We start from the raw sequence: 55,705 nt of genomic DNA, 5'->3' as shown, positions 1-55,705 counted from the left end.
CTGCACCAGAGCGCGCTGGCGGCGTCCAGGCAGACATCGGCCCAGGCGTGGCTGGCCATCGACGTGGCGGCCGGGTCATAGAAGTAACCACTGACATAGCGCGCCGGAATGCCGAAGGCGCGGCACGCGGCCACCATCACCTGCGCCTGGTCCTGGCAGACGCCGCTGCCGAGCGCGAAGGCATCGGCGGCGCTGGTACCGACGTGGGTGGTGTTGGCACTGTAGCGCACGCGGTCCGCGATGCCATCGGCCAGCGCCAGCAACGCCGGCACGTCGTGGCCGGCGGCCAGGAACGGCGCGGCGAACGCGCGCAGCGCGGCCGGGGCCTGCGTGAGCGGCGTGGCGGCGGCAAAGTACAGGGGCGACACGCGCGACTCGCCGGCGTCCGGCTGGTCGTGGAAGCCATGGTGGCCGGGCGCCCCCGCTTCTTTTGGCGGCGCAATCATCACTTCCACTTCGCCAGTCGCCGTGATCGAAATCGTCTGGGCGGGGCCGGACAGCGTGAAGTTATGGACGATGTTGCCAAAGCCGTCGCGGGCCTCGGACAGGTTGCCCGGGGCGGACAGCGTCCAGCCCTGCACGGACTGAAGCGGCCCCGAACGCGGCGCGAGCCGCAGTTCGTGCACGCTGCGGCGCACTGGCTCGGTGTAACGGTAGACCGTCTTGTGGTGGATCTTGTATTTCACGATAGGGCACGCGCCGCGGCGACCGGTGCCCGGCCCGCCACCCGCCCGATCGGCAACGGTGTGGCGTGCCCGGCACCTCGTCAGGCAGCCAGCGGGACGAGGAAGTCCCGGCTGATGCCGTTGCCGAGATCGCCAATGCGCTCCAGGAAGCTGGTCAGGTAGGCGTGCAGGCCAACGGCGAAGATGTCGTCGATGCGCGCGTATTTCAGGTCGGCGTGGAGTTTACCAGCCTGGCGCTCCGTCTCCGACGACTGCTGGTTGGCCACCAGCGCGAGAATGGCGACCACCTCGTCCATGCTCGACACCAGCGAGCGCGGCATGTCCGGCCGCAGGATCAACAGCTCCGCCACGCGTTGCGGCGTGATCACGGCGCGATAGATCTTGCGATACACCTCGAAGCCGGACACCGAGCGCAGCACGGCTGCCCAGTGATAGAAGTCGTTCTGCTCGCGGTTCAGGTCATCGTTCTGCAACTGGCTCTGGGACTGCCCGCTACCGTCCTGGGACTGGGATTGGGACTGACTCCGGAATCCCCCGCCCTGGCTCTGGCTCTGCGATTGGCCGCCCTGGAAAGCGAGATCGTCCTCGTCGCGCCGGCCGGAGGCCTGGAACTTGACATCGAGGATCCGCGCGGTGTTGTCCGCCCGCTCCAGGAAGGTGCCGAGCCGCATGAAGTGGAAGGCGTCGTCCTTGAGCATGGTGCCGAACTGCACGCCACGCGCCAGATGCGAGCGGAACTTGACCCATTCGAAGAAGCGGGACGGGTCGTCGCGCAGCTCACCCTCGGCAATGATGCGCTGCACATCCAGCCAGGTGGTGTTCAGCGTCTCCCAGACCTCGGTGGTCAGCGAGCCGCGCACCGCGCGGGCGTTCTCGCGCGCCGCGCGCAGGCAGCTCATGATCGACGACGGATTGGTCATGTCGCGAACCATGAAGTCGATCACGTCGTCGCGGTGCAGCAGCCCGTACTTGTGGTCGAAGGCGTGGGTCAGCTCGGAAATATCGAGCATCGCCCACCAGCCCTGCTCGGCCACTTCGGCGGACTGCGGCAGCAGCGAGGTCTGGTAATTGACATCGAGCATGCGCGCGGTGTTCTCGGCGCGCTCGGTATAGCGGGACATCCAGAACAGATGGTCGGCGGTGCGGCTCAACATGATGGGTTCTCCCGGCGATCGGCGTGTTCCATGGCTCAGCGCTCCAGCACCCAGGTGTCCTTGGTGCCGCCCCCCTGAGAGGAGTTGACCACCAATGACCCTTCGCGCAGCGCCACGCGGGTCAGCCCGCCCGGCACCATGCGCACCTCCTTGCCCGACAGCACGAACGGCCGCAGGTCGATATGGCGCGGCGCGATGCCCGACTCCACATAGGTCGGGCAGGTGGACAGCGCCAGCGTCGGCTGGGCGATGTACTGCTCGGGGCGCGATTTCACCACCTCGCGGAACTGGTCGATCTCGGCGCGCGTGGCCGCCGGTCCGACCAGCATGCCGTAGCCGCCCGCGCCGTGGGTTTCCTTGACCACGAGGTCGGCCATATGGTCGAGCACGAACTGGAGATCGTCCGGGCGCCGGCACATATAGGTCGGCACGTTGTTGAGGATGGCCTCCTCGCCCAGATAGAAGCGGATCATGTCCGGCACGTAGGGGTAAATCGACTTGTCGTCGGCCACGCCCGTGCCGATGGCGTTGCTGATCGTCACATTGCCGGCCCGGTAGACCGACAGCAGCCCGGCCGCACCGAGCGCCGAATCTGGACGAAATGCGAGGGGATCAAGGAAGTCGTCATCCACGCGCCGGTAGATCACGTCGATGCGCTGCGGCCCCTGCGTGGTCCGCATATATAGGTGCTCGTCCTCGACGAACAGGTCGCTGCCCTCCACCAGTTCCACGCCCATCTGTTGAGCCAGGAATGCATGCTCGAAGTACGCCGAGTTGTACATGCCCGGCGTGAGCACGACCACGGTGGGATCGGCGATGTTCTGGGGCGAGACACTGCGCAGCATGTCCAGCAGCAGGTCGGGATAGTGCGCCACCGGCGCCACCCGGTTGCGCGCGAACAGCTCCGGGAACAACCGCATCATCATCTTGCGGTTTTCCAGCATGTACGAAACGCCGGACGGCACCCGGAGGTTGTCCTCGAGCACGTAGAACTCGCCCTCGCCGGCCCGCACCACGTCGATGCCGGCCACATGGGCATAAATGTCGCGCGGCACATCCACGCCGAGCATCTCCGGCCGGTATTGGGCGTTGTTGTAGATCTGGTCGGGCGGAATCACGCCGGCGCGGATGATGTCCTGGCCGTGGTAGATATCGTGGATGAACCGGTTCAGCGCCGCCACGCGCTGCCGCAGGCCGCGCTCGAGCGTGGCCCACTCGCTGACCGGGAATATGCGCGGAATCACATCGAACGGAATCGTGCGCTCGGTGCCGCTGTTCGACTCGTCCTTGTCGCCGTAGACGGCAAAGGTAATGCCCACGCGCCGGAAGATAAGGTCCGCCTCGGCGCGTTTGTTGTCCATCGTCGAACCGGACTGCCGCCCGATCCAGTCCGCAAAATTGCGGTAGTGGGCCCTGACCGCCCCTGACGGCAGCGTCTGTCCGGCCTCGATGGCCGCCACTGCTCCGTCCTCCCGCCCTTCCAGCATCTCGTCGAAAAACCGCGCCGCCATGATGGCCGCTCCTTCGTGAAATGGGCGCCCGCGCCGGCCTCGTACTGACCGTGCCGTGCCGTCTCCCCGGTCGCCCGTTTGTCGATGCCTTGTCGAGTTGGCTCTTTCAGCATATCCGCACCGGCAAAACCCGCAAGGGTCACGCGCGCCGGCACGCGAATCGGTTTAGCAAGATGCTTGCCAGCCAGGCGCCGCCGAAGGCACGGCGCCAAGGGCTGGCTGGCGGCTTCAGGTCAGTTCAGATCAGGCGGCGGGCTTGCCGGAGCAGGCGGCCGACTCGGGCGGGCACTTGTCCAGGATGTCCTGGACCAGCGCCTCGGGCGTGCGGCGGATGTCCAGCACCAGCGCGTCGCGTGGCTCCTCGAGGGTGTCGAACTGGCTTTGCAGCAGCGCCGGGTTGAAGAAATGGTCCGTGCGCGCCGACAGCCGGCTGCCGATGGTGCCGGCGTCGCCCTTCATGAAGACGAAGGTCACACCGCCGTCGGGCGGGGTCAGGCGGTCGCGGTAGGTCTGGCGCAGCGCCGAGCAGGTGAAAACGTGGGTGCGGCCCTCGGCCCGGGCGGTGTCGATGGCGGCGCGCATCGCGGCCAGCCAGGGCCAGCGGTCCTCATCGGTCAGCGGAATGCCGTTGTGCATCTTGGCCTTGTTGGCCTCGCTGTGGAAGGCGTCGGCATCGTGGAAGCCGCAATGCAGCTGGCTGGCCAGCAACTGGCCGACCGTGGTTTTCCCGCTGCCGGAAACGCCCATCAGGATATAGATCATGTCTGCTCCGTCGATCATGGTCGGATGGTCGGGCCATCCTTGTCGGTAGCCTTCGGGCGCGAAAGACGTGGCGCGAAGGTGCACCGCGGCATGGAGATACCTGGCCGCGGCGATTGCTGAAAATCGTAAAACGACTAAACGATGACTAAACGACGACTAAGTGCGTGCAGGGCAAGTTGGGCGCCCGCCTATTGTGCGACCACGCCGGCCGTTTGGACAGCGGGCGCGGCGTCGGCCTCGGACAAGTCCAGGGCGCTACCGCCTTCTTCGGCGATCCGGGCATGGCGCCGGAACAGTCCGAACAGGCCGCGCCCCATGCTGAAGCGCGCAAAATCGTCGTCCGGCGCGGTCGCCGGGATGCGCGCGGCGAATTCGGCGTGCGCGGCGGCATCGCCGACCATGGTCAATGTGCCGGCTACGGCATCCACACGAATCCGGTCGCCATCGCGCAGCCGCGCCAACGGGCCGCCTACAAGCGCCTCCGGACCCACATGGATCACCGCCGGTACCTTGCCGGACGCGCCCGACATGCGGCCATCGGTCACCAGCGCCACCTTGTGGCCGGCATCCTGCAGTGCGCCGAGTGCCGGCGTGAGGCGGTGCAACTCGGGCATGCCGTTGGCGTTCGGCCCCTGGAAGCGGACCACCGCCACCACGTCGCGATTCAGTTCGTCGGCCTCGAAGGCGACTTGCAGCGCCTCCTGGGAGTCGAACACGCGGGCCGGGGCCTCCACGATACGGTGCTCGTCGGCCACGGCCGACACCTTGATCACGCCCCGGCCGAGGTTGCCGGCCATCAGGCGCAGCCCGCCCTCCTTCGAGAACGGCGCCGACGCCGGTGCCAGCACGGCGGCATCGCCACTCGTGGTCGGACCGTCGCGCCAGCGCAGCGCGCCGTCGGTCATCACCGGCTCCTCGGTGTAGCGCGCCAGCCCTTGCCCCATCACGGTCTGGACGTCCTCGTGCAGCAACCCGGCTTCGAGCAGTTGGCCAATCACATAGGCCACGCCGCCGGCGGCGTGGAAGTGGTTCACATCGGCCGAGCCGTTCGGATAGACGCGCGCCAGCAGCGGCGTGACCGCCGACAGGCGGTCGAAGTCATTCCAGTCGATGACGATGCCGGCGGCACGCGCCATGGCGACAAGGTGGATCGTATGGTTCGTGGAACCGCCCGTGGCCAGCAGGCCGACCATGGCGTTGACGATGGCCCGCTCGTCCACGATCTGGGCGAGCGGCGTGTACGCGTTGCCGCGCGCGATCAGCGCCAGCGCGCGCTGTGCCGCGGCCGCCGTCAGCGCATCGCGCAGTCCGCTGTCCGGGTGCACGAAGGCCGAGCCCGGCATGTGCAAGCCCATGATTTCCATCAGGAACTGGTTGCTGTTGGCCGTGCCGTAGAAGGTGCAGGTGCCGGCGCCGTGGTAGGCGGCGCATTCGGCCTCCAGCAAGACATCGCGACCAACCTGACCCGTGGCGTAGAGCTGGCGCACGCGCGCCTTTTCCTTGTTCGAGAGACCGGTCGCCATCGGCCCAGCGGGCACGAAGACGATGGGCAGGTGGCCGAACTGGAGCGCCCCCATCAGCAGGCCCGGCACGATCTTGTCGCACACGCCGAGCATCAGCGCGGCATCGAAGGTGTTGTGCGAGAGCGCGACCGCCGTACCCATGGCAATGGCGTCGCGCGAGAACAGCGACAGCTCCATGCCAGCGTTGCCTTGCGTGATGCCATCGCACATCGCCGGCACGCCGCCCGCCACCTGGGCCACGCCACCCACCGCTCGCGCCGCCTCGCGAATCACGTTCGGATACCGCTCGTACGGCTGGTGGGCCGACAGCATGTCGTTGTACGCGGTGACGATGCCGAGGTTCGGGGCGTGCTCGACGCGAAGCTTGAGCTTGTCGTCGGCCGGCAGCGCGGCGTAACCGTGCGCCAGATTCGCGCACGACATGCCGCGCAGCGGGCCGAGTTCCCGCTGTGCCCGCTCGCAGCGCGCCAGATAGGCGGCGCGGCTCGCGCGGCTGCGCTCGACAACGCGTTGCGTAACGGCCGACACCTCGGCGTGAACGGATTGGGTCATGGCGACAATGTTCCTCGTGGGGAGCGCCGGGCAAAGAACCGCCCGTCGATATGTAGATTTTCTACATTATAGCCTTGGCCTCCCGCCTGCCGGAAGCCGCTTTCTCGCGAAAATATGATGCTGTCGACGCAAATACGGGAAAGCCCTAAGGGGGCAGGCCCACGATTCCCGATCGATCCCCATGTCATTCTGTGTAGAATCTCTACATCTTCAATCCCCCAGAATGGCCACGCCGATGGCCAACCGAGACCCGCACCACCATGCGCGACCGAATCCTTGCCGTCTACGACACGCTCCGTCCGTCCGAACGCCGTCTGGCTGACTACGTCACCCGCCACGGCGCCAGCGTGATTCGCCTGTCGATGCCCGAACTGGCCGAACGCGCCGGCGTCTCGCAGCCGACCATCGCCCGCTTCTGCGCCGCGCTGGGCTACGACGGCTTCAAGGAGTTCAAACTCCAGTTCGCCCAGAACCTGGGCGGCGGCACGCCGTTCGTCCACCAGGACGTGGAGGCCGACGACCGCCCGGCCGACATCGCCGGCAAGGTCTTCGACCGCACCATCGCCACACTGATGGCGGTCCGCAACGCGCTGTCGGCCGACCAGATCGAGCACGGCATCCGCCTGCTGGCCAGCGCGCGCCGCATCGAGTTTTATGGCTGCGGCAACTCCGGCATCGTCGCGCTCGATATCCAGCACAAATTCTTCCGCCTAGGCATTCCCACCACGGCCTACTCGGACCCGCATGTCTTCAGCATGTCCGCCGCGTTGCTGCGCCCTGGCGACGTGGCGGTGCTGGTCTCCAACAGCGGCCGCACCTGGGACATGCTGACCGCCGCCACGCTCGCCCGCGCCAGCGGCGCAAGCGTGCTGGCGCTGACCCACAGCGGCTCGCCGCTGGCCCGGCTGGCCGACGTCTGCGTGTTCTCCGACGTCGAGGAAGACAGCGAGGTCTACACGCCAATGACCTCCCGCATCAGCCACCTCGTACTCGGCGACGTGCTCGCTGCCGGCGTGGCGCTGGAGCGCGCTGACACCGTCGCGGCCGGCCTGCAACGTGCCAAGGCGCACCTGCGCGAGCGCCGCATCGGCGGCACCGGCGGCACGGCCAAAACCCCGGCGACCAAGACGCCGAAGACCGCGCGCGCTGGTTCGCGCAGCTGACGCCTCCCGCCCTCCCGAGACAACCCGGGCTGGCGCCGACGCCTAACGCGGCGCCGCCGGTGCATCGCGCCAGTACCGCCGCTCCCGCTGCCGGAATGACGAAATCGCCAGTCGCGGCCCCGCCGTGACGATCGACACCGCGCCCGTTTCATCCGTCCGATACCGCGCGATGCCTTGGCGCCCATACCGCCGCCAGACATCGTCGCGCGGATGCCGGTAGCGGTTGCCATATCCGAGCTGAAACACCGCCGCCTCTGGCTGCACCGCACGCAGGAACGCCGCGCCCGACGACGTGCCGCTGCCATGGTGCGGCACCAGCAGGACATCGGCACGCAGATCCTCCGGCGGCACCGCGGCAATCAACCCCTGTTCCTCGCGCACGCCAATGTCGCCAGTCAGCAGCAAGCTGCGGTGCGCCGTGGCCACGCGCAACACGCAACTGCGTGCATTGCTCGCCAGCCGCGCGCTGCCGAGGTCCGACACTGACGGATGCAGGATGACGAAGCGCACGCCATTCCACGTCCATGCCGCGCCAGCCTCGCATGGCTGCCATGGCGCAGCATTGCTCGCCACGCCGCCTTTTGTCGGCGCCGATCCGATCAGGAGCCCGTGATCGAGCGGCGCCCCCGTCAGCCGCCGCCCCACCGGCACCGCGGCCAGCACCTCGCGCACGCCGCCGGCATGGTCCGCATCTTCGTGACTGACCATCAGCGCATCGAGCCGCCGCACGCCCATCGCCCGCAGCCACGGCACGATAACTTGCCCGCCGGCACTGGCCCCTGACGGGTATCCCGGCCCCGTGTCATAGAGCAGCGCATGCGCCTTGGTTTCGACCAGCACCGCCGTGCCCTGCCCGACATCGAGCGCCGTGACACGGACCTCCCCTTCCGGTACGGGCGTCCGGCCCGCCAGTAGCATCGGCATCATCAGCAACGCCCCACACCAGCGTGGCGGTGCGCGCACCGCCGGACACGTACGCCGTGCGGGCCGAGCAGGCCGCGCGCCGCGCAAAGGCGTTGCCGCCCCAACATCCGGCGCCCGCTCGCGAGGCATCAACACGAACACCACCCCGGCAGACGCCAACGCCATCCAGACGGGTCCCGCCTGCGCCGCTTCCCAAACGGCCCACGCTGGCGCCGCAAGCCAGGCGAGCGCATCGGACAACCACGTCATCGTCGTATGGGCGACCGCCAGCAGCGGCCTGGCCACAATCACCGGCAGCACAGCACCCGCCAGCGCCAACGGCGTGACGAGCAAGCTCACCACCGGAATGGCGACAGCATTGGCAAGACAGGACACCACCGACACCTGCCCGAACAGCAGCAGCGTCAGCGGCACGAGCCCGACTGTCACCGCCCACTGCGTGCGTGCGGCGCCCGTCAGCGTTGCCCCCACAGCCGCCCTCGCCCTGTGCCACCGCCCCTCTGCCCTAGCCCGCTGCGGCGGTTCCCGCGCGGCAAGAAAGATCGCCGCCACCGCACCGAATGACAGCCAGAAACCGGGCGACATCACGGCCCATGGGTCAATCGCCACCGCCACGCCCGCCGCCCACGCGAGCACGACCGATGCCGGGGGCGCCCGGCCACTCCACAATGCCAGCGCCGCCACGGCGAGCATGCACACGGTTCGCATCGCCGGCACCTGCATCCCGGCGATCAGTCCATAACCCAAGGCGGTCAGTATCGCCACCACGAGCGCCGCCTGCTGCGCCGGCCAGATCAGCGGCAAGGGCCGGCGCAGCCGCCGCCCCAGCCCGAACGACCTCCGCCACAACCCCAGGGCCAAAGCGCCAGCTGCGCCCGAGATCATCGTGATGTGCAAACCGGAAATGCTGACCAGATGGGAGATGCCGGTCCGTCGAAACACCTCCCAGTCCTCGGTGGCGATACCGCGCTGGTCGCCGATCACCAGCGCCACGAGCACGGCCGCGAAGCGCGCATCCGGCGGCAGCGCCGCACGAAGCCGGTCCCGCAAGCCCGCCCGCCACGCCTGCACGTGAATCGCCCATGGCAACGGCCCCGCCTCCGCCTGCGGCTCGCCGTCCCGCACATAGCCCGTCGCACCGATGCCCTCGCCCAACAGCCAGTACGCGTAGTCGAAGCCATATGGATTGGCCAGCCCGCGTGGCCGCCGCAGCCTGACCGTCAGCCGATAGCGCTGCCCCGGCTGCAACGCCTCCGGCGGATCGCGCCAGGTGAGCAAAACCCGTGGCGGCAGGCGCGCCTCATGCGACCCGCTTACCGCGAACAGGAAGCGCGTGCCCTGGCTTGCCGCATCGGGCAGCCCGGCAACCATGCCCTGCAGCGCGATGTCACGCCCCGCCAGCGCGGGGTCCAGCCAGTCCACCATCCTGCTGTCGGCGCGCCATGCCGCCCACCCGAACCCCGCCGCGCACGCGAGCGCCACCACCGCCGCGCGCCACATCCACCGCCTGACAACAGGCGTATCCCCATGACGACAACGCACGACGTACGTCAGCGCCGCCACGCCGATGGCCCCCGTCAGCGCCTGCCACCACCACCGCCACGCCGACGGCAATACGGCCTGCTGCTGGAGCCACCAGCAACCAGCGACGAACGCCATCAGCACAGCTCGCATCACACCTCCGGGACAACGCTTTCCGATGGCGTATTTGTACTGTGCGCGATGGCGCCAAAACGTTAACGAATGATGTGTTTTTGTGGAAGTTTGTTAAAACGGCGGCCGGCGTCTTGCCACGCGTTCAGCGCGGCGCCATGATGTCTGCAAACGCCGCCAGACGCGGCAGCGCCGCCACCGAGTTGCGCCACATGGCCTGCGCCAGCTCAGCTTCCGGCACGCCACGCAGTTCGCCGAGTACTCGCGCCACGCCCACCACCTCGCCCGGTGTGTTGCGCGCTTTGTGCTGCTCGCCGAACTGGTCGTCGGAGAGCCAGGCCGGCGCGATGTCGGGCGCGTCGGTCTCGAGCACGATGGCCTCGAGCGGTAATTCCGCCGCAAGCCGGCGGATCTGTTTGGCGCGAGAGAAGGTCAGGTTGCCGCCGAAGCCGAGCTTCATGCCGTGCTCGACATAGCGGCGCGCCTGTTCGTGGCTGCCGTTGAAGGCGTGTGCAATGCCCTGCCGCACGCCCACGCGGCGCAGTTGCGCATAGACTTGGTCCTGCGACTTGCGCACGTGCAGCAGCACGGGAAGATCGAAGTCGCGCGCGATCTTCACCTGCTCGGTGTAGAGCCACGTCTGATGGGCGACGTCCAGACCCGGGACGAAGAAATCGAGGCCGATTTCGCCGATGGCGACGAAGCGCGGATCGTCCATCGACGCGGCTACCTGGCGTCGCAATTCGTCCAGATCCTGCTGCCCGGCGCCAGGTGTGCAGAGGGGATGGATGCCGAGCGCGTAGACACAGGGGGCGCCGTCCGCCTCGGTGCCGGCATGGGCCAGCGCGCGCACGGCATCGAAGTTGGACACCGCCACGGCAGGCAGCACAATGCCCGAGACGCCAGCCTCGGCCGCCGCGCGCGTGACGCCCGCGCGGTCGCTATCGAACTCGCTGGCGTCGAGGTGGCAGTGGGTATCGATCCACATGGTGGGGGCGCGGGGCGGTGGGTCGGTTGGGGTGAGGACCGATGTCCGGTCAGCGTTCGCGGTGCAGGTGCCCGTCGCGCAGGCGCAACACGCGGTCGCAGCGGCCAGCGAGGTCCGTGTCGTGGGTGACGATGACGAAGCTCGTGCCGAGCGTACGCGACAGTTCGAGCATCAGGTCGTACACGCCGCCGGCCGTGTGGTCGTCGAGGTTGCCGGTGGGCTCGTCGGCCAGCACGCAGGCCGGCTGGCCGACCAGCGCGCGGGCGACGGCCACGCGCTGGCGCTCGCCGCCGGACAGCTCGCCGGGACGGTGCTTTGCCCGCCCGCCCAGGCCCACGCGCTCGAGCATGGCTTGCGCGGCGGCGCGCGCCTCGCGTTCCTTGAGGCCACGGATGCGCATCGGCATGGCGACGTTGTCCAGCGCGGTGAATTCGGGCAGCAGGTGGTGGAATTGGTAGACGAAGCCGAGCGCGCGGTTGCGGACGGTATTCCGCTCGCTCTCGCGCAGCGAGGTGAACGGCTTGCCGAGCAGTGCAACGCGGCCGGCGTCGGGGTTGTCCAGCCCTCCCAGCACGTGCAGCAGCGTGGACTTGCCGGAGCCGGACGCGCCGACGATGGCAACCTTCTCGCCAGCGTCAACGCGCACGTCTACGCCGCGCAGGACGTCCACGTCGAGGCCGCCCTGGCGGAAACGCTTGGACAGGCCCTCGGCGACAAGCACCGGCGTGCCGGCCTGCACGACGAGGCCGGGCACTGCCGGGAGAGCGGCGGCTTCCTGGAGCAGGGAGGTGTCACTCATAGCGCAGCGCCTCCGCCGGGTTCACGCGCGCGGCGCGCCAGCTGGGGTAGATCGTGGCCAGGGTGGCCAGCACGAAGGAGATGATGCCGATGGTGGCGATGTCGTTCACGCGGGGGTCCGAAGGCAGTTCGCTAATGAAATAGATATCACGTGGCAGGAACTGCACATGCAGCACCCGTTCGATAAAGGGCACGATTACGTCGATATTGGTCGCGATCAGCGTGCCGCCGAGCACGCCGAGGACGGTGCCGATGAAGCCGATCGCCACGCCCTGGACGATGAAAATCTTCATGATCGAGCGCGGCTGGGCACCCATTGTGCGCAGGATGGCGATGTCGGCCTGCTTGTCGGTCACGGTCATGACCAGCGTGGAGACTAGGTTGAACGCCGCCACGGCAATGATCAGCGTCAGGATGATGAACATCATGCGCTTTTCGGTCTGGACGGCAGCGAACCAGTTGCGGTTCTGCTTGGACCAGTCGCGCAGGTACAGCTCGCCGCTCATCGTGCCGGCCAGCTCCTGGGCCACCTGGGGGGCCCGCTGCATGTCGGACAGCTTGAGCCGCACACCGGTGGGGCCGGACTGGCGGAACAGTGTTTCGGCGTCCTCGATGTCGATCAGGGCCAGGGCGCTGTCGAACTCGTAGTGGCCGGACGAAAACACGCCAACTACGGTGAACTGCTTGAGCCGCGGCAGTACGCCGGCCGGCGTGATGGTGCCCTGCGGCGCCACCAGCGTCACCTTGTCGCCGACGCGCACGCCCATGGCGTTGGCCAGTTCATTGCCGAGCGCGATGCCAAAGCCGCCCGGCACCAGCGCGTTCATGCTGCCGGCGCGGAACTGGTTGCCCACGTCGGAGACCTTCGGCTCCTCGGCAGGATCCACACCACGCAGCAGCACGCCGCGCACCGCGTCTTCGCGGGTGAGCATGGCCTGGGCGGCCACGTAGGGCGCCGCCCCCACCACTTCCTTGTTCCGCATGGCCTCGGCGGCGGTCTTGTGCCAGTCGGGCAACGGTCCTGGGGCGATGACCTCGATATGGGCGAGGACCGACAGCATGCGGTCCCGCACTTCCTTCTGGAAGCCGTTCATGACCGACAGCACGACAATCAGCGCCGCCACACCGAGGGCGATGCCAAACATCGAGATCATGGAAATGAACGAAATGAACGTATTGCGGCTGGCGCGCTTGCTTGCGCGGGTGTATCGCCAGCCGATCTGCCACTCGTAGGGAAAGTTCAAGAGGAATCCTGTTGTTCGGAAGTCGCGCCGGCGGGCCATCCGCCCCCCTTGGGTGACGGAAAACTGGCGCCGGCCAGCCGGAAGTTTACAATCTCGGCAACCATGATGACGCACCTGACCCTGATTGTGCCCTTTTCCGTCCCGCCTGGCGCCGGCAACGACGCCGCGGACGACGTCGTCTCCAGCGCGCTGCTGCGGCAGTTGGAGTTGCCGGCGCTCGGAAAGTTGCTCACCCGCGCCGCCCCGGGCCCGCGCGAGACCCACGACGATCCGTTCCTGCGCACCCTGCCGCAGGAGCGCTGGCTGGCCGGCCGGGCCGGCCTGGACACCCGGCAGGTGCCGACTGCGCCTTTTATGCGCCTGGCCGACCTGCGGCAACGTGCCGCGGACCGCCTGCCGGACCCCGCCCAGGCGCCGCCTGCCGCCTCCCTGATCCGGGAAGAAAACGGCGATCAGGGCTGGGCCTGCCTCCAGCCGGTTCATATCCACGCGGCGCGGGATCACCTTGTGTTGATGCATCCGGACCAGCTTGAGATCCGCCCCGACGAGGCCGCTGCGCTGCGCGCCGCCATCGACGACCTGCTCCGTGAGTCCGGCATTGCGCTGGACGCGCCCCACCCCGCCCGCTGGTATGTGGCCGACGATGTATTCGGCGAGCTGGAAGCCACCACGCCGGTGCGCGCCACGGGCCGCAATATCGACATCTGGCTGCAAGCCGGCGCGCGGGCGCGCGACTGGCGACGCCTCCAGAACGAGATCCAGATGACCTGGCACGACCATCCGGTCAACCAGGCGCGCGAGGCCGAGGGCCGCCTGACCATCAATTCAGTGTGGCTCCACGGCGGGGGCAAGCTGAGCCTCGTCAACCGGCTGGCCGACGCCGTGCTGACGGACGACCCGTTCCTGGCTGGCCTGGCCCTCGCCAGCGATAGCCTGCTTGACCCGCAGCCAGCCAAATTCGAGGAAATTGCGAAAGCCGACGGCCATGTCATGGCGATGCTCGACACCGCCACCGAGGCCCATATCGCCCAGGACTGGGGCCTCTGGCTTGAGCGCATGCACGCACTCGACGCCGAGTGGTTCACCCCGGTACTGGCGGCCTTGGCCGATGGCCGCATCATGGGCGTCACCCTCGTGCTGGGCGGCGACAACCACTACGCCGAGTTCACCGTGCGGCGTGCCGACCTGCGCAAGTTCTGGCGTGGCATGGGCGCGCGCGGCGACTGGCGCGCCCTGCTTTCCGACTTGGCCATGGTGGCCTGATCCGCGCGTTTTCCGCTTTCGCGCCCGCTTTTCTGGACGAACGACCATGACCCGGATCGCCATCCGCTCTTATTCCGAACCCCACGCCGATGTGCTGGCCAAGTCGGGCCTGCACCCCACGCTGGCCCGCATCCTGTCGGCGCGTGGCGTGCTGCATCCGTCCGAACTGGCCACCGAACTGCCGGAACTGACACCGCCCACGACGATGAAGGGCATCGGCCACGCGGCCGAGTATCTGGCCGATGCCATCGCCGCCAACCGCAAGCTGCTGATCGTGGCCGACTACGACTGCGACGGCGCCACGGCCTGCGCCGTGGGCGTGCGCGGGCTGCGGATGCTCGGCGCGCGCGTGGATTTCATCGTACCAAACCGCTTCGAGTACGGCTACGGGCTGACGCCCGAGATCGTGGCGCTGGCCGCCCAGCAGCAGCCGGACGTCATCGTCACCGTCGACAACGGCATTGCATCGGTCGACGGCGTGGCGGCGGCCAATGCGCTCGGCATCGACGTGGTGGTGACCGACCACCACCTCCCCGGCGCGGAGCTGCCGGAGGCGGCGGTCATCGTCAACCCAAACCAGCCCGGCTGCGAGTTCCCGAGCAAGAACCTGGCGGGCGTGGGCGTGATGTTCTACGTGCTGCTGGCCCTGCGTGCGGAGCTGCGCCGGCGCGGCGCGTTCACCCAGGCGACCCAGCCGCCGCTGCAAACCCTGCTTGACCTCGTCGCGCTCGGTACCGTCGCGGACGTTGTGAAGCTGGACACCAACAACCGCATCCTCGTGGCCCAGGGGCTGCGCCGGATGCGCGCCGGGCGCATGCATCCGGGCGTGGCGGCGCTGTTCCGCGCGGCAGGGCGTGAGGCCACGCGGGCGAATACGTTCGACCTTGGTTTCGGCCTGGGTCCCCGGCTCAATGCGGCAGGACGGCTCGCCGACATGTCGCTCGGCATCGAATGCCTGCTGACCGACGACCCGAACCGCGCGTGGGAAATCGCCCAAGAACTGGACGGCATGAACCGCGAGCGGCGCGATATTGAGGCCGGCATGCAGCAGGAGGCCCTGCAGATCCTGGAACAGCCGCTGGCGGGACTGGATCCGGCATCGCGCTACACGCTCAGCGTGTTCAACGACACCTGGCACCAGGGGGTCATCGGCATCGTGGCGTCGCGGCTCAAGGAGAAATTCCACCGCCCGACCATCACTTTCGCACCGGGCGACGAGGAACACATCAAGGGCTCGGGCCGCTCGATCCCCGGGTTCCACCTGCGCGATGCGCTCGATCTGGTGTCGAAGCGGCACCCCGGCCTGCTCGTGAAATTTGGCGGACATGCGATGGCGGCTGGCCTGACCGTACGCTCGGCCGACTTCGACACCTTCATGTCGGCGTTCGAAGCCGTTGGCCGCGAATGGCTGACGGACGACCAGCTGGCGCGCGTGATCGAGACCGATGGCGACATCGAGGAATCGTGCTTCAGCCCGGAATTCGTCGCATTGCTAGAAGGTCAGGTCTGGGGCCAGGGCTTCCCGCCCCCCACGTTCTGCGGGGAATTCGATGTCCTGCGCCAGACCGTGCTCAAGGGCAAGCATCTGAAGCTGCAACTGGGGCGCGGCAGCCAGCGCTTCGACGCGATCTGGTTCAACCACGCCGACGCCCTCGACGGCGCCAGCGCGACGGTGGCCTACCGGCTGGACAACAACACCTTCAACGGGGTCACGCGCGTGCAACTGGTGATCGAACACGCGCAGTAAATCGGCAGACGCTGGCGGGACTGCGGAAAACTGGTACACATTTCCGCTGTTCTACGATTTACGCGCGCAGTCGCGGGCCTGAACAATGGCCGCTTCCTCCTCATGGTTGAAGCAATATGGCCAAACTCCTGCGCAGCAACGGCGCGCCACTCGGCGCGCAAATCACCCTCTTTCCGGGGAATCGACTCCAGTTCAAGGTTTCCGGACTCGGTCCACATAGGAAACACCTCGTTCTCCGGAGTACTGACAGCGTCCTAAGCGTCGTGCCGCTAAGGGTCGATGACAGAAGAGCCGAGCAGGTGCTCCGACTGGAAGTGCAGGATCACAGCATCGTCAGCCGACGCGTCGTCCATCTGGACGCTTACGTAACAGACGCACAGGGGCGACTGCAACATAAGGACAGCAATACGGCACGGCTGACCGTGGAGCTTGAGCCGCGACTCAAGCTCCCGGAAGCGGATACCGAGGCAGGGATTCTCGCGCGGATGTTGATTGTCGAGAACGCCGCCCCGAGCCATCCCAAGTTTGTGAGCCTGGATGAGTCGCTGGAGAGCATGCAGTGGATGGTGCACGTACTTCGGAACCGTCTGAAGTTGGGGCCGCAACACTTCTCCGCTCGGGGCGCCTCCACTTTGACCACGCTGATCAAGGCTCAACGACAGGTCGAAGGCTTTGAGCAATTTCCACAACTGGCTCCAGCGCAGAACGTCACACTGAACGCCATACTCAATCTGGCGCACGATGGTGCAGACAATCGTTACAGATCTCATCAGATCTTTGTGGAACATGCTATCGCCGTCTCCAAGGGCACGAAGGCCGGCGCCGACCCTTGCCCCAAGAAGCTATACGCATGGAAAACTGAAGGCTCGGATAGCCCAGGGCACAACTTCGTCAAGTTTCGCGCCAAGGGCGGCCAGGACTTCTATACCCTGACCGACGCATTCCTGGCTCAATTGACGCCGAACACCAGCGGAGCACTGGAGGCAAGGCGATGAAGCAACGATTCATCTTGCCCGTGATACTGGCCTTCGCCTGCCTCAGCACCCAGGCAGCAGGCCCGCTGCCGCCTGGCATTGCCGAAGTGGCGAGCAGCCGAATTAAGGTATCAACGAATCCCTATTATCGACAGCCACTCCACGCCATGAAGCATGTTCTATTGAGCTCCGGAAAGAATGGTCGAACCAATCGCTTCTGCGCCGTTGGCTACAAATGGCCAGACGGCACGTCCCAGGCTTGGGTGCTATGGGACGAGGAGCAAACCCTCATGCTATGGCGGGGAAATCTGTATCGGGATATGCGTGACATCGGGTTGACGGCTGCGAATCGCACCTTGAAATTGGGCCGGGACACCGTCCCTACCCCCGACGATATCAACGGCAGCACCTACCTCGTCACCGAAGCCTGGTGGCGCGCCGTCGCCAATGACTGCCGCAAGCATGGCGAGAAATACGTGATCAAGCCATTCAAGGCGCCCAAACCGAAAGATCCAGGCGCCCAATAGCCTGCCGCAGGCAATCTCCCTACCCGCGCGCCGGCAGGTAGGTGGCTGGATTCACCGGCTTGCCGTTGCCGCGCAACTCGAAGTGCAGCTCGGCCGCGCCGGCCATGCTGCCGATTTCCTGCCCCGTGGTGATGCGGGCGCCTTCCTTGACCAGCGGTTTGTCGAGGTTGCCGTACACGGTCAGCCAGTCGTCGCTGTGCTTCACGATCACCAGCATGCCGTAGCCGCGCAGGGTGCCGACGTGGATGGCCCAGCCGCTGGCGGCAGCGCGGACCTTGCCGTTGGCCGGCACCTCGATCCGCAGGCCCTTCTCGGCCGGCAGGGCGAAGCGGCCCGTCACGCGGCCGTCGGCCGGCCATTGCAGCTTGATGGCGTTGGCCGGCGGGCGCGATGGCGCGGTATCGGCCTGTTTGGCCGAATTTTCAGATTTTTCCGATGATTTGGACGGTGCCGATGCCGACGCTGCCGCCGCCGCGGCTGGCGGCCGCACCCGGATCAGTTGCCCGACCTCGATCTGGTTGGTGTCCGTCAGGTCGTTCCAGCGGGCCAGTTCGGCCACGGAGCGCCGGTTGCGCCGGGCGATCGAGTACATGGTGTCGCCGCGTTCCACGCGGTAGAAGCCGTCCGGCGCCGGTTCTGTCGGGGTCGTGCCACAGGCGGCGAGCAGCGTGGCCGTGAGCGTGGCCATCGTTGCCGCGCCAAGGCGGCCCAGCGCGCGGCGGCGGGCCGCAGACACGTCTGGTCTGGCGAAGTTGCTTGCTGTCATGCGTCCGAATTCACTCCTGTTATTTACCGATATTGTCGCCGAAGTGTTGCCAAGTGGCGCCGCGATCCCCTGGTAGACCGTTCGCATCGCGAACGGTTCGCCACACGCGACGATCCCTCCCGGGATTTACGGCGCCAATCCGCTATAATTCAAGGTTTTGGAAGCGCAGGAACATCATGGAAGCAGAACGCCTCAACGCCATCTCCGGTGCCATCTCCGATCTCCGTTCCCGGACGGAAGATCTACGGGGGTATCTTTGACTACGATGTCAAAGTAGGACGCCTGGACGAAGTCAACGGCGAGCTGGAAGACCCCGAGGTCTGGAACAACCCCAAGCGGGCCCAGGACCTGGGTAAGGAAAAGAAAGCGCTCGAGGCCGTGGTACAGGTCCTCGGCAAGCTGACGGACGACCTGACTGGCGCCGACGAGCTGTTCGAGCTCGCGCGCGAGGAAGGCGACGATGAAACGCTCGAATCCATCGAAACCGACGTCAAGGGCTTCGAGGAGATCGTGGCCGGCATGGAATTCCGCCGCATGTTCTCGGGCGAGATGGACCAGGCCAACGCCTTCATCGACATCCAGGCCGGCGCCGGCGGCACGGAAGCGTGCGACTGGGCGTCGATGCTGCTGCGCCAGTACCTGAAGTACTGCGAGCGCAAGGGCTTCAAGGCCGAGGTGCTCGAAGAGTCCGAGGGCGACGTGGCCGGCATCAAGAGCGCCACCATCAAGATCGAGGGCGACTACGCGTTCGGCTACCTGCGTACCGAGACCGGCGTGCACCGCCTGGTGCGCAAGTCGCCGTTCGATTCGTCGGGCGGCCGCCATACGTCGTTCTCGTCGGTGTTCGTTTACCCCGAGGTGGACGATTCGTTCGAGGTGGAAGTCAATCCGGCCGACCTGCGCGTGGATACCTACCGCGCATCGGGCGCGGGCGGGCAGCACATCAACAAGACCGATTCGGCGGTGCGGATTACCCACATCCCCACCGGCATCGTCGTGCAGTGCCAGAACGACCGTTCGCAGCACCGTAACCGTGCCGAGGCCATGTCGATGCTGAAGTCGCGCCTGTACGAGCATGAGATGCGCAAGCGTCAGGCCGAGGCCGACAAGCTCGAAGCCGGCAAGACCGATGTGGGCTGGGGCCACCAGATCCGCTCGTATGTGCTGGACCAGAGCCGGATCAAGGACCTGCGCACCAATGTGGAAATGTCCAACACCCAGAAGGTGCTGGACGGCGACCTCGATCCGTTCATCGAGGCCAGCCTGAAACAGGGCCTGTAAGCAGACCGGCGCGCCGCCCCCGGGGTGGCGCGCCGGTTTCCGCCGGCCAACTTCGACGCATTCCGCTTCAACTTCGAACCACCAAGACCACCAGGACATCCGGGGCACCATGAGCGCAGGTATCCATCTCTATATCGTCACGGGCGCATCGCGCGGCCTGGGCGCGGCACTGACCCGCGCGTTGCTGAAACCGGGCAACCGGGTGATCTGCGTGGCGCGCAGCCGCAGCCCCGAACTGGAGGCGGATATCGCCGCCAGCGGCGTGCCGGTGGCCTGGCACCTGCAGGACCTGTCCCAGCCCAGCGCGGCCGCCGGCTGGCTGGGCAGCGTGCTTGATGCCGTGGACGATGCCCCGGCCAGCGTGACGCTGATCCTCAATGCCGGTGTGGTAGAGCCGATTGGCCCGATCACGGCGCTGCACGAGACCACGCTCATCCCCCATCTGCTGACCAACCTGGCCACGCCGATGACCATGACAGGCGCGTTCATCGAGCACACTGCCCGCTTTGACTGCGCGCGCAAGGTGCTGGCGATCTCGTCGGGCGCCGCGCGCAACCCGGTGCCGGGCTGGAGCGCCTATTGCGCCGGCAAGGCCGCGCTCGACATGTTCATCCGCTCGGTTAACGCCGAGTACGCGAGCGTGCCGGAGCCGCGCGCGGTGCGCGCCGTGGCGCTGGCGCCGGGCGTGGTCGATACCGACATGCAGGAAACCATCCGCGGTGCGGACTTCGCGGCCGTGCAGCGCTTCCGCGATCTCAAGGCCAACGACCAGCTCGCCTCGCCCGAAGACACGGCGCGGCGCATCGTGGCTTACCTGGAGCGTCCCGACTTCGGCAAGACCGAACTCGACGACATCCGCAATTACTGAACCGAACTGAACCGAACCGCGCCGGCGCCAAGCCGGAGCGATCCACCGACACATCATGACCGAACCGACCCGCGCCCCAGCCGCCGATACGCCTGCCGCCGACGAGAACAAGATCATCGCGGAGCGGCGCGAGAAACTGCAGGCCCTGCGCCAGCAAGGCGTGGCCTTCCCCAACGACTTCCGCCCGACGCATCAGGCCGCCGCGCTCCACGCCGAGCACGGCGAGACCGACCAGGCCACGCTGGAAGCGCAGCCCGTGGAAGTGGCCATCGCCGGCCGGATGATGCTCAAGCGCGTGATGGGCAAGGCCAGCTTTGCGACCGTGCAGGACGGCAGCGGCCAGATCCAGTTCTACGTCACGCGTGACAAGGTGGGCGAAGACGTCTACGCCGCGTTCAAGCACTGGGACCTGGGCGACATCATCAGCGCGCGCGGCGAGCTGTTCCGCACCAACAAGGGTGAGCTGTCGGTGCAGGTGCGCGAACTACGCCTGCTGTCGAAGTCGCTGCGCCCGCTGCCGGACAAGTTCCACGGCCTGGCCGACCAGGAGACCAAGTACCGCCAGCGCTATGTGGACCTGATCGTCTCGCCCGAGACACGCGCCACGTTCCGGGCTCGTACAAACGCCATTTCGTCGCTGCGCCGCCATATGGCCGACGCCGGCTTCATGGAAGTGGAAACGCCGATGCTGCACCCGATTCCGGGCGGTGCGGCGGCCAAGCCTTTCATTACGCACCACAACGCGCTGGACATGCAGATGTTCCTGCGCATCGCGCCCGAGCTGTATCTGAAGCGCCTGGTCGTCGGCGGCTTCGAGCGCGTGTTCGAGATCAATCGTAATTTCCGTAACGAAGGGGTGAGCCCGCGCCACAACCCCGAGTTCACGATGATGGAGTTCTACGCGGCCTACACGGACTACCGCTGGCTGATGGACTTCACCGAGAACCTGATCCGCCAGGCGGCCATCGATGCGCGCGGCAGCGCCACGGTGACCTACCAGGGCCGCGAGTTGGATCTCGCCAAGCCGTTCCATCGCCTGACGATCTGCCAGGCGATCCAGAAGTTCGCGCCCGAGTACACCGACGCGCAACTGACCGATGCCGATTTCCTGCGCACCGAACTGAAGAAATTTGGCGTGAATACGAGCGCGCCGCAGTTCCTGAACGCCGGCCTCGGCACGCTGCAGCTGGTGCTGTTTGAGGAAACGGCCGAGAGCCAACTGTGGGAGCCGACCTTTATCGTCGATTACCCCGTCGAAGTGTCGCCGCTGGCGCGCGCCTCGGACACGTTGCCGGGCATCACCGAGCGTTTCGAGCTGTTCATCACGGGCCGCGAGATCGCTAACGGCTTCTCGGAATTGAACGATGCCGAGGATCAGGCTGACCGCTTCCGCAAGCAGGTGGAGCAGAAGGACGCCGGCGACGAGGAAGCGATGTACTTCGACGCCGACTACATCCGCGCGCTCGAGTACGGCATGCCTCCGACGGGTGGCTGCGGCATCGGCATCGACCGTCTGGTGATGCTGCTGACCGACAGCCCGAACATCCGCGACGTCATCCTGTTCCCGCACCTGCGCCGCGAGGACTGAACCGCAGGTACGCACCCAGACAACCCACCGCATGCGTGGCAGGTGGCAGACCACTGACAAACCCCACACTTTTTCGAGTGTGGGGTTTTTCTTTGTGGCGACCGAAATGCGAACGTCTCTGTACCCGCGGTTTAAGGAATCAGCGATTGTTTCCCTGTGTTCGCTCCTGCTAGGTTGATGGCCGCCCCCAGTTGATAAGGGCGACCTAACCAGGAGCGAGGATGCTATTTATTACGAAGCAAGGGCATGTCGACGCGGAGCGAGTGAGGGTGAAGATTTTCCCGAAGATCGAGCGCGGACCGATGGATACCGTAAATGGGATCGTTGTACACCAGACAAGCGCCCCGGAGTCGTCCCATACATTTAACAGCTATGGCGATGTTGCGGCCAATGGCGCTCACTTCTTGATAGACAAGGACGGCATCATCTATCAAACCGCATCCTTGCGGAGAGTGACGAATCACGTCGGACGACTCCGGTCGCGCTGCATTTTGACCAAACAGTGCTCTCCCATCGAGCTAGACAAGATATCCAAGCTCGGAACTGGTGCGCTACATCGACACGAAGTAAAGAAAAAATGGCCCAACCGATTTCCATCCAATCATGACTCGATAGGCATAGAGCTGGTAGGCATGGCCATCGGACCCAAGAACAAGGAAGTTTACGAGGATGTAACTGCCGCTCAAAACTCTTCATTGGACTGGCTGATCTCAGAGCTCATGGACACCTTTGCGGTGGCGGCGCGGGAAGTCTATCGGCACCCCGATATTTCCTACAAGAACCTGACCGAAGCGAGGACCGCAAAATGGTGAGATCAAGAACTCTTCCCCTCTTGAGATCCGCTGCCTTTGTTTTGCTGTGCATGACGGCCGCGCTTTGCTCAGCCAGAGATGTCAGAAAAGTGGTGATTGAAGAAGTCGGCCAATCGCTACCAGATGGAGATCCGCGGACAGCCGAGCTATGCAAGAGATTCCGGCCAACGGTGACGCAGGTAAAGAACTTCTTTTCCAAGATATACCCTGTCCAGGCGCGCATGGTGCTCCACGACTACTACTCCCCATGTTATGCCACGGGCACCGTCGTGTTCGGGGACAGCAGTACCGGGGCGTGGAGCCTATATTCCGGCGGGACGGCAACACTGGTATGGACGCACGGAGGCGATAAGGTCTACGTCTACTATGGAAAGAACAAATGGTACGACCCCTTCGCATGTACTTACGGGCTTGAGGATGAGGGAAAATGTTAGAGGGAGCGCCCGCTTCCATGAGCCAATTTGTTACTGGAGCGCCTGTAGGACGCACTCCGATAGCGCGACAAACCCATGATTGACAAGGGTTTTCCGCGCTACGAATGCTTACAAAATCGAACGGCAATCGGGGCGCGATTCGGCCACACTTGGGGTATCGACCGGCAAGTCCGGTCACCCGGAGAACAACAAATGCAGCACCCCACTCCCGCTACCGCCCATCCGTCGAATTCGCCCACCCCGCCGCTGCCGCCCCAGCGCCGCCTGCACCCGCTGGTCGGCGCCGCGGCAGTCGCCGTAGTGGTGGCCAGCCTGACCGCGGTGGCGGCCGTGACCGGCGTGTTGCCGCTCACGAAGGCGAACCAGGGGCCAGCCGACTACCCGGCCCCGGTCGCCACCCAGTCCATTACCCCCCCGCCGGGTTCGACCACCCGCCCGCCGGCTTATGACGCCCAACAGGCTCAACAGGCCCAGCAATCCCAACAATCCCAGCAGGCGCGTAACGAGCCGCCCCCGCAGCAGGCTCAGGCCGAGGAGCGTCCCGCCACCCGGCCCAGCCATACGGCTGGCCGCGTCACGGCCGTGAGCGTCGTGGAATCGGAGAAGCCCACCAGCGGCGTGGGCGCGGTCGGCGGCGCCGTGGTGGGCGGCCTGCTCGGCAACCAGATCGGCAGCGGCAACGGCCGGATTCTCGGCACAGTAGCCGGTGCGGCGGCGGGCGGTTACGCCGGCAACGTGGTCGAGAAGCACGTGAACAAGGACAAGGCCTACCGCGTCAGCGTGCAGATGGACGATGGCACGCGCCGTACCTTCACCTACAAGAACCCGCCGGGGGTCGATGTGGGCCAGCGTGTCCACATGGAACGTGGCGTGCTGGTAACGGGGTAAGCGGGGGTAAGCGCTTCCCCTGGGAAAGCGAAACGGCCGCGCTGGTGGATGCCAGCGCGGCCGTTTTTCATCGATCTACGATAGGTGCAGCCTTACGCCGCTTCCTCGATCCACGCAGCCTGGATCGCCTCGAGAATCTTCTCACCCGAGCGCTCGGGCAGGTCGTCGAAGCCGTCCAGTTCAAGGACCCACTGGCGCAGTTGCGTGAAGCGGACCGTCACTGGGTCCACCTCGGGGTACTTGTCGTAGAGCGCCGCGGCGATGTCGAAGGTGTCAGTCCATTTCATCTCAGTGGCCTTCCTTGGCGTGGTTGATCGTGTATTTTGGAATTTCTACGGTCAGATCCGCGTCCGCCACCAGCGCCTGGCAAGACAGGCGCGAGTTCGGCTCCAGGCCCCAGGCCTTGTCGAGCAGGTCTTCTTCCTTTTCCTCGGCGTCTTCCAGCGAATTGAAGCCTTCGCGCACTACCACGTGGCACGTGGTGCAGGCGCAAGACTTCTCGCAGGCGTGCTCGATGTTGATGCCCTGGCTCAGCAGCGCGTCGCAAATGCTGGTGCCCTGGGGTGCCTCGAACACGGCCCCCTCGGGGCACAGTTCCACGTGAGGCAATACGATGATTTGTGCCATGTCTGTCCTGGTATGACTATTCTCAATTCGGTGCGGCTCAGCCGAGCTCCTGCACCTTGCGCCCCGCCAGCGCGCTCTTGATCGAGCGGTCCATGCGGCGTGCGGCAAATTCGTCCGTGCCATGCGACAACCGCTCCACGGCGGTCTTGATCGCGTGGTGGTCGTCGCCTGTTGCAATCTGTCGCACATTGGCCATCAGCACTTCCACGCTCGCGCGCTCCTCGGCGGTCAGCAGGTCGCCGTCCACCTCGAGCGCGCGCGTGGTGGCTTCCACCAGCCGTTCGGCTTCCACGCGCTCCTCGGCCAGCGCGCGGGTCTTCATGTCGTGCTCGGCCTCGCGGAAGCTGTCCTGCAGCATGCGCGCGATGTCGTCGTCAGCCAGGCCGTAGGACGGCTTGACCGAGACTGACGCCTCCACGCCCGAGTGCATCTCGCGCGCGGCCACCGACAGCAGGCCGTCGGCATCCACCTGATAGGTCACGCGGATCCGCGCGGCACCGGCCACCATCGGCGGAATGCCGCGCAGCTCGAAGCGCGCCAGCGAGCGGCAATCGCTCGCCAGTTCGCGCTCGCCCTGAAGCACGTGGATCGCGATCGCGGTCTGGCCGTCCTTGAACGTCGTGAATTCCTGGGCGCGTGCCACGGGAATCGTGCTGTTGCGCGGGATGATCTTCTCGACCAGTCCGCCCATCGTTTCCACGCCCAGCGAGAGCGGAATCACGTCGAGCAGCAGCCAGTCCTCGCCGGGCGCGTGGTTGCCGGCCAGCAGGTTGGCCTGCATGGCGGCGCCGAGGGCCACAACCTTGTCCGGATCGAGGTTGGTCAGCGGCGTCTGGCCGAAGTAGTCGCCCACAGCCTTGCGGATCGACGGCATGCGCGTGGCACCGCCCACCAGCACGACGCCCTTCACGTCCTGCGTCTCGACGCCGGCATCGCGCAGCGCCTTGCGCGCCGGCGCCAGCGTTTTCTGCACCAGATGCTTCGTAATATCGTTGAAAACCGAGGCGGACAGCGGCAGGTGAACGATCTCGCCACTGGCCAGCACCGCGTCGATCACCGTGCTGTCGCTCTCGGACAAGGCTTCCTTGGCGGCACGGGCGCGCACCATCAGCAGCCGGGTGTCTTCGGCGGACAGCGGCTGCAGGCCGGCCTGTTCCACGATCCAGCACAGCAGGCGCTGATCGAAATCGTCACCACCAAGCGCGGAGTCACCGCCGGTGGACATCACTTCGAACACGCCCTTGGTCAGCTTGAGCACGGAGATGTCGAAGGTGCCGCCGCCGAGATCGTAAACCGCGTAAATCCCTTCGGCCGCGTTGTCGAGGCCGTAGGCAATGGCCGCCGCGGTCGGCTCGTTGAGCAGGCGCAGCACCTCCAGGCCGGCCAGTTGGGCCGCGTCCTTGGTGGCCTGGCGCTGGGCGTCATCGAAATAGGCCGGCACCGTGATCACGGCGCCGACGAGATCGTCGCCAAGGGAATCCTCGGCGCGCTGACGCAGCGTCGCCAGGATCTCGGCCGACACCTCCACCGGGCTCTTCACCCCGGCGGCAGTCTTGATCTGCACCATGCCCGGCGCATCGACGAAGTCGTACGGGCTGTGCTCGATATTGGCCACGTCGCGCAGGCCACGGCCCATGAAACGCTTGACGGAGACGATGGTGTTCTTGGGATCGCGCACGGCTTCGTCCTGCGCGCGATAGCCGATGTGGGCCGTACGGTCCGGCAGGTAGCGCACGACCGAGGGCAGCAGCGGACGGCCGCGCTCGTCGGACAACACTTCGGGAATGCTGTTGCGCACGGCAGCCACCAGCGAGTTGGTGGTGCCAAGGTCGATACCGACTGCCAGGCGCCGCTGGTGCGGGGCCGGCGACATGCCGGGTTCGGAAATCTGGAGCAGTGCCATGATGATTCTTCGCGTGTTCTTGTGGGGCGATGTCCGGACTTCGCCGGGGAGGACCGTGCCGGGAGACTGGCGATTCGCCTAGTTTTCCAGCCGGTCGATCGCCTCGCTGGCGTCGTGTTCGATCTTCTCGATAAACATCAATTGCCGCGCCGCAGCGCCGGCTGCCTCATTGCTGCCGGCATCGAGCAGCGCGCCGAGCGCCTCCAGGCGCTCGCGCCGTTCCTGGCGCAGGTCGCGCAGCAGGCCGTCGAGCCGGTCCGTTGCGCGGTCTTCCACCGCTTCCTGCAGCGCCTCGCGCCATTCCATCTGCTGCATCAGGAAGGCCGGGGCCATGGCGGTATTGTTCTCCGCCTGGATGTCCACGCCGCGCAGCGTGAGCAGGTAGATGGCGCGTTTCAGCGGCTGGCGCAGCGTGCGATAGGCTTCGTTGGCGTGCGCGGCCCATTGCATCGCCACGCGCCGCTCGGCGTCGCCGGCGTTGGCAAAGCGGTCCGGATGGGCCTGAGACTGCACGGTGCGGTAGGCTTCATCGAGTGATGCCTGATCCACATCGAAGCGCACCGGCAAGCCGAACAGCGAGAAAAAATCGTCTTTCAAAACCTTCCCCAACAAAAAGGAGCGGCCACGCCGCCCCCCTTTCGCACTTCATTGCACTTCAGCGCACTTCAGCACGTCGCCGGATATCAGACCCGGAACGACTCGCCGCAGCCGCACTCGTCCTTGACGTTCGGGTTGTTGAAGCGGAAACCCTCGTTCAACCCTTCGCGTGCGAAGTCCAGTTCAGTGCCGTCGATGTACGGCAGACTTTTCGGGTCGACGATCACCTTGAGGCCCCGCGTCTCGAAGACCTGGTCCTCGGGTAGCACTTCGTCCACGTATTCAAGCTTGTAAGCCAGGCCGGAGCAGCCGGTGGTCTTCACACCCACGCGCAGGCCCACGCCCTTGCCGCGGCGTTCCAGGTAGCGGGCGACGTGCTTCGCCGCCTTTTCGGTCATTGTGATCATCGTTGCCTTGCTGTCAGACACCGCGTCCGGCCAATGCGCCGGGCGCGGCAGTTTCCAACGAAAAAGCCAGTCCGCCGATCAGGCAGCCTGCTGCGCGGCGGGAACGCCGTGCTTCTTCTTGTAGTCGTCGACCGCCGCCTTGATGGCGTCCTCGGCCAGGATCGAGCAGTGGATCTTCACCGGCGGCAGCGCCAGTTCCTCGGCGATGTGCGTGTTCTTGATCTCAAGGGCCTGGTCGACGGTCTTGCCCTTGACCCATTCGGTCACCAGCGACGACGACGCGATGGCCGAGCCGCAACCGTAGGTCTTGAACTTGGCGTCTTCGATCACGCCCGCCTCATTCACCTTGATCTGCAGCTTCATCACGTCGCCGCAGGCCGGAGCGCCGACCATGCCGGTGCCCACCGCGTCGTCGTTCTTGTCGAACGAACCGACGTTGCGCGGATTTTCATAGTGGTCGAGAACCTTGTTGCTGTAAGACATTTTGGCTACCTCTGACGAATCTTGAATGGGGGTCGTTATTGTTTTGGGCGCTGCTCAGTGGGCGGCCCAMTGGATCGAGTTCAGGTCGACACCGTCCTTGAACATTTCCCACAGCGGCGACAGGTCGCGCAGCTTGCCGATCTTGTTCTTCAGCAGTTCGATCGTGTAGTCGATCTCCTGCTCGGTGGTGAAGCGGCCCACCGTGAAACGGATGGAGCTGTGCGCCAGTTCGTCGTTGCGGCCCAGGGCGCGCAGTACGTACGACGGCTCCAGCGAGGCCGACGTGCAGGCCGAGCCCGACGACACGGCCACGTCCTTGATCGCCATGATCAGGGACTCGCCTTCCACGAAGTTGAAGCTCACGTTCAGGTTGTGCGGCACGCGGTGTTCCAGCGAGCCGTTCAGGTACACCTCTTCCATGCCCGACAGGCCGCGCCACAGGCGGTCACGCAGCATGCGGATCCGTTCGTTCTCGGTGGCCATTTCCTCGCGGGCCAGGCGGAACGCTTCGCCCATGCCGACGATCTGGTGCGTGGCCAGCGTGCCCGAACGCATGCCGCGCTCGTGACCACCGCCGTGCATTTGCGCCTCAATCCGCACACGCGGCTTGCGACGTACATACAGCGCGCCCACGCCCTTCGGGCCGTAGGTCTTGTGGGCCGAGAACGACATCAGGTCGCACTTCAGCGTGTTCAGGTCGATGGTGACCTTGCCGGTGGCCTGGGCCGCATCGCAATGGAAGATGATGCCCTTGGCGCGGCAAATTTCGCCGATCTGCGCCACGTCCTGGATCACGCCGATCTCGTTGTTCACCAGCATCACCGACACCAGGATCGTATCCGGGCGAATCGCCTGCTGGAACACGTCCATGTCGATCAGGCCGTCGTCCTTGACGTCGAGGTAGGTCACCTCGAAGCCCTGGCGTTCGAGCTCGCGGGTGGTGTCCAGCACCGCCTTGTGCTCGGTCTTCACCGTAATCAGATGCTTGCCCTTGCCCGAGTAGAAGTTCGCGGCACCCTTGATGGCCAGGTTGTTCGACTCGGTTGCGCCCGACGTCCACACGATCTCGCGGGGATCGGCGCCCACCAGCGCGGCCACCTGCTCACGCGCTTCTTCGACCGCGCGCTCGGCTTCCCAGCCATAGGCGTGGCTACGCGAGGCCGGATTGCCGAACTGCTCGCGCAGGTACGGAATCATCTTGTCGGCTACGCGCGGGTCCACCGGCGTCGTGGCCGAATAATCCATGTAGATGGGGAAATGTGGGGTGCTCATCGTTATGACTGCCTTATAGGGACCGCTAATCGCTTACTGTCTACCGATAGTTTAAACAAACTATCTGAAATCTGCTCAGGACTGCGCGAGGCTGAACACCGAGTTCACCACGCGGGGGCGCGCCGGCTTTTCCTGCTTCTCGGCCTTGCTGCGCGTCACCGGCACGGGCTGCGCGGCGTCTTCGCGCATGTCGTGCAGCACCGCCGGCTGGCGGGCGCGCTGTTGGTCAACGAGGTTCTTCAGGGAGACGGAGTCGAGGTACTCGACCATCTTCTGGTTCAGCGTGGCCCACAGCTCGTGGGTCATGCATCGCCCGGATCCATCATCTCCGTTACAATTGCCCTTCCCGCCGCACTGCGTGGCATCCAGTGGCTCGTCCACGGCGATGATGATGTCCGCCACGGTGACGTCCTCGGCCTTGCGGGCGAGGCTGTAGCCACCCCCCGGACCGCGCACGCTTTCCACGATCTCGTGCCGGCGCAGCTTGCCAAACAGCTGCTCCAGGTAGGACAGAGAGATTTTCTGGCGCTGGCTGATGCCAGCGAGCGTGACGGGCCCCTGATCCTGGCGCATGGCCAAGTCGATCATGGCGGTTACCGCAAAACGGCCTTTGGTGGTCAGTCTCATGATGCTCGGGGAGAAGGAAATACTTGATCGTTTCGCTCAAGTATAAATTTATCCGACCAAATCAGTCAAGTACCCCTGCTGCAGTGCACGGTATCCGGCACGACGCTTTTCAGGCCGCATCGCCCGGCGCGGGCGCCGCCACGGGCACCGCGCGCGGCGGAATCAGCAGCGACATCGGGTGCCGCACAATGCGCCTGCGCACCGCCGCACTGAGTTCGCGCCGATCCACGCGAGGCAGGTTGCGCGACCGCATCGCCATATAGAAGGCCAGCGCAAAGCTGACTGCCACGTTCAACACCCCCATCAGCGCGATACCGGCCACGGCCAGCCAGAGCGACGGCATGCGCAGTGCATCCATGCCGAGCACGCCGATGGCCGTGCCCACGGAACCGGTGGAAAGCGTCACATGGCGCACTTCCATATGCGGTCCAAAGAAGCTCAGGATCTCCGGCCCGAGCCCAAGCAGGAAGCCCAGCGACACATTGCCCGCGATGCCCGACAGATTGCGCTTCCAGAAATCCGCCAGCTTCATCGCCCCGCCCTGCCCCAGCACGTAGCGCAGCCGGCGGTGGTAGGCCATCACGTCGTGCACGCGGTGCAGCGCGAACCAGTTGTCCGCCCAGCCGGCGATCAGGCTCGACAGCCACAGCAGCACGCCGGTGAACGCGGCGTAGAGCGGCGTGGGGCCGAGAATCGAGAACGATTCGATCGTGGCAATGGCCTTGGCCGGCGTGATCAGGTTGGCGCCGAGCAGCCTTCCGGCCAGCCACTGCACCAGCAGTGCCACCGGGAACACCACGGCCAGGTTGCCGAAAATCGCCGCCGCGTTCGAGCGGATCATCGCGATGGTGTCGTCGACGAAGGCCTCGCGCCCCTCTGGCCGCCCTACGCCATCGAGCCGGTGCGCCAGCGCCGGGCCGGTCATCGCCGGCTGCTTGGTGGCCAGCGTGAAATGCGCGAAATGGATCGCCAGGAAGCTGCCGGCATAGTTCAGCGAGGCCAGCAGGCCCTCCAGGAACTTGTCCAGATGCAGGCCGTAGATCAGAAATTTCAGATAGACCGTGACCACCGTGACCAGCCCGCCGCCGGCCGCCGCGCGCAGCAGCTCGCCGTACTCCTTACGGTCCCGCGTGATGTAGTGCTCGCCGGTCTCGGCGGACCGCTCCACCACCTTGCGCGCCAGTTGCGCGAACGATGAGCCGGCCAGATGCGCGATGCTGCGCCGGGCCTGCGTGGAGCGGATCAGCTCGGCCATCAGGTGCGCGTGGCGGCTGTGGCGGCCTGGGTCCACCCAGGCGTTGAGCAGCAGGTCGATCCGCGCCAGGCGGACCTTCATGCGCTCGATCTGGAACACCACCTCGACGGAGACGCCGTTCTCCTCGAGATCGGCATAGACATGCTGCGCGGCGGCCAGACAGCCATCGAGCAGCGCGCGGAAATAGTTGAGCCGATGGCCGAAGACCTCGTTGTCATGGGCCAGCCCCTCTTCGCACAACGCCGCGATGGCCATGTCGAGCCGGAAAAATGGCGTGTCCTGCACGCGGCCGGGCAGACGCGAACGAATTGACTGGCTCAGGCCGGTGGCGCGCACCTGACTGGCGAGCACCTGGATGCTTGCGGCCAGCGTGTCCTCGAGCTGGATGCGATCGCCCCCGGCGCCCGATTGCAGCGCTGACGCGATGCGCTCGATCAGGTCGGCATCGAGTCCATCGACCCAATCCGCATCAGCCTCATCGGCAAAGACCAGCGCGAACAGGCCGGCCATGTCGTTGCGGTTGGGCGGCGGCGGCAGGAAGCGCGCCTGGAGCCGATCGACCATCTCGCCCCAGAAACCGGGATGGGAGGCCACGCCGGTATCGCAGAACAGCGAGGTGGGATCGTTGTCACGGACGATCGAGCGGATGGTGCGCGCGAAGCGATCCGCCCAATCGGGGTGCCGCGCCAGCACCTGGAGCAGGTAACGCAGCCGCACGTGGGCGGGATAGCTGCGCGCCGGGGCGTTGGCCTGATCGGGGTGGGTATCCGGATCGGGATCGACGGCCAGGCTGCCGTCGCGCCGGAGCCAGTAGCCCAGCTCGACGAGCCAGGCGTTGCGGTCCGCGAGCAAGGCGTCGGGATTGGCCGAGGCCAGGATGGCGTCGAGCTGCAAGCTCGCATTGCGTGACTCGCGCCACTTGCGCCATTTGCGGAACAGGGAAAAAACCATGGATATCTCTGGAGGGCCGGCAACGTGCCGGCCTGGGGCTGCGGGGCTTGGCGGGGACCTCAGCGGGTGGGCGCCAACCGTTCGCGCAGCATGGCTACCACACCGTCGCAGGCGTCTTCGACGTAGTCGAGCACGGTTTCGAAGCCATCGCCCTCGCCGTAATAGGGATCGGGCACTTCCTCGGCAGGGTGCCGGGTGGCAAAGCTCATCAGCAGCCGGAGCTTGTCCGGGCTGACTTCGGGATGCAGTGTGCGTAGCGTGGACATATTGGCGTGGTCCATCGCCAGCACAAGGTCAAAGCGCTGGAAGTCCGCCACCCCCACCTTGCGCGCCCGCAGCGCGGACAGGTCATACCCGCGCTGCAGCGCGTAGCGCTGGCTGCGGGCATCGGGCGGGCGCCCGAGGTGATAGTCGTGGGTACCGGCGGAATCCAGTTCGACCTGCTCCGCAAGACCCGCGGCGATCAACTTGGCGCGCAGCACGCCTTCCGCCGTCGGCGAACGGCAGATATTGCCCATGCAGCACATCAGGATGGCGAATTTTTTCATCGGCATGATTTTACTTTGCCGATGATGTCGGCACTATGCCAACTGCACCGCCAGCTCCCGCCCTCTCTCCCAGCCGGCCGCTTCCGCCTCTTCCGGTGTCTTGAAGTGGTCCGTCGGTGGCGCGGTTTCCACCAGCGTGCCGGCCGCGCGGATATTGGTGCCGGGGCGGCAGACGCGCACCGTGTATTCCCACTCGATCGACGAACGGGGTTTCACCTGCACCTGGATCTCGTGCGTCTCGAAAACCCTCTTTTTCCATTCACTGCTATAGGCCATGTCTTGTCTCCTGTGCTGCCGGCGACCCTTGGCCCGGGTCAGTTCACCTCGCCGGCATCGATTGTGCGCATGGCGGCAGCTTCGGCCAATGCCAGGGCCGCCTCCGGGGTGGCCGCCGCGCCGGTCTCCGATTCGAATGTCGGACCGCTGACCTCGCCGAACGCGTCGGCGATCGTCACAACGCCCGAAAACCCGCCTCCGGCATGCGGAATTGCCCGCGCCACCACCGCGTAACCACCGTATTCGAACTGTGTCACCATGGCGCGCTCCTCGTTGTTGACCGGCTCCGTCCGGCGTGGATGCCCCCGGACACCCTAGACACTATAGGATGTGATCGCCGCTCGCCCCGAACACCTGGGCGCGCAGCTTGGCCAGTTGGTCGCGAACCTGGGCCGCCTTTTCGAACTCGAGATTCTTGGCATGGTCGAGCATCTGCTTCTCCAGCCGCTTGATCTCCTTCGCGACCTGCTTCTCGCTCATGTCCTCGTATTTCGCGCGCTCGGCGGCTGCGCTCAGTTCCGCCCGGACCTCGTTCGGGTCATAGACCCCGTCGATAATGTCCTTGATCCGCTTGACCACGCCGCGCGGCGTGATGCCATGGGCCTCGTTATGCGCGATCTGCTTGATGCGGCGCCGCTCGGTCTCGTCGATCGCGCGCTTCATCGAATCCGTCATGCGGTCGGCATAGAGGATGGCGGTACCGTTGACGTTCCGGGCGGCGCGGCCGATGGTCTGGATCAGCGAGCGCTCGGCGCGCAGGAAGCCCTCCTTGTCCGCATCGAGGATGGCCACCAGCGACACCTCGGGAATATCGAGGCCCTCGCGCAGCAGGTTGATCCCCACCAGCACGTCAAACGTGCCAAGACGCAGGTCGCGGATGATCTCCACGCGTTCCACGGTATCGATGTCCGAGTGCAGATAACGTACCTTGACGCCGTTCTCGGACAGGAATTCGGTCAGCTGCTCGGCCATCCGCTTGGTCAGCGTGGTCACCAGCACGCGATCGCCGGCCTGCACGCGGATGTTGATCTCGGATAGCAGGTCGTCCACCTGGGTCGTGGCCGGGCGCACCATGATGATCGGGTCGACCAGGCCGGTCGGCCGCACCACCTGCTCCACCACCTGCCCCGCATGGTCCTTCTCGAACTGCGCCGGCGTGGCCGAGACGAACATCACCTGGCGCATCTTGCGTTCGAATTCGTCGAATTTCAGCGGCCGGTTGTCCAGCGCGGACGGCATGCGGAAGCCGTACTCGACGAGCGTGGTCTTGCGCGCGCGGTCGCCGTTGTACATGCCGTTGAGCTGGCCGATCAGCACGTGAGACTCGTCGAGGAACATCAGCGCGTCCGGCGGCAGGTAATCGACCAGCGTCGGCGGCGGCTCGCCCGGCTTGGCGCCGGAAAGGTGCCGGGAATAGTTCTCGATGCCCTTGCAGAAGCCCAGTTCCGAGAGCATTTCCAGGTCGAAGCGCGTGCGCTGCTCCAGCCGTTGCGCCTCCACGAGACGATTCTCCTTGTAGAAGAAATCGAGCCGCTCGCGCAGTTCCACCTTGATGTCCTCGATCGCCCGCAGCACGGTATCGCGCGGCGTGACGTAGTGGCTCGACGGGTAGACCGTGAAACGCGGAATCTTCTGACGCACGCGCCCGGTCAGGGGGTCGAAGTACTGGAGCGAGTCGACCTCATCGTCGAACAGCTCCACGCGCACGGCCATCTCGGCGTGCTCGGCCGGGAAGATGTCGAGCGTGTCGCCGCGCACGCGGAACGTGCCGCGCTGGAAATCGGTCTCGTTGCGCGTGTACTGCATGGCGATCAGCCGCGCGATGATGTCGCGCTGGCTCAGCTTGTCGCCGGTGCGCAACGTCAGAATCATCTTATGGTATTCGCTCGGATTGCCGATCCCGTAGATCGCGGACACGGTCGCCACGATAATCGTGTCGCGCCGCTCGAGCAGGCTCTTGGTGGCCGACAGCCGCATCTGCTCGATATGCTCGTTGATCGACGAGTCCTTCTCGATGAACAGGTCGCGCTGCGGCACATAGGCCTCAGGCTGGTAGTAGTCGTAGTAGCTGACGAAGTACTCGACCGCGTTGCGCGGGAAAAACTCGCGGAATTCCGAGTACAACTGGGCCGCAAGTGTCTTGTTCGGCGCAAAGACGATGGCCGGCCGCCCCATGCGCGCGATGACGTTGGCCATGGTGAAGGTCTTGCCGGACCCGGTCACGCCCAGCAGGGTCTGGAACGACAGGCCATCCTCGACGCCCTCCACAAGCTGGCGGATGGCCTGGGGCTGGTCCCCGGCGGGCGGGAACGGCTGGTAGAGCTGGAACGGGGAGCCCGGAAAGGTGACGAATTTGTCTTCGTCCAGGACCGGGGCGACTTCGGCGAGATTCGTCATAGGGTAGGGAAAAACCTGAGGAAAAACTGGCGGATACGCTAGAATCTTGGGGTTGCGCGGACCCGCTTCAAGCATTGTGGCATCACGCTACTGTCAGTTCCTGTCAGTAGGGCCATCGACGCGATCCGCCAGCGCAGCCCGAAGCATTCTACGCCCTCCGTTTTGTTACACAGCTGACCACGAGAATCCAAATGAGTTTGTTTTCTGCCGTCGAGATGGCCCCGCGCGACCCGATCCTGGGCCTGAATGAAGCCTTCAATGCCGACACCCGCACCACCAAGGTGAACCTGGGCGTTGGCGTGTACTTCACCGACGAAGGGAAAATTCCCCTCCTGCGCGCCGTGCAGGAGGCCGAGAAGGCTCGCCTGGCCAGCGCCACGCCGCGTGGCTACCTGCCGATCGAAGGCATCGCCGCCTATGACCAGGCCGTGCAGACCCTGCTGTTCGGCAAGGAATCGGCCCTGATCACCGAAGGCCGCGTTGTGACGGCCCAGGCACTTGGTGGCACCGGCGCCCTGAAGATTGGCGCCGACTTCCTGAAGCGCCTGTACCCGGATGCCAAGGTCGCCATCAGCGACCCGAGCTGGGAAAACCACCGCGCGCTGTTTGAATCGGCCGGCTTCCCGGTCGTGAACTACGCCTATTACGATGCCGCCAGCCATGGCCTGAACTTCGCCGGCATGGTGGAATCGCTGAAGTCCTACGCGGCCAACACCATTGTCGTGCTGCACGCCTGCTGCCACAACCCGACCGGCGTGGACCTGTCGGAAGCCCAGTGGAAGCAGGTGGTGGAACTGGTCAAGGAACGCAACCTGATCCCGTTCCTGGACATGGCCTACCAGGGCTTTGCCGATGGCATCGACCCGGACGGCGCCGCCGTGCGCCTGTTCGCCAATTCCGGCCTGCCGTTCTTCGTCTCCAGCTCGTTCTCGAAGAGCTTCTCGCTGTACGGCGAGCGCGTGGGCGCGCTGTCGATCGTGACCACGAGCAAGGAAGAATCCCAGCGCGTGATGTCGCAGGTCAAGCGCGTGATCCGCACGAACTACTCCAACCCGCCCACGCACGGCGGCACGGTGGTGGCCACGGTGCTGAACAGCCCCGAGCTGCGCGCCATGTGGGAGCAGGAACTCGGCGAAATGCGGGATCGCATCAAGCTGATGCGCCATGCGCTGGTGGACAAGCTGGCCGCCAAGGGCGTGCCGGGTGACTTCTCGTTCGTGAAGGCCCAGCGCGGCATGTTCTCGTACTCGGGCCTGACCACTGACCAGGTGGACCGCCTGCGCAACGACCACGGTATCTACGCCGTGGGTACGGGCCGGATCTGCGTGGCGGCGCTGAACAGCCGCAACATCGACGCGGTGGTCAACGCCATCGCTGCAGTGTACTAAGCATCACAGCACGAAGGCTTCGGCGCATTGCACCAAAAAGCAACACGCCGTTTGCACCAGTTCTGACGCAGTGCCACATAAAAGGCGACGGGGAGGTCACTCCCGGTCGCCTTTTTGTGTCTGTAGGTGTCTGTCACCACGAATTCAAGCCAATGTCCTATTGTCTTCCCCGCTTGGCGGCGTAACTTGGAAGCGTATGCTGCAAAGCACGACCGTTCGATTGCGGGCATAATCCATCGGGCACAAACGCCCGACAGAAAGGCAACAGGTACCGGCATGCTTTACCAACTGCACGAATTCCAGCGCTCCATGCTGAACCCGCTGACCGCCTGGGCTCAGGCGACGGCCAAGACCTTCACCAACCCGCTCAGTCCTCTTTCCCTGGTGCCGGGCGCACCTCGCCTAGCGGCCGGCTACGAACTGCTCTACCGGCTCGGCAAGGAATACGAGAAACCGTCGTTTGACATCAAGTCGGTGCGCTCCAACGGCCGGGACATCCCCATCGTCGAGCAAACCGTCTTCGAAAAACCGTTCTGCAAGCTGGTGCGCTTCAAGCGCTACGCGGACGACCCCGAGACCATCAAGCTGCTCAAGGACGAACCCGTCGTCCTGGTCTGCGCCCCGCTCTCCGGCCACCACGCCACGCTGCTGCGCGACACCGTGCGCACCTTGCTGCAAGACCACAAGGTCTACGTGACCGACTGGGTCGATGCGCGCATGGTCCCGTCCGATGTCGGCCCGTTCCACCTGTCTGACTACATTTATTACATTCAGGAATTCATCCGCCATATCGGCGCGGATAACCTGCATGTGATCTCGGTCTGCCAGCCCACGGTGCCGGTGCTGGCCGCGATTTCGCTGATGGCGTCGAACAAGGAAACCACCCCTTGCACGATGACGATGATGGGCGGCCCGATCGACGCGCGCAAGAGTCCCACGGCGGTCAATTCGCTGGCGACCAACAAGTCGTACGAGTGGTTCGAGAACAACGTCATCTACACCGTGCCGGCGAACTATCCGGGCCACGGCCGCCGCGTCTACCCGGGCTTCCTGCAGCATGCCGGCTTCGTGGCGATGAACCCGGACCGCCACCTGTCCTCGCACTATGACTTTTACCTGAGCCTGGTCGAGGGCGATGCCGACGATGCCGAGGCGCACGTGCGCTTCTACGACGAGTACAACGCCGTGCTCGACATGGCCGCCGAGTACTACCTCGACACCATCAAGGAAGTGTTCCAGGAGTTCCGACTGGCCAACGGCACGTGGGAGATCGACGGCGCGCCGGTGCGTCCGCAGGACATCAAGACCACGGCCCTGCTGACCATCGAAGGCGAACTGGACGACATCTCGGGCGCCGGCCAGACCGCCGCCGCGCACGACCTGTGCACCGGCATTCCCAAGGCCAAGCGGCATCACATCACCGCGCCGAAGGCCGGCCACTACGGGATTTTCTCGGGCCGCCGCTGGCGCGAGAATATTTATCCGGAACTGCGCGATTTCATCCGTAAATCGCGCTGAAGCCAGCCGGACGCCGAATGCAAAAATGCCCGCGATGATCTCGCGGGCATTTTTGTTTTTCCGACCGGGATAACCGCTCAGCGCTTCTGCAGGAAGGCCAGCAGCATGTCCGTGTGCAACTCGGCAAAGCGCGCGTGCTCGTCTTCCGAAGCCACGTCGCGGCCAATTACCGCGCTGATGGTGTAGCGGTTGGACAGCACGTAGTACCCGAGCGCCGAAATGGTCAGGTAGAACTGGGGTACGTCCACGTTATCGCGGAACACGCCCTGCTGCTGGCCGCGCCGGATAATGTCTGCCAGCACGTTGACCACCGGATTGATCAGCTGGTGCAACTGGGCGGACTTCTTCAGGTGGCGCGCTTCGTGCAGGTTCTCGCTGTTGACCAGGCGGATGAACTCGGGGTGCTGGTAGTACCAGTCCCAAACGAAGCGGGCCAGCGTGCGGACAGCAGCGACCGGGTCTTCATCGGTCACGTGAAGCTGTTCCTCGGCGGCACGGAACTCGGCGTACTGCTTTTCGAGCACGGCCAGGAACAGACCTTCCTTGCTGCCGTAGTAGTAATAGAGCATCCGCTCGTTGGTCTCGGCCCGCCGGGCGATCTGGTCGACGCGTGCGCCGGCCAGTCCGCCCTTTGCGAATTCTTCAGTGGCGGCGGCCAGGATGCGCCGGCGCGTGCCTTCGGGATCCCGCTTGGTTTTTGGCTCGTTTGACATGGGTTCCGGAGTCGGTCGGTTGCGCGGGATTATATGGCACGGGCGAGCATATATTGCTCGTGCCTCGTCCAAAGATCCGCCACATATCGCCCAAACGGGTGAGGCGACGGCGTGGCGCGCCAATCATCGCCGGTTCTGCCGTTTCGGGAAATCGGGGATAATCCTTGCCGCGCACACGCCCGCAGAGGCGTGCAGAAGCGTTAGTCGTCCCTCACATCGTTCCTCGCAGTCGTGACCATCACCCTCAACGCCGCCGCCACGCTGGCGGACCGCCTAGAAGCCCTGCTGCCGCAAACCCAATGCACCAAATGCGGGTTCGATGGCTGCCGCCCGTACGCCGAGGCCATGGCCCGGGGCGAGGCCACACCCAACCGCTGCCCGCCGGGCGGCGCCGAGGGCATCGTGCGGCTGTCCGCCCTGCTCGGTGTGGCGCCGCGTGCGCTGGACCCGGAGCATGGCGTGGAGCAGTCGCGGGCCGTGGCGCGCATCGACGAATCGCGCTGCATCGGCTGCACGCTTTGTATACAGGCATGCCCGGTCGATGCCATCGCCGGCGCGGCCAAGCAGATGCACACCGTGCTGCCCGACTGGTGCACCGGCTGTGATCTCTGCGTGGCACCGTGCCCGGTGGACTGCATCGACATGATTCCGGTGACGGGCGACAAGACGGGCTGGGCTGCGTGGTCGCCCGCGCAGGCCGACGCCGCCCACACGCGCTACCTGGCGCGCCGCGCCCGGCTGGTGCGCGAGCGCGAGGAGAACGACGCGCGCCTGGCCGCCAAGGCCGCGGCCAAGCTGGAGGCGCTCCAGGCGGAACCCGTCATCTCCGATGCCGAGCGCGCCGCCCAGGACCGCAAGAAGGCGATCATCCAGGCCGCGATCGAGCGCGCGCGCCAGAAACAGGCGGCCGCCGCGCCGCGCAACACCGAGAATGTGTCGCCGGCCGTGCAGGCCCAGATCGACGCCGCCGAAGCCCGCCGCGCCAAGGCCGGCCTGACGCAGGCAACCCCCGACAACAACAAGAAGACTCCCGACGCATGAACGCCGCCAAGACCCGCGCGATCTTCGAAACGCTGCGAGACGTCAACCCGACCCCGACCACGGAACTCGAATACAGCTCGCCCTTCGAGCTGCTGATTGCCGTGCTGCTCTCCGCGCAGGCCACCGATGTTGGCGTGAACAAGGCTACGCGCCTGCTGTTCCCGGTGGCCCACTCGCCCCAGCAGATGCTGGCGCTCGGCGAGGCGGGGCTGATCGATTACATCAAGACCATCGGCCTCTACAAGACCAAGGCCAAGCATGTGATGGAGACCTGCCGGATTCTGGTGGAGCGGCATGGCGGACGCGTGCCGCCGGACCGCGAGGCGCTGGAGGCCCTGCCAGGGGTGGGCCGCAAGACAGCCAACGTGGTGCTCAACACCGCGTTTGGCCAGCCGACCATCGCCGTGGATACGCACATCTTCCGCGTCTCCAACCGCACGGGGCTGGCGCCGGGCAAGAATGTGGATATCGTCGAGCAGAAGCTGCTCAAGGTGGTGCCGAAGGAGTTCCTGCACGACGCGCACCACTGGCTGATCCTGCATGGGCGCTACGTGTGCAAGGCACGCAAGCCCGAATGCTGGCATTGCGCCATCGAGCCGCTGTGCGAGTTCCGCGAGAAAACCCCGGCGCCGAAGGCGTAAGCCCCGGCGCCGGCGGGGATCAGACGATCCGGCAGGCTTCGTCGAACGACAGGCGCGGGCCGCGCGGATGCAGCTGGGCAGCGTCGCCGTAGCCCAGGTTCACGAGGAAGTTCACCGACCACTTGCCGTCAGGGAAGAACGCCGCGTTGACCTTGGCGGCATCGAAACCACCCATCGGGCCGCAGTCCAGGCCCAGCGCGCGGGCGGCCAGGATGAAGTAGCCGCCTTGCAGCGAGCTGTTCATCAGCGCATCGCGCGCGATCTTTTCGGTGTTGCCGGCGTACCACGCGCGGGCGTCGGCATGCGGGAACAGCTTCGGCAGTTGGTCGTGGAAGTGGTTGTCGAAGGCGATGATCGCGGTGACAGGCGCCGAGCGGGTCTTCTCGACGTTACCGGCAGACACGCATTCCAGCAGCCGGGCCTTCTCGGCGGCCGACTTCACGAACACGATGCGGGCCGGGCTGCTGTTGGCGGCGGTCGGGCCGAACTTCATCGCTTCATAGATCTGCTGCAGCAGGGCGTCGTCCACGTGCTTGTCCTGCCACACGTTGTGCGTGCGGGCTTCGGTGAACAATTGTGCGACTGCTGCCTGATCGATCGATTTCATTGCGCGTCTTCCCGGTTTCTGGATGAAAGAAAGCGCGATTGTACCGATCGATGCGCGGAAAGCCGAGCAACGGCTTTCACGATGTTCCTCAAATCCTTTCGTCGACGGCGGTGTCTGGCTGGGCGGTGCCGCTGGCGCGACGCGTGAGCCACAGCACCCCGGCCAGGATCAACCCACCGCCGATGGCCTGCGTGGCGCCAATGTGCTCGCCCAGCAACATTGCCGCCAGCAGCACCGTCACCACCGGCTCCAGCGTGGACAGCATCGACGCCTTGGAAGCGCCCAGCCGCTGCAAGCCCGCGAAGAAGGTCAGGATGGCCAGCACCGTGGAGACCAGCGCGATGGCGATCAAGGCGAGCCAGCCGCCGGCGTCGCCCGGGAACTGCGGCGGCACGCCGGCGCCAGTGCGCAGGATGCCGACCGTCACGTAGACCACCGCTGCTGCGGTGCAGATGACCGTGGTGGTGGCGATGGCGTTGACGCCGGCCGTCACGCGCGCGCCCACCACGATATAGATCGAGTAGATCACCGCCGCCGCCACGCCCAGCGCGATGCCGAGCGGGCTGCCCTCCCCGCCGCCCACTGTCAGGCCGGCGCCGACCGAGCACAGCACCAGCGCGATCACCGCCGCGTTGGTCAGCTTTTCCTTGAGAAAGATCGCCGCGAGGATCGTCACGAACAGCGGGTAGAGATAGAGCAGCAGCGCCACGAGGCTGGCCTGCGCGTAGTTCAGCGCCGTGAAGAAGCAGTAGGACTGGCTGACGTAGCCGATGCCGCCCATCGCCGCCAGCGCCAGCACGCGCCGCCACGGCGGCAGACGGATGCCGCGCGTGCGCATGACCACGGCCATTGCCACGGCGGCGAGCACGAAGCGCACCGCCAGCAGGCCATAGACATCAGCGCCGGCGGCATAGGCGTAGCGCGCGAAGATCGCCATGGCCCCAAAGGCGCTGGCGGACAGCGCAATCATCAGCACGCCGGCGAGCGTGTGGCGGGCCTGGCCGAGGGTGGCGGAAGCGGTCATGGGCGGTGCGAAGAAGCGGGAAGGAGACACCAGGAAGCCCGCATTCTACTTGTGCGCGGCGGGCGGCCGGCAGCGTTCGGAGGGCTCGTTTACAATACCGCCCATCATGTTCAATCCCTCAAGAGAAGAAGTCCGCCGGTTCTTCTGCGACGCGTGGCAGAAACGGGTGGCGGGCAATGTCCTCACCCCGCTCGAAGTGATTGCCGTCGACTGGATCGACGAGCATCCCGAATACCACCCGCTGCTGACCGATACCGAAGGCGCGCTCACGCGCGACTACACGCCCGAAGGCGGCCAGACCAATCCGTTCCTGCATCTGGCGATGCACCTGTCGATTTCCGAACAGGTGTCGATCGATCAGCCGCCCGGCATTCGCGCGGCGTATGAGGCACTTTCGCGGCGACTCGATTCCCAGCACGAGGCCCAGCACCAGATCATGGAATGCCTCGGCGAAATGCTCTGGAATGCACAGCGCACCGGTATGCCGCCAGATGGGCAGGCCTACGTCGACAATATCCGCCGCCGCGCTGCCGGCTGACCGGCTTACCCCGCACTTTTCACACCAACAATTCGTCACAAGATGCCCGCGAGCCACGTGTTAGGCTGTCGGGCATTCCAAACTCTGACGTGTCCCCGGCCCCTGCGCCGACGCGACGCGCACGATCCATGTCTCTCTCCGTGCCTCGCCGCGCCGGCTTCGGCAGCGCGGCTCTCCTTTCGTTCGCCCTGTTGGGCCCGATTTCCGCGCACGCCGCCGTCTCGCTGCTGCAACCGCCGCGCGTGATCGACGGCACGCGCCCCTTCACGCTCACGCTGCTGGTCAGCGCCGACCAGTCGACGCGGCGCTACGCGGTGCCCGATACGCTCCAGGTGAGCGCCACCGGCGATCTCGCCGCGCCCGTGCGGATCGAGATGAAGCGCACCGGCGGCGGCCCCTCCGTGCTGAACCTGCGCCACGGCGACATCCGCACCATCACCTATACCGCCGACTGGCCGGCCGGCATGCGTGGCCAGGTGCGGCTCGACGTGGCCGGCATCGACGCCGCGCCGGTCGTCGTCTCGCTGAACCGCGCGCCGCTGCCGGGCGAAGTCCCCGCTGCACCCGCCGTAGCGGCCACGGCCCCGGGCACCGCCGCGACGGAGCACAAGGATCTGGCTTCCGCCCAAGGCACGCCGCAGCCGGATGGGGCAACCGTACCCGTCACGCCGATCGTCACCGCCGCCAACGGCGGCACGCCGGGGCCCTCGCCGGCCGACCTGCGCGACGCGCAGCGCCTCTCGTTCAACGAGCCGATGTACCTGATGTTCGGCGGCCACGACGGCGCCAACGCCAAGTTCCAGATCAGCTTCAAGTACCGCCTGTTCGAGGGCGAGAACCCGACCTCGAAGAGCGTGCTGGACAACCTGTACTTCGCCTACACGCAGTTCTCGCTATGGGACCTGCACGACGAATCGCGCCCGTTCCGCGACACCAACTACCGGCCCAGCCTCTATTACTACCTGTCCGATACGGGCGTGAAGAACAGCGTGATCAGCCGACTCTCGCTGGCCACCGGTTTCGAGCACGAGTCGAACGGGCGCGATGGCGACCAGTCGCGCAGCGTCAACACGCTGTTCCTGAAGCCGACCATGTATTTCGGCGACCAGACCGACTGGCACTGGCGCGTGGCGCCCAAGGTGTACGCCTACGTCGGCAAGAGCGACAACGAGGACATCGCCCACTATCGCGGCTACATGGACCTGCTGGTGGCCTATGGCCGGCCCGATTCGTGGGAGTTCGCCGCCACGCTGCGCAAGGGCACGCGCAAAGGCTATGGCAGCGTCGACGCGCAGCTCACCTACCCGCTCGCGCGGCTGCTGCCGGGCACGGCGGGATACCTGATGGCCGGCTACTTCTACGGCTACGGCGAGAGCCTGCTCGACTACAACCAGAAGACGCCGTGGCAGTTCCGTATCGGCTACGCGCTGTCGCGCTGATCAACCGGCCAGCGGCTTGCCCTCGGCCTTGAGCCGCGCGTTAGCCACGGCGGACGCAAACTGCCCGTGGCCGTGCCAGCCCGTGGCGCGGCCCAGCTTCTTGCCCCGCTGGAAGAACATGAACACCGGAATGCCGTGCAGGCCGAAACGCTTGCCCAGCTCGGGGTGTTCGTAGACGTTGGCGTGCAGCCAGCGCAGGTTCAGCGCCCGAATCGGGTCCGGGTTGGCGAGCATCGCCTTCTTGGCCATCTCGCAGTTGAAGCAGTCCACGCCCCAGAAGAACACGCAGACCAGGTCTTCGCCGGCGGCGGCGATGGCCGCGTCGATGGTGCTCCCGTCGACAGCCTGCATGGCGAAGGCGTCGAAGGCGCGGTGATCGAGATGATCGGGATGGGGGGATTGAGCGTCGTCTGACATCGCACGGTTCCTGGAAACAACAACGCCCGGGCGTTCAGGCACCGGGCGTCGGGTCAGGCTTGGGGGTTTCCGGCTTGCGCGGGATTTAGCGCGGCGCCGAGACCGTCACCAGTGCCGGGCGCAGCACGCGCTCGGCAATCATGTAGCCGCGCTGGAGCACGTTCACCACGGTGTTGGGCTCCTGCTCGGACGGCACCATCGAAATCGCCTGATGACGATGCGGGTCGAACTTCTCGCCCACCGGGTTCAACTCGACGATCTTGCCGCGCTCGAAGGCGGCGGCCAGCTGGCGGGCGGTCAGCTCCACGCCTTCGCGCAGCTTCTTGAGGTCGCCGGTGTTGTCGGCCAGCGCAGCCTGCAGGCTGTCCATCACGGGCACGAGGTTGTCGGCGAAGTTCTCGATCGCGAACTTGTGTGCCTTGCTGACCTCGTCCTGCGACCGGCGGCGGATGTTCTCGCCCTCTGCCGTGGCGCGCAGGAACAGCTCGTAGTTTTCCTTGGCCTTGGCCTCCAGGTCGGCCACCTGTTGCGTGAGGCGGGCCACGTCATCGCCGGCCGGGGCGTCCGTGCCAGGCTGCTGGGCGCGCAGGGCATCGTCCGCCGCCTGCGGCGTGCTCGAAGCTGAGGATGGCGTCTGGGTCTGGTTCTGTTCTTCCATGTCGATCCGTATCAAATCTAAAACTCGGCCCGCCTGGCGCAGGCCGTCGGGTGGGTCGGGATGCCAAACCGGCAAGTCTAGCCGCAGTTGGCGCCACTCCCCGTTTTTTCAAGTGTGAAGGGGGCGAGACGCCGAAATACGCGGTTACAAAGCCGTGATTGATGCAATCTGGTGTTCATTGCTTTGCTGCAACGCAATGACTAAGATCTATCAATGAAAAATGACAAAAATAACGGGAGCACGCTGTGAATCATTTTGGTGCATCCTTCGGAAGGTTCGCCATGCACAAGCTGCCTGTTGTTACCGTGTGCCTACTCGCCGCGCTGTCGGTGATGACACTCTTCATCTGCGCCTCCGGCGCGTTCACGCCGCGTGAAACCGAGTATGGCAGCGGCAAGGCGGTGTTCAAGCACTACATCGTTCCGTACTTCCCGTACAACCGCTGAATCCCTAATTTCTGAAATCGTCGATCCGGCGCCGGTCGCGCTTGGTCGGGCGGCCCTGTAGCTGCGCCGTCGGCTCAGGCTGCATGCGCCGCCGTTCCGCCTCTTCCTGACGCCGGGCCTGGCTTGCCGGCGTTTCTGCATACAGCGTCTGCGCCACGGGCGCCGACCCGCGCGAGGCGGCCACGCCCTTCACCTCGATCTCCCAACGCTGCTGGTGCGCGTCGATCATCACGGCGTCGCCGGGCTTCACTTCGCGTGAATTCTTGACCGGCTGGCCGTTGACCTCCACCCGGCCCCGCTCCACGGCCTCGGCCGCCAGCGAGCGCGTCTTGAAGAACCGGGCGCACCACAGCCATTTGTCGATGCGTTGCCGGGCACCCGCCTCGAAGTCCACATCCATCGTCTAACTCCTTGATTCCTTACGCCGCGGCACCGCGGGTCTGCGCCCGCGAGCGCCGCGCTTCCAACTCGTGCGGATGCGGCTGGCGCAATGGCCAACCTTGCAGATGCTGCAGCGCGATCTCGGCCAGCCCGGCAATCCAGTAGTCCGCATCATTCAGGCAGGGAATGAAATGGAATTCCTGGCCGCCCGCCACGCGGAATTCGGACTGCCCTTCCATGGCGATTTCCTCGAGCGTCTCGATGCAATCGGCCGGGAAGCCGGGGCAGAACACGTCCACGCGATGCGTGCCGACCTTGCCGAGTTCGGTCAGCGTCGGCGCGGTATAGGGCTGGAGCCATTCCGCCTTGCCGAAACGCGACTGAAACGTCACTTGATACTGACCCGCTTGCAGGCCGAGCGCCTCGCCCAGCATCCGCCCGGTCTTCAGGCATTCGCAATGGTAGGGGTCCCCCAGATCCAACAATCGGCGCGGCAGGCCGTGGAAGGACAGGATCAGCTTGTCGCCCCGGGCAAAGTCCGGCATGCCGTGCTGCGCCCAATAACCGCTCACCTGCTGCTGCAGGGCCGAAATATAGGCCGGATGATCGTGAAAGTGCTTTATCAGTCTCAATTCCGGCTGATTTCGCCAGCCGGCGAGCACGCGAAAGACCTCGTCGAACGCGGTGGCCGTGGTCGTCCCGGAAAACTGCGGATAGAGTGGCAATAACAGCACTTGTTCCGTACCCTGCCGGCGCAGGGCCTCCATAACCGAAGCAATCGACGGATTGCCGTAGCGCATGGCGCAGGCCACGGTCACGTCGTGGCCGAGCCGGTGCATGTGCTGCTGGAGCGCGTGGGCCTGACGCTCGGTGTGCACCAGCAGCGGCGAGCCGGTCATGTGCGCCTCGCGCAGCCAGATCGATTCGTACTTCATGGCCGAAGCGCGCGAGCGGAACGGCAGGATCAGCCCGTGCAGGATCGGCAGCCAGGCCAGACGCGGGATCTCGACCACACGGGGGTCGGACAGGAACGCCTTCAAATACTGCCCCACCGCCTTGGGCGTGGGCGAATCCGGCGTGCCCAGGTTGATAAGCAGGATGGCCGTGCGGGGCGCCTGGCCATGCTGGTAAGCCGGTTCTGCCGAGAACGTCATAGGGTTTCCGGAAATGGCGGGCGCCACGCACGCGCTGTCACGTGGCGTGCCCGCAAGCTGCCATCAGTTCTGGGAGAGCGCGCTCGAGAGCAGCCGCGCGGTGATGTCGACGATCGGGATGACCCGTTCATAGGCCATCCGCGTCGGGCCGATCACGCCGAGCGTGCCGACGATCTGCCCATCGACACCATAGGGCGCGGTAATGACGGCCATGTCTTCGAGCGGCACGAGCTGGCTTTCGCCGCCGATGAAGATCTGCACGCCCTGCGCGTGGCTCGAGACATCGAGCAGCTGCAGCAGGTTGGTCTTGTGTTCGAAGACATCGAACAGCCGGCGCAGCTTGTCCATGCTGGACGACAGGTCTTCCACCTCGAGCAGCTTGCGCTCGCCGGAGATGAACACCTGGTCGTCATCCTCGGCCATGGCGCTGCTGCCCGCCTCCACGGCGGCCTGCATCAGCGCTGACATATCGCGGCGGATGTCCTGCAATTCCACGCGCAGATGGCTGCGCACGGCATCGAAACTCATGCCGGCGTAGTGGGAATTGAAGAAATTGGCCGCCTCGATCAGCTGGGCGGGGGTGTACGGCAGTTCGGTCTGGATGATGCGGTTCTGGACGTCGCCCTCGGGGCTGACGATGATCAGCAGGATGCGCTTCTCCGACAGGCGCATGAACTCCACCTGGCGGAACGACTGGCCCCGGCGCGGCGTCATGATCACGCCGGCAAAGCGGGAGAGGTTCGACAGCGTATGCGCGGCGGCCGTGATCATCCGCTGCGGCCCCAGCTGCTGTCCGCCCAGCTGGCCCTGGATCTGGCCGGTCAGCGCGGCCAGTTCGGCGGTCATCTCGATGGTGCCGCCCTCCAGCGGGCGCGCCGTGAGCATCGAATCGACAAACAGCCGGTATCCGCGCGGCGTGGGAATCCGGCCGGCCGACGTATGCGGGCTGGCGATGAACCCCATTTCCTCGAGGTCGGACATCACATTGCGGATGGTCGCCGGCGAGAGATCGAGACCCGAGTACTTGGACAGGGTGCGCGAGCCCACGGGCTGGCCTTCGGCGATGTAGCGCTCGATCAGGGTCTTGAGAAGCGTTTTCGAACGTTCGTCCATAGTGCCCCGATTTTAAACAACTTTCCCCGGTTCGGGCGGGCTTCGCACCGGTGCGTGCCCGCCTACTGACAATGGTCACGGCGGTATGGTCTAATCCCGGCATGTCTGCCCCCCAGAACCCAGCCATCGCCCCCGCCGCCGCGCCCCGCGCCGCGTTCCAGACCGTTGCCCTGGTCGGCCGGTACGCGACCGCCGGCATCGAGGGCCCGCTCGAGGAACTGGCCGCCGTCATCTCGCGCAACGGCCAGGACGTGGTGTTCGAGCGCGAAACCGCGCAGGCGACCGGCCTCTCCGGCTACCCCGTCTTCTCGGCCGACGAGATCGGGCGCGAGGCCGACGTGGCCGTGGTGCTCGGCGGCGACGGCACGCTGCTGGGCCTGGCCCGCCAGCTGGCCGGGCTCAATGTGCCGCTGATCGGCGTGAACCATGGCCGGCTGGGCTTCATGACCGACATCCCGCTCGAAGACGTGACGCGCGCCCTGCCCGAGATGCTGGCCGGCCGCTACGAGGCCGAGACCCGCATGCTGCTGGAATCCCGCGTGATCCGTGACGACGGCGTGATCTTCTCCGCGCTGGCGTTCAACGACGTGGTGGTCAACCGCTCGGGCATTTCCGGCATGGTCGAGCTGGCCGTCTCGGTGGACGGCTATTTCATGTACAACCAGCGTTCGGACGGCCTGATCGTCTCCACGCCCACCGGTTCCACCGCCTACGCGCTGGCCGCCGGCGGACCGATCCTGCATCCTACGCTGTCTGGGCTGGTACTGGTGCCAATTGCTCCGCACGCGCTGTCCAATCGCCCGATCGTGCTGCCGCACGACGCCGAAGTGACGATCGAGGTGGCCACCGCGCGCGACGCGAGCGCCAATTTCGACATGCAGTCTCTGACCTCGCTGCTGCAGGGCGACCGGATCGTCGTGCGCCGCTCCAGCAAGACCGTGACCCTGTTGCATCCGGTGGGCTACAACTACTACGCCACGCTGCGCAAGAAGCTGCACTGGCACGAATACCCGACCGAGGACAACCGGCTCTGAGCCGGCCCCCACTCCCCCCAAGGCCACGATGCTCCGCAGCCTGTCCATCCGCGATTTCGTCATCGTCGATACGCTCGACCTCGACTTCACCACCGGCTTCACCGTCTTCACCGGCGAGACCGGCGCCGGCAAGTCCATCCTGATCGATGCACTGGCCCTGGTGCTCGGCGAACGCGCCGACGCCGGCGTGGTGCGCGAAGGCAGCACCCGCGCAAGCATCAGCGCCACCTTCGGCACGCACGCGGCGCTGGACGCCTGGCTGGCCGAGCGCGAACTGTCCGGCGACGAAACCGGCCTGGACGGCGAAGGCACCGTGCTGCTGCGCCGCACCGTCGATGCGGGCGGGCGCAGCAAGGCGTTCATCAACGGCACGGCGGCCACGCTGACCCAGTTGCGCGAGGTGGGCGACCAGCTTGTCGACATCCACGGCCAGCACGCCCATCAGCTACTGCTCCGCCCGGACGCCCAGCGCCACCTGTTCGACGCCCACGCAGGCCTGACCGAACAGGCCGGCGCGGTGGCGGAGGCGTGGCGGGCCTGGCGCGCCTGCGTGCGCCAGCGCGAAGCCGTGGAGTCGCAATCGCGCGAAATGCAGCTCGAACGCGAGCGCCTGGAATGGCAGGTTGGCGAACTCGACAAGCTGGCGCCGCAGGCGGGCGAGTGGGAAGAGATCCAGGGCGAATACAACCGCCTCTCGCACGCGGCCGGCCTGATCGACGGCAGCCGCGCCGCGCTGGACGCGTTGTCCGAGGCCGATGGCGCCGTGCTGTCCGTGCTCAACAGCGTGGTGCACCGCATCCAGCAACTGGCCGATGTCGATCCCGCGCTACGCGACGTGCTCGCCGCGCTGGAACCGGCGCAGGTGCAGGTCGAGGAAGCCGCGCATTCGCTGACGCGCTACGTCGACCGGCTCGAACTCGATCCGGAACGCCTGCAGGCCGTGGAAGCGCGCATGCAGGCACTGCACACGGCGGCGCGCAAGTATCGCCTGCCGCCGGAGCAACTGCCGGACGAACTACTGGCCCGCCGCCAGCAACTCGACGACCTGCAGTCCGCGCAAGACCTCAACAAGGTGCTGGCCCGCGAGGCCGCCGCGCGCGCCGCCTACCTGACGCTGGCGCGGCACCTGTCCGCCGCACGCAAGACCGCTGCCAAGGCGTTGTCCGGCGCGGTCACGGACGCCATGCAGGGCTTGTCGATGGCCGGCGGCACCTTCGTGGTGGCGCTGAACCCGCTCGACGAGGCCGAAGGCCAGAGCCACGGGCTGGAGCAGGTGGAATTCCTCGTCGCCGGCCATGCCGGCGTGACGGCCCGCCCGCTGGCCAAGGTGGCGTCCGGCGGCGAACTGGCGCGGATCAGCCTCGCCATCTCCGTCATCACGAGCGAAGCCGCGCCCACGCCCACGCTGATCTTCGACGAGGTGGATACCGGCATCGGCGGCGCCGTGGCCGAGGTGGTGGGCCGGCGCCTGCAGGAACTGGGCCGCGCGCGGCAGGTGCTCTGCGTGACCCACCTGCCGCAGGTGGCGGCGCAGGCCGGCACGCACCTGCTGGTCAGCAAGGAGACGGCCGACGCCACGAAGGCCCGGGCCGCCGTCACGCGGTCCAGGATCCGCGTGCTCGACACCGAGGGCCGTGTCAACGAGACCGCGCGCATGCTGGGCGGGGCCACGGTGACCGCCACGACGACGCAACACGCGCAGGAGATGCTGGCGCAAGGGGCACGCGCTGCGGAACTGGCCGCGAGTCCTGCGGCCAACCAGGCCAGCACCACCCCGCGCGAAGGGGGCTCGCGCCGCCCGCGCCGGGCTGCTGGCTAAAGCCGCACCGTCGCCACGTCCGCATCCCACTATATATATAGATACAGATTTCAGGAGCTTCGCCCCATGACCGCTGGTCAGTCCCCGCAACACCCCCGCCGCAAGGTCCTGGCGATGGCGCTGGCCGCCGCTGCTTCGCTGGCATCGCTGGGCGCCGTCTCGGGCTGCGCGTCGGAGTCGAAATCGTTCGCCCCGCCGCGCGGCAGCATCACCGACGACCGCGCCATCGGCGACATCCTCGTCAAGTTCACGCCACCCGAGGTGATGGTGTCCGAGGATGCCGGCAAGCTGCTGGCGACGATCGAGGGCCCGGTGCGGTACGTGGTGAAGCGGCCGATGTCCGGTGGCGTGTGGCTGGTCACCGCCATCACGGCCGCGCCCGACATCACGCTCGAGCAGGCCGTGACCACGCTCCAGGCCGCGCCGCGCGTGGAATCGGCCACGTCGGACCGCACGCTCAAGCCGCATCGCACCATGCCCACCAGCCGGGACATGCCTGCGCAATAAAGCGCCCGTTTTCCTGTAGGTTGTAGCTCAGCAGTTCAGCAGTTCGCATCGCACTACCAACGCCCCCAGGAGTCGTAGATGCCACACCACACGCTGAAGCGCGGCCGTCGCGCCGCCCAAGGGCTGTCCGCCGCACTGCTGGCGGTAGCCGCCTGCTGGAGCCTGCCGGCGACCGCGCAGGGCGCCGCCGGAGCGCGGGCCGCGCCGGTCTACACGGGCAACTACATCGTGCGCTGGCGGGACGGCAGCCAGCCCGCCACCTCCACCCAGATGTCCACCCAGATGCGCAACGTGGAGGCCAACACGGGCCTGGCGCTCGGCGTGAAGCGGTCGATGGCGGGCACGCTGCAACTGATGAGCGTGACCGACACCAAGGGCGACAACCCCGAAACGGTGGCGAAGCGGCTGCGCCAGGACCCGCGCATCGCCGATGCGGTGCCCGACCGCTGGCTGCGCCTGCACGACTCCATTCCCAACGACCCCGAATTCGCCAGCGCCCAGACCTATATGGCCCTGCCGAGCCAGGTCGTGGGCGCCGCCAACCTCACACGCGCCTGGGACCGCTCGCGCGGCAACGCCAGCATCGTGGTGGCCGTAGTCGACACCGGCTACCTGCCCCACCCCGACCTGATCGACCGGCTCGTGCCTGGCTACGACTTCATCAGCACCACCGCCGTCTCCAATGACGGCGATGGCCGCGACAGCGATCCGATCGATCCGGGCGATTTCGTGCCGGCCGGCCAGACGTGTCAGGACGGCAGCGGACAGGCCAACAGCACGTGGCACGGCACGCGCGTGGCCAGCGTGCTGGGCGCGCTGACCAACAACGGCGTGGGCATCGCCGGCGTGGACTGGGCCGCGCGGATCCAGCCGGTGCGCGTCTCGGGCCGCTGCGGCGCGCTGTTGTCCGATACGGTCGATGGCATGCGCTGGGCCGGCGGGCTCGCCGTGCCCGGCGTGCCGGCCAATCCGACGCCCGCCAAGGTCGTCAATATCAGCCTGGGCGGCGGCAGCTGCTCGTCCATCGAACAGCAGGCCGTCAACGACCTGAACGCCGCCGGCGTAGTGGTCGTGGCCGCAGCCGGCAATTCGGCCGGTGCCGTGGAAGCCCCCGCCGACTGCACCGGCGTCATCGCCGTCACCGCTCACGCGAACGATGGCGAGAACGCCAGCTTCGCCAACGTCGGCCCGCAGGTCGCCCTGAGCGCCCCGGGCGGCGGCTGCGGCAACTCGCGCGTGGTCATGGTCGGCAACACACCCACCTGCTCCACGCCCGGCGGCTCGTCGCTGATCCGCACGCTGAGCAATTCCGGCACGACCACCGCCGGCAACTTCGTCATCAGCAACTCGGCCGGCACCAGCTTCGCCGCGCCGATGGTCTCCGGCGTGGTATCGATGATGTTCGCGGTCAACGGCGCGCTGACGCCAGCCCAGGTCACCGCTGGCCTGAAAAGCTCCGCGCGCGCCCATCCCGCCAATACCTACTGCACGGCCAGTGCCAACGTCGGCAAATGCGGCGCAGGATTGCTGGACGCCGACGGCGCGCTGGTGGCCGCCGCGAACCCGGCCGCCACGGCAACCCCCGCCCCCGCGCCGGTGGCCTCGGATAGCGGAGGCGGTGGTGGTGGCGGTGGGGCCATCGCGCCCTGGAGCGCGGTGGTGTTGCTGGGAATTGGGGTGGTGGGATTTGGGATGCGGCGGCGGGTTCGCTAGCGCCCCGCGTCATTCCCGCGCCGCGTGCGCCACCATTCCTGCAGGACCCAGCACGCCAGCCCGGCGATTGCGCCGGCTGCGTGGGCCGCGCGGACGATGCTGAAGCCCCAGGAGGGGTCGAAGACGAGAGCGGCGAGCCAGGACTGCTCGGTCCAGACTTTGCCGATCACCACCAGGCAGGTGATGACGCCGATCACGCGCGAGACGCCTGGGGCTTGCAGCAGGCGCAGGCCGGTCCAGAGGGCCAGGCCGTGGAGCGCGCCGGAGAGCCCGCCGTACCAGCCGACCGAGGGGATTCTTAGCAAGGCCACCTGCACGGCCAGCCCGCTGATGACCAGCACGGCCAGCATCTCGCGGATGCGGGTGGCGCGGCCGGCCAGCAGCAGCAAGCCTGCGGCCGCGGCCAAGTCGACCAGATAGTGGCGCCAGTCCAGATGGACCCACATTGCCGTGGCCAGGCGCCACCACTGGCCGTCCAGCCGCACGGCATCGCGCAGGTACAGCCCGTGGGCGTGCAGCCAGGGGACGAAGGTGAACAGCGCGGCCACCCCGGCCACACCGGCGATGGTCGCCAGCATGGCCGGCCAGCCGTGGTCGGGCTGGGGCGGGGCCGAACTACTCACCGAAGACTGCGCTCCACAGGGCTCGCACCTGCGTGGCCTGCTCCGCCACGGACGCCGGCGGCACGCGCGCCTGGTCCTGGCCATCGAGCCGCAGCTTGTGCTGGCGTGCGCGGAATAGCCGGTAGGCATCGCCCACGGCCACAGCGACGGTCTTGTCGATCAAACCCAACTCGCCGGCCATGCGCAACAGCGCGATATTGCCCTTGTTCCCGGTCAGCGACGGATGCGCGCCACTGTGCAGCAGCACGAGGTACTGCACCGTGAATTCGATGTCGACCATGCCGCCCCGGTCGTGCTTGAGGTCGAACAGCGGCATGGGGTTGGGATGGCCCTCGGCCACCTTGGCACGCATCTGCACGATTTCGTCGCGCAGCGCGGCGGCGTCGCGCGGCTGGCGCAGCACCTCTTCGCGCAGTGCTTCGAAGCGCGCGCCGATCTCGCTGTCGCCGGCGCACCAGCGCGCCCGCGTGAGCGCCTGATGCTCCCAGACCCAGGCCGTGTTGTCGCCCTCGCGCAGTTGGTAGCGCCGGAACGCGTCGAAGCTCGTCACGAGCAGCCCCGCCGCGCCGTTGGGCCGCAGCCGCATGTCCACGTCGAACAGCATCCCGGCCGCCGTGTGACTCGTGAGCCATGTGATCAGGCGGCGAGCGTAGGCTGCGTAGACGTCAGGCGCGCGCTCGTGGTCATCGTCATAAAGAAAGATGATGTCGAGGTCGGACGCATAGCCCAGCTCCTTCCCACCCAGCCGCCCGTAGGCGATGACCGCGAAGCGCGGTGTCTCGGTGTGGCGCGTGGCCAACTGGGCCCAGACCGCCCCGAGCGTGACTTCGAGCATCGCATCGGCCAGATCGGAGAGACGGTCGGCCACCTGCTCCACCGTTAGCAGGCCGTGCAGGTCCTGCAGCAGGATCCGGAAGGTCTCGGCATGGTGCTCGCGACGCAGGATGTCCATCTGCATCTCGACCTGCCCGTGCGCCACCTGCAGGCGCTCGGCCACGCGGGCACGGAAGGCGGGCCAGTCCGGCGCGCTCGCCAGGGCCTCGCTATCGAGCAGTTCGTCCAGAAGTTGCGGATGGCGCGTCAGGTAGGCCGCCGCCCAGCGCGAAGCATGCAGCGTCTGGGCGACGCGATCCATCGCCTGCGGGTACTCGGACAGCAGCGAAAGATACGAGGCTCGCCGACTGATCGCATCGAGAAAATCGAGGAAACGGGCGATGGTGCTGTCGGCATCGTCCTGCTTGTTGGCGAGGTCGAGCGCGCGGTTGACCAGTTGGTCGAAGCGCGCCCGGCTCGACTCGGACAACGCGCGGTAGCGCACCGAGGTGGCGATGGCGCGCAGGCGGTCGTAGAGGCCGGTGCAGTCGCTGAAGCCGGCCGCCTGGAGGCGCTGGCATGGCGAGGACTCGGGATCGGTCTCGTCCGGACCGTCCTGCGTGGGCCGCGAGCCCTGCCCTTCCCGCACGATCTCGGGCCAGAGCGCCT

54 protein-coding genes (2 of these 54 only partly in view) are annotated in these 55,705 nt (G+C 66.3%); 21 read left to right on the top strand and 33 right to left on the bottom strand.

The window, feature by feature from the left end; genetic code table 11:
* The 5 genes from AC1DFU_RS11100 to edd all read right to left on the bottom strand — a co-directional run.
* Nucleotides 1–686: the 5' portion of a transglutaminase family protein gene (locus tag AC1DFU_RS11100; RefSeq protein ID WP_441592066.1), read on the bottom strand. The gene continues 181 nt to the left of window position 1, outside the view; the window shows 686 of its 867 coding nt (coding positions 1–686); its start codon is at nucleotides 684–686; its stop codon lies off the left edge, out of view.
* A gap of 80 nt (nucleotides 687–766) precedes the next feature.
* A complete protein-coding gene (locus tag AC1DFU_RS11095; protein WP_092292619.1) occupies nucleotides 767–1,840 on the bottom strand; it encodes an alpha-E domain-containing protein in 1,074 nt (357 codons plus the stop codon).
* A gap of 35 nt (nucleotides 1,841–1,875) precedes the next feature.
* Nucleotides 1,876–3,351 carry a circularly permuted type 2 ATP-grasp protein gene (locus AC1DFU_RS11090; RefSeq protein ID WP_441592063.1) on the bottom strand — a complete coding sequence of 492 codons (1,476 nt, stop codon included), beginning with the start codon at nucleotides 3,349–3,351 and terminating at the stop codon, nucleotides 1,876–1,878.
* Between the two features lie 243 nt (nucleotides 3,352–3,594).
* Complete coding sequence (locus AC1DFU_RS11085; protein WP_092292614.1) at nucleotides 3,595–4,113, bottom strand: gluconokinase; 519 nt, start codon at nucleotides 4,111–4,113, stop codon at nucleotides 3,595–3,597.
* 188 nt (nucleotides 4,114–4,301) lie between these two features.
* A complete protein-coding gene (edd, locus tag AC1DFU_RS11080) occupies nucleotides 4,302–6,188 on the bottom strand; it encodes a phosphogluconate dehydratase (protein WP_441592062.1) in 1,887 nt (628 codons plus the stop codon).
* Nucleotides 6,189–6,448: 260 nt separating this feature from the next.
* On the opposite strand from edd, the gene AC1DFU_RS11075 reads away from it, so the two are divergent.
* On the top strand, nucleotides 6,449–7,351 hold the full coding sequence (locus tag AC1DFU_RS11075) for a MurR/RpiR family transcriptional regulator (RefSeq protein ID WP_441592060.1): 903 nt from the start codon (nucleotides 6,449–6,451) through the stop codon (nucleotides 7,349–7,351).
* A 42-nt stretch (nucleotides 7,352–7,393) separates the two neighbouring features.
* On the opposite strand, the gene AC1DFU_RS11070 is transcribed toward AC1DFU_RS11075, so the two are convergent.
* From AC1DFU_RS11070 to AC1DFU_RS11055, 4 genes are all read right to left on the bottom strand, one after another.
* On the bottom strand, nucleotides 7,394–9,949 hold the full coding sequence (locus AC1DFU_RS11070; protein ID WP_441592058.1) for a DNA internalization-related competence protein ComEC/Rec2: 2,556 nt from the start codon (nucleotides 9,947–9,949) through the stop codon (nucleotides 7,394–7,396).
* Nucleotides 9,950–10,073: 124 nt separating this feature from the next.
* Nucleotides 10,074–10,916 carry a TatD family hydrolase gene (locus AC1DFU_RS11065; RefSeq protein WP_092292608.1) on the bottom strand — a complete coding sequence of 281 codons (843 nt, stop codon included), beginning with the start codon at nucleotides 10,914–10,916 and terminating at the stop codon, nucleotides 10,074–10,076.
* A 49-nt stretch (nucleotides 10,917–10,965) separates the two neighbouring features.
* Nucleotides 10,966–11,715, bottom strand: a complete 750-nt coding sequence (gene lolD / locus AC1DFU_RS11060) for a lipoprotein-releasing ABC transporter ATP-binding protein LolD (RefSeq protein WP_441592056.1) — start codon at nucleotides 11,713–11,715, stop codon at nucleotides 10,966–10,968.
* On the bottom strand, nucleotides 11,708–12,958 hold the full coding sequence (locus AC1DFU_RS11055) for a lipoprotein-releasing ABC transporter permease subunit (RefSeq protein ID WP_092292604.1): 1,251 nt from the start codon (nucleotides 12,956–12,958) through the stop codon (nucleotides 11,708–11,710). Before AC1DFU_RS11055 ends, lolD begins: the two co-directional genes overlap by 8 nt.
* Nucleotides 12,959–13,060: 102 nt before the next feature.
* Between AC1DFU_RS11055 and AC1DFU_RS11050 the strand changes: the two genes are divergently transcribed.
* From AC1DFU_RS11050 to AC1DFU_RS11035, 4 genes are all read left to right on the top strand, one after another.
* Nucleotides 13,061–14,221 carry a hypothetical protein gene (locus AC1DFU_RS11050; protein WP_092292602.1) on the top strand — a complete coding sequence of 387 codons (1,161 nt, stop codon included), beginning with the start codon at nucleotides 13,061–13,063 and terminating at the stop codon, nucleotides 14,219–14,221.
* A gap of 46 nt (nucleotides 14,222–14,267) precedes the next feature.
* The gene (gene recJ, locus AC1DFU_RS11045; protein ID WP_441592054.1) at nucleotides 14,268–15,968 is read left to right on the top strand and encodes a single-stranded-DNA-specific exonuclease RecJ; all 1,701 of its coding nucleotides are present in this window, start codon (nucleotides 14,268–14,270) and stop codon (nucleotides 15,966–15,968) included.
* A gap of 116 nt (nucleotides 15,969–16,084) precedes the next feature.
* Nucleotides 16,085–16,963 carry a hypothetical protein gene (locus AC1DFU_RS11040; protein WP_092292598.1) on the top strand — a complete coding sequence of 293 codons (879 nt, stop codon included), beginning with the start codon at nucleotides 16,085–16,087 and terminating at the stop codon, nucleotides 16,961–16,963.
* Nucleotides 16,960–17,469 (top strand): hypothetical protein, encoded by a 510-nt coding sequence (locus AC1DFU_RS11035; protein ID WP_255370742.1) that lies wholly within the window; start codon nucleotides 16,960–16,962, stop codon nucleotides 17,467–17,469. Before AC1DFU_RS11040 ends, AC1DFU_RS11035 begins: the two co-directional genes overlap by 4 nt.
* 19 nt (nucleotides 17,470–17,488) lie before the next feature.
* Here the strand turns inward: AC1DFU_RS11035 and AC1DFU_RS11030 are convergent, their stop codons facing one another.
* The gene (locus AC1DFU_RS11030; protein ID WP_441592052.1) at nucleotides 17,489–18,235 is read right to left on the bottom strand and encodes a peptidoglycan DD-metalloendopeptidase family protein; all 747 of its coding nucleotides are present in this window, start codon (nucleotides 18,233–18,235) and stop codon (nucleotides 17,489–17,491) included.
* A gap of 176 nt (nucleotides 18,236–18,411) precedes the next feature.
* On the opposite strand from AC1DFU_RS11030, the gene prfB reads away from it, so the two are divergent.
* The 5 genes from prfB (at nucleotide 18,412) to AC1DFU_RS11005 (ending at nucleotide 24,106) form a co-directional block, all read left to right on the top strand.
* Nucleotides 18,412–19,516 (top strand): peptide chain release factor 2 gene (prfB, locus tag AC1DFU_RS11025; protein ID WP_143093866.1). Its coding sequence is split into 2 segments (ribosomal slippage): nucleotides 18,412–18,492 and nucleotides 18,494–19,516, totalling 1,104 coding nucleotides; the frame shifts between segments, so codons are not numbered across the junction.
* 109 nt (nucleotides 19,517–19,625) lie between these two features.
* Complete coding sequence (locus tag AC1DFU_RS11020) at nucleotides 19,626–20,384, top strand: SDR family oxidoreductase (RefSeq protein ID WP_441592050.1); 759 nt, start codon at nucleotides 19,626–19,628, stop codon at nucleotides 20,382–20,384.
* Between the two features lie 55 nt (nucleotides 20,385–20,439).
* Nucleotides 20,440–21,972, top strand: a complete 1,533-nt coding sequence (gene lysS, locus AC1DFU_RS11015) for a lysine--tRNA ligase (protein ID WP_092292589.1) — start codon at nucleotides 20,440–20,442, stop codon at nucleotides 21,970–21,972.
* Between the two features lie 221 nt (nucleotides 21,973–22,193).
* Nucleotides 22,194–22,784: a peptidoglycan recognition protein family protein gene (locus tag AC1DFU_RS11010; protein WP_441592048.1), complete on the top strand. Its 591-nt coding sequence runs from the start codon at nucleotides 22,194–22,196 to the stop codon at nucleotides 22,782–22,784.
* Nucleotides 22,785–23,410: 626 nt separating this feature from the next.
* Nucleotides 23,411–24,106, top strand: coding sequence for a glycine zipper 2TM domain-containing protein (locus AC1DFU_RS11005; protein WP_441592046.1), 696 nt, complete (start codon nucleotides 23,411–23,413; stop codon nucleotides 24,104–24,106).
* Between the two features lie 92 nt (nucleotides 24,107–24,198).
* Here AC1DFU_RS11005 and iscX read toward each other — a convergent pair whose 3' ends face one another.
* The 13 genes from iscX to uvrB form a co-directional block, all read right to left on the bottom strand.
* Nucleotides 24,199–24,393, bottom strand: a complete 195-nt coding sequence (gene iscX, locus AC1DFU_RS11000) for a Fe-S cluster assembly protein IscX (protein WP_092292583.1) — start codon at nucleotides 24,391–24,393, stop codon at nucleotides 24,199–24,201.
* A 1-nt stretch (nucleotide 24,394) separates the two neighbouring features.
* A complete protein-coding gene (fdx, locus tag AC1DFU_RS10995; protein ID WP_092292581.1) occupies nucleotides 24,395–24,733 on the bottom strand; it encodes an ISC system 2Fe-2S type ferredoxin in 339 nt (112 codons plus the stop codon).
* Between the two features lie 37 nt (nucleotides 24,734–24,770).
* Nucleotides 24,771–26,636, bottom strand: coding sequence for a Fe-S protein assembly chaperone HscA (gene hscA / locus AC1DFU_RS10990; protein ID WP_092292579.1), 1,866 nt, complete (start codon nucleotides 26,634–26,636; stop codon nucleotides 24,771–24,773).
* 78 nt (nucleotides 26,637–26,714) lie between these two features.
* Nucleotides 26,715–27,233 (bottom strand): Fe-S protein assembly co-chaperone HscB, encoded by a 519-nt coding sequence (gene hscB / locus AC1DFU_RS10985; RefSeq protein ID WP_092292577.1) that lies wholly within the window; start codon nucleotides 27,231–27,233, stop codon nucleotides 26,715–26,717.
* A gap of 86 nt (nucleotides 27,234–27,319) precedes the next feature.
* Entirely contained in the window at nucleotides 27,320–27,640 is a 321-nt protein-coding gene (iscA, locus tag AC1DFU_RS10980; protein WP_092292575.1) for an iron-sulfur cluster assembly protein IscA, read from the bottom strand.
* A 78-nt stretch (nucleotides 27,641–27,718) separates the two neighbouring features.
* A complete protein-coding gene (gene iscU / locus AC1DFU_RS10975) occupies nucleotides 27,719–28,123 on the bottom strand; it encodes a Fe-S cluster assembly scaffold IscU (RefSeq protein WP_092292573.1) in 405 nt (134 codons plus the stop codon).
* Nucleotides 28,124–28,177: 54 nt separating this feature from the next.
* Nucleotides 28,178–29,401, bottom strand: a complete 1,224-nt coding sequence (locus AC1DFU_RS10970; RefSeq protein WP_477159860.1) for an IscS subfamily cysteine desulfurase — start codon at nucleotides 29,399–29,401, stop codon at nucleotides 28,178–28,180.
* A 69-nt stretch (nucleotides 29,402–29,470) separates the two neighbouring features.
* Nucleotides 29,471–30,022, bottom strand: coding sequence for a Fe-S cluster assembly transcriptional regulator IscR (gene iscR, locus AC1DFU_RS10965; RefSeq protein WP_144196102.1), 552 nt, complete (start codon nucleotides 30,020–30,022; stop codon nucleotides 29,471–29,473).
* 109 nt (nucleotides 30,023–30,131) lie between these two features.
* On the bottom strand, nucleotides 30,132–32,228 hold the full coding sequence (locus AC1DFU_RS10960; RefSeq protein ID WP_441592043.1) for a site-specific recombinase: 2,097 nt from the start codon (nucleotides 32,226–32,228) through the stop codon (nucleotides 30,132–30,134).
* Nucleotides 32,229–32,287: 59 nt separating this feature from the next.
* Complete coding sequence (locus AC1DFU_RS10955) at nucleotides 32,288–32,776, bottom strand: low molecular weight protein-tyrosine-phosphatase (RefSeq protein ID WP_092293287.1); 489 nt, start codon at nucleotides 32,774–32,776, stop codon at nucleotides 32,288–32,290.
* 33 nt (nucleotides 32,777–32,809) lie between these two features.
* Nucleotides 32,810–33,052 carry a hypothetical protein gene (locus tag AC1DFU_RS10950; RefSeq protein WP_092292567.1) on the bottom strand — a complete coding sequence of 81 codons (243 nt, stop codon included), beginning with the start codon at nucleotides 33,050–33,052 and terminating at the stop codon, nucleotides 32,810–32,812.
* 38 nt (nucleotides 33,053–33,090) lie between these two features.
* Nucleotides 33,091–33,312, bottom strand: coding sequence for a hypothetical protein (locus AC1DFU_RS10945; RefSeq protein WP_092292565.1), 222 nt, complete (start codon nucleotides 33,310–33,312; stop codon nucleotides 33,091–33,093).
* A gap of 61 nt (nucleotides 33,313–33,373) precedes the next feature.
* Nucleotides 33,374–35,449 carry an excinuclease ABC subunit UvrB gene (uvrB, locus tag AC1DFU_RS10940; RefSeq protein ID WP_092292563.1) on the bottom strand — a complete coding sequence of 692 codons (2,076 nt, stop codon included), beginning with the start codon at nucleotides 35,447–35,449 and terminating at the stop codon, nucleotides 33,374–33,376.
* A 191-nt stretch (nucleotides 35,450–35,640) separates the two neighbouring features.
* On the opposite strand from uvrB, the gene AC1DFU_RS10935 reads away from it, so the two are divergent.
* Together AC1DFU_RS10935 and AC1DFU_RS10930 are read left to right on the top strand one after the other, a co-directional pair.
* Nucleotides 35,641–36,837, top strand: a complete 1,197-nt coding sequence (locus AC1DFU_RS10935) for an amino acid aminotransferase (protein ID WP_092292561.1) — start codon at nucleotides 35,641–35,643, stop codon at nucleotides 36,835–36,837.
* Nucleotides 36,838–37,113: 276 nt separating this feature from the next.
* Nucleotides 37,114–38,355: a polyhydroxyalkanoate depolymerase gene (locus AC1DFU_RS10930; RefSeq protein WP_092292559.1), complete on the top strand. Its 1,242-nt coding sequence runs from the start codon at nucleotides 37,114–37,116 to the stop codon at nucleotides 38,353–38,355.
* 77 nt (nucleotides 38,356–38,432) lie between these two features.
* On the opposite strand, the gene AC1DFU_RS10925 is transcribed toward AC1DFU_RS10930, so the two are convergent.
* Nucleotides 38,433–39,068 (bottom strand): TetR/AcrR family transcriptional regulator, encoded by a 636-nt coding sequence (locus AC1DFU_RS10925; RefSeq protein ID WP_092292557.1) that lies wholly within the window; start codon nucleotides 39,066–39,068, stop codon nucleotides 38,433–38,435.
* 231 nt (nucleotides 39,069–39,299) lie between these two features.
* Here AC1DFU_RS10925 and rsxB point away from each other — a divergent pair, with 231 nt between their 5' ends.
* Both rsxB and nth read left to right on the top strand, forming a co-directional pair.
* Nucleotides 39,300–40,109: an electron transport complex subunit RsxB gene (rsxB, locus tag AC1DFU_RS10920; protein ID WP_092292555.1), complete on the top strand. Its 810-nt coding sequence runs from the start codon at nucleotides 39,300–39,302 to the stop codon at nucleotides 40,107–40,109.
* Nucleotides 40,106–40,750 (top strand): endonuclease III, encoded by a 645-nt coding sequence (gene nth, locus AC1DFU_RS10915; RefSeq protein ID WP_441592040.1) that lies wholly within the window; start codon nucleotides 40,106–40,108, stop codon nucleotides 40,748–40,750. The genes rsxB and nth overlap by 4 nt, the downstream gene beginning before the upstream one ends.
* Nucleotides 40,751–40,769: 19 nt before the next feature.
* Here the strand turns inward: nth and AC1DFU_RS10910 are convergent, their stop codons facing one another.
* Together AC1DFU_RS10910 and AC1DFU_RS10905 are read right to left on the bottom strand one after the other, a co-directional pair.
* Entirely contained in the window at nucleotides 40,770–41,357 is a 588-nt protein-coding gene (locus AC1DFU_RS10910; RefSeq protein ID WP_092292551.1) for a malonic semialdehyde reductase, read from the bottom strand.
* Between the two features lie 88 nt (nucleotides 41,358–41,445).
* Nucleotides 41,446–42,381: a DMT family transporter gene (locus tag AC1DFU_RS10905; RefSeq protein WP_092292549.1), complete on the bottom strand. Its 936-nt coding sequence runs from the start codon at nucleotides 42,379–42,381 to the stop codon at nucleotides 41,446–41,448.
* Between the two features lie 106 nt (nucleotides 42,382–42,487).
* On the opposite strand from AC1DFU_RS10905, the gene AC1DFU_RS10900 reads away from it, so the two are divergent.
* Both AC1DFU_RS10900 and AC1DFU_RS10895 read left to right on the top strand, forming a co-directional pair.
* Nucleotides 42,488–42,919 (top strand): DUF1841 family protein, encoded by a 432-nt coding sequence (locus tag AC1DFU_RS10900; protein ID WP_092292547.1) that lies wholly within the window; start codon nucleotides 42,488–42,490, stop codon nucleotides 42,917–42,919.
* Between the two features lie 128 nt (nucleotides 42,920–43,047).
* Complete coding sequence (locus AC1DFU_RS10895; protein ID WP_092292545.1) at nucleotides 43,048–44,358, top strand: phospholipase A; 1,311 nt, start codon at nucleotides 43,048–43,050, stop codon at nucleotides 44,356–44,358.
* Here AC1DFU_RS10895 and AC1DFU_RS10890 read toward each other — a convergent pair whose 3' ends face one another.
* A complete protein-coding gene (locus AC1DFU_RS10890; protein ID WP_441592037.1) occupies nucleotides 44,359–44,775 on the bottom strand; it encodes a thioredoxin family protein in 417 nt (138 codons plus the stop codon).
* An 85-nt stretch (nucleotides 44,776–44,860) separates the two neighbouring features.
* Nucleotides 44,861–45,433 carry a nucleotide exchange factor GrpE gene (gene grpE, locus AC1DFU_RS10885; protein ID WP_092292541.1) on the bottom strand — a complete coding sequence of 191 codons (573 nt, stop codon included), beginning with the start codon at nucleotides 45,431–45,433 and terminating at the stop codon, nucleotides 44,861–44,863.
* Between the two features lie 281 nt (nucleotides 45,434–45,714).
* Between grpE and AC1DFU_RS10880 the strand changes: the two genes are divergently transcribed.
* The gene (locus AC1DFU_RS10880; protein ID WP_177219874.1) at nucleotides 45,715–45,879 is read left to right on the top strand and encodes a hypothetical protein; all 165 of its coding nucleotides are present in this window, start codon (nucleotides 45,715–45,717) and stop codon (nucleotides 45,877–45,879) included.
* 4 nt (nucleotides 45,880–45,883) lie between these two features.
* Here the strand turns inward: AC1DFU_RS10880 and AC1DFU_RS10875 are convergent, their stop codons facing one another.
* The 3 genes from AC1DFU_RS10875 to hrcA all read right to left on the bottom strand — a co-directional run bounded on the left by AC1DFU_RS10875 (nucleotide 45,884) and on the right by hrcA (nucleotide 48,527).
* A complete protein-coding gene (locus tag AC1DFU_RS10875) occupies nucleotides 45,884–46,279 on the bottom strand; it encodes an RNA-binding S4 domain-containing protein (protein ID WP_092292539.1) in 396 nt (131 codons plus the stop codon).
* A gap of 19 nt (nucleotides 46,280–46,298) precedes the next feature.
* Nucleotides 46,299–47,414 (bottom strand): ferrochelatase, encoded by a 1,116-nt coding sequence (gene hemH / locus AC1DFU_RS10870; protein WP_092292537.1) that lies wholly within the window; start codon nucleotides 47,412–47,414, stop codon nucleotides 46,299–46,301.
* 63 nt (nucleotides 47,415–47,477) lie between these two features.
* Complete coding sequence (gene hrcA, locus AC1DFU_RS10865; RefSeq protein WP_092292535.1) at nucleotides 47,478–48,527, bottom strand: heat-inducible transcriptional repressor HrcA; 1,050 nt, start codon at nucleotides 48,525–48,527, stop codon at nucleotides 47,478–47,480.
* Between the two features lie 101 nt (nucleotides 48,528–48,628).
* Here hrcA and AC1DFU_RS10860 point away from each other — a divergent pair, with 101 nt between their 5' ends.
* From AC1DFU_RS10860 to mprA, 4 genes are all read left to right on the top strand, one after another.
* Complete coding sequence (locus AC1DFU_RS10860) at nucleotides 48,629–49,561, top strand: NAD kinase (RefSeq protein ID WP_092292533.1); 933 nt, start codon at nucleotides 48,629–48,631, stop codon at nucleotides 49,559–49,561.
* A 28-nt stretch (nucleotides 49,562–49,589) separates the two neighbouring features.
* Nucleotides 49,590–51,380, top strand: a complete 1,791-nt coding sequence (gene recN / locus AC1DFU_RS10855) for a DNA repair protein RecN (RefSeq protein ID WP_092292531.1) — start codon at nucleotides 49,590–49,592, stop codon at nucleotides 51,378–51,380.
* 66 nt (nucleotides 51,381–51,446) lie between these two features.
* The gene (locus AC1DFU_RS10850) at nucleotides 51,447–51,887 is read left to right on the top strand and encodes a hypothetical protein (RefSeq protein WP_092292529.1); all 441 of its coding nucleotides are present in this window, start codon (nucleotides 51,447–51,449) and stop codon (nucleotides 51,885–51,887) included.
* Between the two features lie 78 nt (nucleotides 51,888–51,965).
* Complete coding sequence (gene mprA / locus AC1DFU_RS10845) at nucleotides 51,966–53,600, top strand: MprA protease, GlyGly-CTERM protein-sorting domain-containing form (RefSeq protein WP_092292527.1); 1,635 nt, start codon at nucleotides 51,966–51,968, stop codon at nucleotides 53,598–53,600.
* Here mprA and rrtA read toward each other — a convergent pair.
* On the bottom strand, nucleotides 53,597–54,178 hold the full coding sequence (gene rrtA / locus AC1DFU_RS10840; RefSeq protein ID WP_092292525.1) for a rhombosortase: 582 nt from the start codon (nucleotides 54,176–54,178) through the stop codon (nucleotides 53,597–53,599). The two genes, mprA and rrtA, sit on opposite strands and share 4 nt — an antisense overlap.
* 37 nt (nucleotides 54,179–54,215) lie before the next feature.
* Nucleotides 54,216–55,705: the 3' portion of a bifunctional [glutamate--ammonia ligase]-adenylyl-L-tyrosine phosphorylase/[glutamate--ammonia-ligase] adenylyltransferase gene (glnE, locus tag AC1DFU_RS10835; protein WP_477136691.1), read on the bottom strand. It continues 1,378 nt past the right edge of the window; only the last 1,490 of its 2,868 coding nucleotides appear in the window; its start codon lies beyond the right edge, outside the window — the gene reads right to left on this strand; its stop codon occupies nucleotides 54,216–54,218.

This window comes from Cupriavidus sp. 10L45 (assembly GCF_056395225.1).
The sequence above is the reverse complement of the archived record's forward strand: the minus strand, read 5'-3'. Positions and strand labels throughout refer to the sequence as shown.

Excerpts from the sequence above, each read along its gene's own strand:
- AC1DFU_RS10860 (WP_092292533.1), top strand. The coding sequence starts at position 48,629 with ATGTCTGCCCCCCAGAACCCAGCCATCGCCCCCGCCGCCGCGCCCCGC.
- AC1DFU_RS10905 (WP_092292549.1), bottom strand. The coding sequence starts at position 42,381 with ATGACCGCTTCCGCCACCCTCGGCCAGGCCCGCCACACGCTCGCCGGC.
- AC1DFU_RS11065 (WP_092292608.1), bottom strand. The coding sequence starts at position 10,916 with ATGTGGATCGATACCCACTGCCACCTCGACGCCAGCGAGTTCGATAGC.
- nth (WP_441592040.1), top strand. The coding sequence starts at position 40,106 with ATGAACGCCGCCAAGACCCGCGCGATCTTCGAAACGCTGCGAGACGTC.
- AC1DFU_RS10895 (WP_092292545.1), top strand. The coding sequence starts at position 43,048 with ATGTCTCTCTCCGTGCCTCGCCGCGCCGGCTTCGGCAGCGCGGCTCTC.
- AC1DFU_RS11095 (WP_092292619.1), bottom strand. The coding sequence starts at position 1,840 with ATGTTGAGCCGCACCGCCGACCATCTGTTCTGGATGTCCCGCTATACC.
- iscU (WP_092292573.1), bottom strand. The coding sequence starts at position 28,123 with ATGTCTTACAGCAACAAGGTTCTCGACCACTATGAAAATCCGCGCAAC.
- hrcA (WP_092292535.1), bottom strand. The coding sequence starts at position 48,527 with ATGGACGAACGTTCGAAAACGCTTCTCAAGACCCTGATCGAGCGCTAC.
- recJ (WP_441592054.1), top strand. The coding sequence starts at position 14,268 with ATGACCCGGATCGCCATCCGCTCTTATTCCGAACCCCACGCCGATGTG.
- lysS (WP_092292589.1), top strand. The coding sequence starts at position 20,440 with ATGACCGAACCGACCCGCGCCCCAGCCGCCGATACGCCTGCCGCCGAC.
- grpE (WP_092292541.1), bottom strand. The coding sequence starts at position 45,433 with ATGGAAGAACAGAACCAGACCCAGACGCCATCCTCAGCTTCGAGCACG.
- AC1DFU_RS10930 (WP_092292559.1), top strand. The coding sequence starts at position 37,114 with ATGCTTTACCAACTGCACGAATTCCAGCGCTCCATGCTGAACCCGCTG.
- AC1DFU_RS10945 (WP_092292565.1), bottom strand. The coding sequence starts at position 33,312 with ATGGTGACACAGTTCGAATACGGTGGTTACGCGGTGGTGGCGCGGGCA.
- mprA (WP_092292527.1), top strand. The coding sequence starts at position 51,966 with ATGCCACACCACACGCTGAAGCGCGGCCGTCGCGCCGCCCAAGGGCTG.
- AC1DFU_RS10910 (WP_092292551.1), bottom strand. The coding sequence starts at position 41,357 with ATGAAATCGATCGATCAGGCAGCAGTCGCACAATTGTTCACCGAAGCC.
- AC1DFU_RS11050 (WP_092292602.1), top strand. The coding sequence starts at position 13,061 with ATGATGACGCACCTGACCCTGATTGTGCCCTTTTCCGTCCCGCCTGGC.
- AC1DFU_RS11070 (WP_441592058.1), bottom strand. The coding sequence starts at position 9,949 with ATGCGAGCTGTGCTGATGGCGTTCGTCGCTGGTTGCTGGTGGCTCCAG.
- lolD (WP_441592056.1), bottom strand. The coding sequence starts at position 11,715 with ATGAGTGACACCTCCCTGCTCCAGGAAGCCGCCGCTCTCCCGGCAGTG.
- edd (WP_441592062.1), bottom strand. The coding sequence starts at position 6,188 with ATGACCCAATCCGTTCACGCCGAGGTGTCGGCCGTTACGCAACGCGTT.
- fdx (WP_092292581.1), bottom strand. The coding sequence starts at position 24,733 with ATGGCACAAATCATCGTATTGCCTCACGTGGAACTGTGCCCCGAGGGG.
- AC1DFU_RS10875 (WP_092292539.1), bottom strand. The coding sequence starts at position 46,279 with ATGGATGTGGACTTCGAGGCGGGTGCCCGGCAACGCATCGACAAATGG.
- AC1DFU_RS11020 (WP_441592050.1), top strand. The coding sequence starts at position 19,626 with ATGAGCGCAGGTATCCATCTCTATATCGTCACGGGCGCATCGCGCGGC.
- recN (WP_092292531.1), top strand. The coding sequence starts at position 49,590 with ATGCTCCGCAGCCTGTCCATCCGCGATTTCGTCATCGTCGATACGCTC.
- iscR (WP_144196102.1), bottom strand. The coding sequence starts at position 30,022 with ATGAGACTGACCACCAAAGGCCGTTTTGCGGTAACCGCCATGATCGAC.
- AC1DFU_RS10925 (WP_092292557.1), bottom strand. The coding sequence starts at position 39,068 with ATGTCAAACGAGCCAAAAACCAAGCGGGATCCCGAAGGCACGCGCCGG.
- AC1DFU_RS10880 (WP_177219874.1), top strand. The coding sequence starts at position 45,715 with ATGCACAAGCTGCCTGTTGTTACCGTGTGCCTACTCGCCGCGCTGTCG.
- AC1DFU_RS10900 (WP_092292547.1), top strand. The coding sequence starts at position 42,488 with ATGTTCAATCCCTCAAGAGAAGAAGTCCGCCGGTTCTTCTGCGACGCG.
- AC1DFU_RS10955 (WP_092293287.1), bottom strand. The coding sequence starts at position 32,776 with ATGAAAAAATTCGCCATCCTGATGTGCTGCATGGGCAATATCTGCCGT.
- hemH (WP_092292537.1), bottom strand. The coding sequence starts at position 47,414 with ATGACGTTCTCGGCAGAACCGGCTTACCAGCATGGCCAGGCGCCCCGC.
- AC1DFU_RS11010 (WP_441592048.1), top strand. The coding sequence starts at position 22,194 with ATGCTATTTATTACGAAGCAAGGGCATGTCGACGCGGAGCGAGTGAGG.
- hscA (WP_092292579.1), bottom strand. The coding sequence starts at position 26,636 with ATGGCACTGCTCCAGATTTCCGAACCCGGCATGTCGCCGGCCCCGCAC.
- AC1DFU_RS10935 (WP_092292561.1), top strand. The coding sequence starts at position 35,641 with ATGAGTTTGTTTTCTGCCGTCGAGATGGCCCCGCGCGACCCGATCCTG.
- AC1DFU_RS10850 (WP_092292529.1), top strand. The coding sequence starts at position 51,447 with ATGACCGCTGGTCAGTCCCCGCAACACCCCCGCCGCAAGGTCCTGGCG.
- AC1DFU_RS10960 (WP_441592043.1), bottom strand. The coding sequence starts at position 32,228 with ATGGTTTTTTCCCTGTTCCGCAAATGGCGCAAGTGGCGCGAGTCACGC.
- AC1DFU_RS11035 (WP_255370742.1), top strand. The coding sequence starts at position 16,960 with ATGAAGCAACGATTCATCTTGCCCGTGATACTGGCCTTCGCCTGCCTC.
- AC1DFU_RS10890 (WP_441592037.1), bottom strand. The coding sequence starts at position 44,775 with ATGTCAGACGACGCTCAATCCCCCCATCCCGATCATCTCGATCACCGC.
- AC1DFU_RS11090 (WP_441592063.1), bottom strand. The coding sequence starts at position 3,351 with ATGGCGGCGCGGTTTTTCGACGAGATGCTGGAAGGGCGGGAGGACGGA.
- AC1DFU_RS11075 (WP_441592060.1), top strand. The coding sequence starts at position 6,449 with ATGCGCGACCGAATCCTTGCCGTCTACGACACGCTCCGTCCGTCCGAA.
- AC1DFU_RS11085 (WP_092292614.1), bottom strand. The coding sequence starts at position 4,113 with ATGATCTATATCCTGATGGGCGTTTCCGGCAGCGGGAAAACCACGGTC.
- AC1DFU_RS11030 (WP_441592052.1), bottom strand. The coding sequence starts at position 18,235 with ATGACAGCAAGCAACTTCGCCAGACCAGACGTGTCTGCGGCCCGCCGC.
- AC1DFU_RS11040 (WP_092292598.1), top strand. The coding sequence starts at position 16,085 with ATGGCCAAACTCCTGCGCAGCAACGGCGCGCCACTCGGCGCGCAAATC.
- iscX (WP_092292583.1), bottom strand. The coding sequence starts at position 24,393 with ATGAAATGGACTGACACCTTCGACATCGCCGCGGCGCTCTACGACAAG.
- uvrB (WP_092292563.1), bottom strand. The coding sequence starts at position 35,449 with ATGACGAATCTCGCCGAAGTCGCCCCGGTCCTGGACGAAGACAAATTC.
- AC1DFU_RS11005 (WP_441592046.1), top strand. The coding sequence starts at position 23,411 with ATGCAGCACCCCACTCCCGCTACCGCCCATCCGTCGAATTCGCCCACC.
- AC1DFU_RS10950 (WP_092292567.1), bottom strand. The coding sequence starts at position 33,052 with ATGGCCTATAGCAGTGAATGGAAAAAGAGGGTTTTCGAGACGCACGAG.
- iscA (WP_092292575.1), bottom strand. The coding sequence starts at position 27,640 with ATGATCACAATGACCGAAAAGGCGGCGAAGCACGTCGCCCGCTACCTG.
- rrtA (WP_092292525.1), bottom strand. The coding sequence starts at position 54,178 with ATGCTGGCGACCATCGCCGGTGTGGCCGGGGTGGCCGCGCTGTTCACC.